Raw genomic sequence first — 54,051 nt, forward strand, 5'->3', positions numbered from 1 at the left:
CGAGCCCGGCAAACTTGGATTTGTATCCCATCTTGGAACTGCCCGGCACCCAGTAGCCGAGATAGACGAACGGCAATCCGGCCTCGCGGGCGATCTCGACATGGTCGAGGATCATGTAGGTGCCCAGGGAATTCTGCGGCTGATGCGGGTCGTAGAAGGAATAGACCATGCTCAACCCGTCATCGAGCACATCGGTCAAACTCACCGCCGTCAGATCGCCGGTGCGGGAGTCGGTGTATTCCACGACGCGGCTGCGGATGGGGGTTTCCTCGATCATCGCGGCGAATTCGAAAACGTCCATGTCCGCCATGCCGCCATCGGCGTGGCGCGCGTCCAGATAGCGGCGGAACAGTTCGAACTGGTCATCGGTGGCCCAAGGCGAGGTGGCGCGCCGGTCCAGGTGTTCGTTGCGTTTGATGGCGCGCTTCTGGCTCTTGCTTGGGCGGAAAGCCGAAACGTCGATCCGCGCCGAAAGGCAGGCCGAACAATCCATGCAGGAAGGGCGGTACAGTACGTTCTGAGATCGCCGAAACCCCTGCTGGGACAGAGAATTGTTCAACCGGTCGGCGCCTTCGCCCTGCAGCGCGGTGAACAGTTTGCGCTCCATCCGGTCCTCGAGATAGGGACACGGCTGTGGAGCCGTCACATAGAATTGTGGCGCTATTGGCAGCGTGTGGCGCATGCGGATCCCGTGTTCTGTTGCCGGGATGATAGCAACCGGGACGGAACCCGCCAAGGGTTCAATACACCCGTTCAGGCCATGACACGGCGGTTGAGCATGACGGTTCCAAGGAAGGCGTCGGTCAGGCCCTGGCACCGCGCGCTCGTCAGCATCATGATGATCGAGATCACCTGGATGACCGGAATCGCCATGCTCACCGTGTAGCCGGCGGTATGCGCCAGTGCCAGGCCGGTATCCAGCCGCGCGCCATAGGCGTCGCGCAGCTCGATGCCGAAGAACCGCATCCCCCATGTCGCGGATCCGTTGGCGATCGTCACCACGCGATAGACGAAGCCCACGGTCAGGTAGAGGACCGGCCAGATGAACGCGCCGATGAACGCCGTCAGCAGCACGATGACAAGGCTGAGCAAAAGGATCACTATGGTGTCGAAGATCCAGGCCAGAAGGCGCTTGACGGCAACCGTCTGGTAGAATTCGGGCTGGCGCTCGGGATCGGGGAGGTGGGACATCTCGGTCGGTCCTGTCGGAAAGGTAGAATAATGGCCCCGCACCGATCAGAGTGCGGGGCGCAGGGCGCGGGTCAGGCGTCGTCGTCCTTGTCTTCCATGTCGTCGCGGCTCTTGCGGGCGCGTTCGTCCATGAACTGGTCGAATTCCGCCTTGTCCTTGGCTTCCCGCAGGCGTCTCAGGAACTCTTCGAAATCCTGCTGCTCGCGTTCCAGCCGGGCCAGCGTGTCCGCCTTGTAGGCGTCAAAGGCGCTGTTGCCGGTGGGTTTCATGGCGCTCATGTGGCTGTGCCAGGATTTGCGGCGGCTGCAGGATTTGCTGAACATGCGTTTGCTCCAGATCATGTAGGCAAGAAGGGCCAGGCCAACGGGCCAGAAGAAGATGAAGCCGAGGACCATCAACGCGATCCAGGCGCCTTTGCCTTTGCTGTCGAGCCAGGCCTCGGTACGGTGCAACCAGCCCGGATGGGAAGGGGCGGCGGGGTCGGACAATGCGGTCATTTCGGGTCTCCAGTTGATGTAAATGCCTTTCACATTACCCAAGATGGGAGGAGAAACGGGGAATGCAAGAGGTGATGTGAAAAAGATTTACATTTTCGACTGCGCGTCTGGCCAGAAACCGGGCCCAAGCGACGGCCCTGGCCGCCAATTACGTGAAATCGGCGGGCGTGGCCGCCGCAACCCGGATGAGCGTCGCAGGCGCGATCTGGAAGACGTGACGTGGTGTTCCCGCGGCGGCCCAGACGGTTTCGAACTCGGTTAGCCGTGGGTCAATGTAGGTGCGAACCGGATTGAGATGTCCAACCGGCGCGACGCCGCCGATGGCAAAGCCGGTTTGCGCGCGCACCAGTCCGGCATCCGCCTTGCCCAACGGTTCGCCCGCCACGATTGCGGCTTTCTCGGCGCTCACCCGGTTTCCACCGGCGGTCAGAAACAGGATGGCCTCGCCGGTTTCCTCTCCGCGAAACACGATCGACTTGGCGATCTGATCCACGTCGCAGCCGACCGCCCGTGCCGCGTCCTGCGCCGTGCGGGCATTCTCGGTCTCGCGGATCACGATTTCCAGACCCGCCGCGGTCAGCGCGCCGCGTACGCGATTCAGACTTTTGCTCATCGGTTTCCTCGGTTGACCCTGCGGGTGCTCCCGGCGCATTTTGCACGGATGGAAAGTAGCGAAATTCGTACCGGCCCGGCAATGGTTCGGATGCTGGATCTGGAGGAACAGGTCTGGCAAGCGTTGGTCAACGGCGATGCCAAGGCCGACCGGGCCTTGCTGAGCCCTGACTTCACCGGCGTCTATCCCAGCGGGTTTGCCGGGCGCGAAGACCATGTGGGGCAATTCGCCGAGGCGCCGACCATGTCCGAGTATCGGCTCAGCGACGCGCGCCTGCGCTTGCTTTCCGATGATGCGGCGCTGCTGTCCTATCGCGCCGATTATGTCCGGAGCGGATCGACGGTGTGGGAAGCCATGCTCATTTCCTCGCTCTGGGAACGGCGGCAGCAGGGGTGGGTCAATACATTCAGTCAGGACACGCCGCTGGATTGACCGGACCTGCGTTTGTCGCATTGACCTCGCCCGCCCGCACGGACACCTTGCGCCCATGACCACCGCCCTCGCCATCTCCCGCCTTCCGCGCCCCTTCGATCCCGCGCTGGGGGAAGAAGCGCGCGCTTGCGTGTCCGATCTGACCGCCGAACAGGGCGACCTGATCGCCGGCGCGGCGGGATCGAGCCCCTATCTCAAGAGCCTGATCGAGCGGGAGGCGGATTGGGTGGGTCCGGCCCTGGCGGATCCGGGCGCGGTGCTGTCGGATCTCATGCGCGAAACCCGTGCGTTGCCGCCCGACACACTCAAACCCGGACTGCGTCTTGCCAAGCGGCGGCTGGCGCTTTTGACGGCGCTTGCGGATCTGTCCGGCGCCTGGCCACTGGAACGGGTCACTAGTGTGCTCACCGAATTTGCCGGTCTGGCGACGGACCTGGCCGCCAAGGCGGAAATCGCGGCTCTGATCCGGCGCCGAAAGCTGCCCGGCATGACCGAGGCGGACGTGGACTCGGCCGCGGGACTGGTGATCCTTGCGATGGGGAAGATGGGGGCGGGCGAGCTGAACTACAGCTCGGACATCGATCTGATCGTCTTGTTCGACGAAACCCGCTTTGACCCCGACGACTTTCACGAGGCGCGTCAGGGCATGGTGCGGGCGACCCGCAACTTCTGCACCACGCTCAGCGACAAGACTGCCGACGGCTACGTGTTCCGCACCGATCTGCGCCTGCGGCCTGATCCGGCGGTCACTCCGGTCTGCATGGCGATGGAAGCGGCGGAACGGTACTATGAAAGCCTTGGCAGAACCTGGGAGCGCGCGGCCTATATCAAGGCGCGCCCCTGCGCCGGCGATTTGAATGCCGGGGCGCGGTTTCTCGAGGCGCTGCGCCCCTTCGTCTGGCGGCGCCACCTGGATTTCGCGGCCATCCAGGACGCCCATGACATGCGCTTGCGCATCCGCGAGAACAAGGGCACCGGCGGCGCGCTGTCGATCCCGGGTCACGACATGAAGCTGGGCCGGGGCGGCATTCGCGAGATCGAGTTCTTCACTCAAACCCGCCAGTTGATCGCCGGTGGGCGCGACCGTACGCTGCGGGTGCGCGGCACGGTCGATGGGCTCGCCGCGCTCGCGGCCAGGGAATGGATACCGCAAGAGGTTGCGGACAAGCTGAGCGCGCATTACCGGGCCCATCGCGAAGTGGAACACCGTATCCAGATGGTGCACGACGCGCAGACGCACACGGTCCCGCACTCCGCCGATGGACTCGAACGGGTGGCCTGCCTCATGGGCATCGGCAGCGAAGAACTGACCGCCGATCTGACCCGGCGCCTGACCGAAGTGCACGATCTGACCGAGGGATTCTTTGCGCCCGGTCCGGGTGCCGCGCCTGCGCCGGTCGAACCGTTCGCCTTCGATTCGAGTGTCCTTGCCCGGTGGCCGACCTATCCGGCCCTCCGGTCCCAGCGCGGAGCGCGGATATTCGAGCGTCTGAAACCCGAGCTGCTGTCGCGGCTGTCGCGCACGGCAAAGCCCGACGAAGCCTTGATGGCGCTGGATGGCTTCCTGGCCGGGCTGCCCGCCGGCGTGCAGCTGTTTTCCCTGTTCGAGGCCAATCCGCAACTCATCGATCTTCTGGTGGACATCGTCGGCACTTCGCACTCGCTGGCCACGCATCTGTCGCACAATTCCTCGGTTTTCGATGCCGTGATAGGCGGAGATTTCTTTGCCGAATGGCCGGGGCGATCCGCATTGCGGCGCGAGCTGGACGCGGCGTTGCGCGCCGAGAACGACTACGAAACCCAGCTCGACATGGCTCGGCGCTGGTGCAAGGAATGGCATTTCCGGATCGGGGTGCATCACCTGCGCGGCCTGATCGACGCGGCCACCGCGGGCCGCCAATACGCCGACCTGGCCGAAGCCGTCATCGCGTCCATTCTGCCTTATGTCGAGGCGCAATTCGCCGCCAAGCACGGACCCGCGCCGGGACGCGGGGCGGCGGTTCTGGGCATGGGTTCGCTGGGTGCGGGCCGGATCAACTCGCAATCCGATCTGGACATGATCGTGATCTACGACCCGGCGGATCAGGATTTTTCGGACGGTCCGCGCCCGTTGGCGGCGCGGACCTATTACGCCCGCCTGACCCAGGCCCTGATCACCGCCCTGTCGGCGCCGATGTCGCAGGGGCGTCTTTACGAAGTGGACATGCGCCTGCGACCGTCCGGCAATCAGGGCCCGGTCGCGACCAGCTGGGCGAGTTTCACCCAGTATCAGCAAAATCAGGCCTGGGTCTGGGAACATCTGGCGCTGACACGGGCGCGGGTGGTGGCCTGCGACGAAAGCCTGGGGCAGGACATCGAAGAGTTTCGGGCCGGGTTCATCGCGCAGCCGCGCGACCGGCACAAGGTGTTGCGCGAGGTGGCCGAGATGCGGGCGCGGCTGGCTCAGGCGAAATCGCCGGCCGGCCTCTGGGACGCCAAGACCGGACCGGGCCGGCTCTTGGACATCGAACTGATCGCGCAGGCGGGCGCGCTCCTGTCGGGCCGTTCCGAGCGGGACGTGCATTCCGGTCTGGATGGGGCCGTCGCGGCCGGTCTGTTCGACGCGGGCAATGCGCAGATCCTGAAAGACTGTTATGACCTGTTCTGGTCGGTGCAGACCGCGGCGCGGCTTTTGTCCGGCAAGTCGCTCGAAGCGGACCGGATCGGCGAGGGTGGGGCGGCCTTTCTCTGCCGCGCCACCGGTTTTGAACGGATCGAGGACGTTCAGGCGCAACTGGAGCGGAGCTACGCCGCGGCCGCGTCACTGATCGCAGATGTCACCGATGAGGGAGCCGATGGCCCGAAGCAATGACCCGAATGACCCCAAAGGGCTGATCCGCGAGGCATATCGCATCGAGGGGATCGCTCTGCCCGAATGCCGCAGCATCTTTCTGGACTGGGCGCTCAGCCTGCCCGACGGGCACGATCAGACCCAGGCGCTGCGCGCGTTGCACGATGTCTATTCCGAACAGGCCCCGGATCATCCGATGACGCAGGTCTTGCAGGATGGGCTGACCGCGATCTCGGCGCCCCGCCGACGCGGAGGGTGGCGCGCGCGCACGCGCAAAGAAGGGTAGGCGGGTCTTTCGCCCCGTGCCCAACCGGACTATGAGGGCGGTCATGACACCCGATGCGCCGCCCTCCGACCGCCCCCGTATCCGCCTCAAACCCAAGGCGGATGCCCGCAAGTTGCGGCACGGGTTTCCCTGGGTCTACGCCAATGACATCGTCACCGACCGGCGCACGCGCAAGATCGCCGCAGGTTCGCTCGCGGTGCTCGAGGATGACAGGCGAACGCCGCTTGCCGTGGTTGCGGTGAATCCGGCGTCCAAGATCATGTGCCGCGTGCTGGACCGCGATCCCGAGGCCGAGATCGACGCCGCATGGGTCCGGGCCAGGCTTTCGCACGCGCTCCGCCTGCGGGAAAACCTGTTCGACACGCCATACTATCGTTTGATCCATGCCGAGGGCGACGGGCTTCCGGGCGTCATCATCGACCGCTTTGGCGATACATGCGTCCTTCAGCCAAATGCGGCCTGGGCCGAAACCCATCTGGACCTGTTGACCGAGGCGCTGGTTTCGGTGACGGGCGTCACGACCGTTCTCAAGAACGCATCGGGACGGGCGCGCAAGCTTGAAGGGCTCGACGACCTGAGCGAAACCTTGCGGGGACAGGTGCCTGCCGGGCCGATTCCGGTGCCAATGAACGGCGCGACCTATCTGGCCGATCTGACCGGAGGTCAGAAGACGGGCTTGTATTACGACCAACGTCTCAATCACGCCTTTGCCGCCCGCCTCGTGCATCCCGGCGCGCGGGTTCTGGACGTGTTCAGCCATGTCGGAGGTTTTGCCCTTGCGATGCTCGCCGCAGGGGCGGCCGAGGCACTGGCGGTGGACGGGTCCGCGCCGGCCCTGGACCTGGCCCGGCGGGGTGCTGCCGCTTCGGGCTTTGGCGACTGCTTTGCCACTCGGCACGGTGATGCGTTCGCTACCCTGACTGCCCTGGGCGAAGAAGGCGCGCAATTCGATGTCGTGATCTGCGACCCGCCGGCCTTTGCGCCCACCAAACAGGCGCTCGACGTGGGATTGCGCGCCTATGAGCGCATCGCCCGGCTTGCGGCCCCTCTGGTCCGGCCGGGTGGCTATCTGGGTCTCTGTTCCTGCTCGCACGCCGCCGATCTGGCCCGTTTCAGCGAAGCCTCGGCGCGCGGGATCGGGCGGGCAGGGCGGTCGGCGCATCTGATCCACACCGGTTTTGCCGGGCCGGATCATCCGCAGTTGCCGCAGCTGGCCGAAAGCGGCTATCTCAAGGCTCTGTTCTTTCGGCTGTGAGGGCGGTTCTCGACACTTGCGTGATCTATCCCACGGTCATGCGCGAGATGCTGCTGGGCGCGGCGCGGCTGGGGCATTTCACTCCGCTCTGGTCCGAACGCATTCTCGAGGAATGGGCGCGCGCCGCGCGAAAGCTGGGGCCCGACGGGGAAGCGCAGGCGCGGTCCGAAATCGCCTTGACGCGGGCCGCGTGGCCCGAGTCGGTGCTCCGGCCGGCACCGGGGCTCGAGGCCCGTCTGTGGCTGCCGGACGCCGCCGATATCCACGTACTGGCGGTCGCGATCTCGGGTTCGGCGGATGCCATCGTTACCGTGAACGCCAGCGATTTCCCAAGGAACATCCTGGCCGAAGAAGGGATCGAGCGCATCGATCCGGACACCATGTTGCACGGATTCTGGTGCGCCGATCCGGCAGGCATGGCGGACATGGCGCGCAAGGTACTGGATGACGCAAACCGGCTTTCTGGCAAGCAATGGACGATTCGAAGCCTGCTGAAAAAGGCGCGTCTGCCGCGTCTGGGCAAGGCCCTGTCCCAGCCCGCATGAAGGCATCACAGCGCGACCTCTTGCGGGGGACGGCTAGCCGCTGGTTTCCCAGCGCCGTTCCAGCGCCTCCAGCGCCGCGATCCGCTCGTCGGTCTTGGGGTGGCTCATGAGCCAGGCGGGCACCACCCCGGCACGTTGCTGGGTCAGATCCTCCAGCTTGTGAAACAGCGATTTCTGCGGCCCGATGCCGATACCGGCCTTGGTCAGCAGCGCCGCGGCATATTCGTCGGCCTCGTATTCGTCCGCACGGGACAGCCGCGAGGCCAGCAGGGCCGTCAGCCCGTTCGCGATCCAGACCCCGATGAACGGGATGAAGCGGTTGAGCAGAATGATCAGCGCGGTGCGCAGCGCGTTCTGCCCGGAAAAATCGATCATCCGGCGCCGTGCGTGACCCAGCGCGACATGGCCCAGTTCATGCGCGATGACCGAGGCCATCTCTTCCGCCGTCACCTCGCCATTGCGGAACTTGCGGTAGAATCCTCGGGTGATGAAAATGCGGCCATCCGGCGCGGCCAGCCCGTTCACCGGGTCGATCTCGTAGATGTAGACCGGGATGCGCGCCACATCGAGCGCGGCGGCCAGGCGGTCCGTTATCCTCTTGAGTTGCGGATCGGCGAGTTCCGTGGATTTCGCGTCAAGTTCGCGATGGGTGCGCCAGACCGAAATCCGGTACATCACAATGGCGTAGAGAACCGCCAGCAGGATCGGCGTGATGCGAAGCATGCCTGAAATATGGGGTGCGGACGGCCCGCCGGCAAGCCGTCTCTTTTTTCCATGGCGCGGTGGCTCAATCCCCGAATTCTTGACAAAACCTGACGCGCCCTCACAATCGTGAAAAAGTCATTTTGGGGATTTCGGTATGAGTTTTTTGCGCAGGGGTGCGTCCGCGCTGTCGATTGCCGCAGTTTGGGCCACGGCCGCTCCGGCCAGTGAGCGGATCGAGATCAGCGAAGGGGGGCTGACGCTGTCCGCCCCGGCTTCGGTCTCCTGTACGGAACCGCCCGAATTCGTGCTCGAGGGGCCGGCCAGCGCACTTTTTGCCGAGGACCGCTCGGTGATCAACCGGCTCGTTTCGCAGATGGCGCAGGGTTTGGCGCAGAGTTGCCCGGATGTTGACGTACTGTCGGTGTCGGGTGCCCATCGCGGTGTGCAGTACACCTTTGACATCCGGCGCGAGGACGGCTGGCAACTCGACCCGCCTGCTGCGAAACCGGCGGCTTCCGAAACCCAAGCGGCGGCAGCGCAGTCCGCAGATGCCGGGGCCGGGGACGCCGTGGCGGCAAAACCTGAAGTCAAGCCGGGGCTTTCCTTTGAACAGTTTGCAAGTGTCTTCGGTCCGGTGAAATCCGTTCGCGGCCATGTGCCGATCGAAAGCAACGACATCTGGTCAAGGGCTCTTGCGGCGCGGGTCTATGCCGAACGGCCGGACGTCATCGAAAACGACGAGGTCGCCATCGAGATTGCCGAGCGTATGCTCACGCCTGTCGAGTATCAGCAATTCATGGGGCCGCTGGCCAACAAGAGTGTCAACCAATGGTCCGTCTTCGAACGCCGTGATCTGGCCAACCGGGTGCGTACGCAACTCGCGCAAGGGCTGGATACGCGTCGTCAGACCGGCCCGATCGACATCTACCACACGGTGCAGATCCAGTTGGGAGAGTACGATTTCGACAAGGGCGCGTTTCCATTGGATGGCGAACGTCTGCGCCGCTACTCGGCGCCGCGGTGGCGCAGCATGCAGGTCGCAAATGCGTTTGACGCCATCGTGCTGCCCAGCGAACTCAAGGCGAACGTGGATCAGGCCCGGCAGCTTGACGACTATCTGCGGCAGCGCAACGACACCCGGCTGCATCTTGCGGTTTTCGCCCGCATTTCGCCGGAGGTGCCGCCTTCGCTCGATCAATACCCGTCCAACCAGCGCCCGGCGCACAGGACCGAATTGAAACAGATTGCCCTGTTCGCCGATGCCGGGCTCACGCAGATCCTGTTCGATTACACGCCGGCCCTCGCCGAACGTCAGGCGCTGGCCGATCAGGTGGTCTCGTATCTCGCGCAGCCGTTGTCGTCGGGCGAGGACTTCGTGCGCGCCATCGGCACCCTGACCGACAGCGACGCCGTCGCCCAGGCGATGGCGCGCGCCTACGAAGCCAGCGGGAGCCAGCCCCGGAAATCGGCGGACGAAGTGCTGAACGAGTTCGGTGAGACACGCGGGCCGACCATGATGACCTTCAGTGGCGGTCTGCAGATCGGCACCTACGACCCCGTCAGACAGGTCTTGCCGGTCCAGAACATCAACGCCCAGTACCAGCAGTTTCAGACCCTTCCGATGAACTTCGGGCTGAACAACACCTTCTTTCCTCAGTTGTCGGAGATCCCGATGAGTGCGGAACAGGCCCGGGTCATCGGCGACGCGGTCGCCAGCGGCTATCAGCTCGAGTTCCGGTTGGAGGCGGAAATGGTCGCGGGCAGCTATCAGCAAAGCTCCCCGCAATACCTGTATCTGGAAACCACCCATCGGCCGCACCGGCTGATACTGTTTTCGGGTCGCCAAGGGGTGGTGCCGGCAAACCGGGTCGTTTTGCTGGATCTGGAACTGCCCGAGACCGACTCGGTGGTCCCATCACTGCTGGACAGCCTGCGGATCGATCAGTAGCGCCGGAATGACCGCGACTTCAGCCCGCAGGTTCCGTCGCCGGAAAGACAGCAACGGGGGCGTCAGCGCGTCAGTTCCCGCATTCCCCGTTCCAGCCCCTGCAGCGTCATCGGCACCATCCGGTCTTCGAAGATCTCGCGGATCATGCCGATGGAATGGGTATACTCCCAGTATTTCTCGGGCACCGGGTTGATCCAGAGGTTGGATTTCCACTGTTCGCGCGCGCGTTGCAGCCAGACCTGGCCGGCCTCGGGGTTCCAATGCTCGTTGGCGCCGCCGGGATAGGCGATCTCGTAGGGGCTCATCGAGGCATCGCCGACGAAGATGCATTTGTAATCCGGACCATAGGTGCGCAGCACCTCATGGGTCGGTGTCTGCGCGTCCCAGCGGCGGCGGTTGTCGCGCCAGACGCCTTCGTACAGGCAGTTGTGGAAATAGTAGTATTCCAGGTGCTTGAACTCGGCCCGGGCCGCCGAGAACAGCTCTTCCACCACTTTCACATGCGGTTCCATCGAGCCGCCCACGTCGAGAAACAGCAGCACCTTGACCGCGTTGTGCCGCTCCGGCCGTTCCTTGACGTCAAGATAGCCGTGTTCGGCCGTGGCGCGGATCGTGCCATCGAGATCCAGCTCCATCGCCGCCCCTTCCCGCGCCCAGCGGCGCAGGCGTTTCAGCGCGACCTTGATGTTGCGGGTGCCCAGTTCCACCGTGTCGTCCAGGTTGCGGAACTCGCGCTTGTCCCAGACCTTGACCGCGCGCTGGTGGCGGCTTTCCTTCTGGCCGATGCGCACGCCTTCGGGGTTGTAGCCATAGGCGCCGAACGGCGAGGTGCCGGCGGTGCCGATCCACTTGTTGCCGCCCTGATGCCGGCCCTGCTGTTCTTTCAGGCGTTCGCGCAGGGTTTCCATCAGCTTTTCGAACCCGCCCAACGCCTCGATCTCGGCCTTTTCCTCGTCGCTCAGATGCTTCTCGGCCATCTTCGCCAGCCAATCGGCGGGGATGTTCACGGCTTCGAGAACCTGCTCAAAGCCGATCTCTTCCAGCCCCTTGAAGCTGGCGGCGAAGGCGCGGTCGAACTTGTCGATGTTGCGCTCGTCCTTCACCATCGCGACACGGGCGAGGTAATAGAACGCTTCCACGTCATAGGTCGCCAGCCCCTGTTTCATCCCTTCGAGAAAGGTCAGAAACTCCCGCAGGGAAACCGGGACACCGGCTTTGCGGAGGTTTTCGAAAAAGGGCAGGAACATCGCGTCAGACCAGCATTCTGTGGATCACCAACGTGGCTACCATTCCGACCAACGCAAAGGCAATCGCGTATCCCGCCGCATATTGCGCGATATCCGCCTTGCTGCCTTTGCGCCTGTGGGCGGTCAGCCCGCCCACGATTGCGCCCAGAACCGCCAACGCCAAAACGATCATACCAGATTATCCGCCCGTTCTTTTTCGGGGATTCAGCAGGGCGATGTCCTCCATCACCGAGCGAACCGCCCAGTCCGAGCCGAAGCCGTAGCGCGCCCATCCGATGCTGTCCAGCCTGACCGCGCGGGCCTGTTCGGGTTTGCCGGTCAGATCCAGCGCCTCGGCCTTGAGCATCATCAGCGTGGCCAGCATCGCCGCGTTTTCCGCCCGCGCCATGGTTTCGATACTGGGCTCGATCTGGCGCAATGCGGTGGCGCCGTCGCCGCGCGAAATGGCATAGGCGGCGGTTTGCACCACGACATAGGCGCGATGCAGCTCGGTTCCCGGCGTCTGCGACAGGAAGTGCATCGCCGTGCCGTAATGGAGTTGTGCCTGTTCGGGATCGTCGTACTGGATCATGCGCCCGATCAGGTAGTGCGGGAACGCCCGCCGCTGGTCGTACCACCCCGATTTCTGTCCGATGGCGGCGGCCCGCTTGGCCGCGCGCCGGCGCTGCTTTGCATCCGCGTTGGGTCCGAGCGATGTCTGAACCGCGTCGATCCAGTCGCGCGGCGTTTCGGAATAGGGGGTGGACCGGATCGTGTCGCCGCGGGGATTGTGGCGGCTGAGGATGCCCGGCAGCGCCTCGGCGACCTGCGCGCGGCTCATCCCGCTGCGCAGTTCCGGGTCATAGGTGGCGCGCAGGATCAGCATGTCGAATCCGGTCAGCACCGTATGCACGTTGTCGTCGTTGAAGACCGAGTCGGGCAGACGATACAGATCGTTCAGCGGTCCGATCGCCTGCGCGATTTCCTCGTGCAGACAGTCGCGGATTTCCTGCGGGCTGACATCGTAGGGCACGAAGATTCCCAGGCGTTCGCGTTTGGTCAGCAGCGACCAGTTCGTCTTGTTGTTGCGCCGGTCGCGGCGGTACTCCGCGAGGCTTGAGACATTCGGCACCACGAAACACGCGGCCTGCGGCAGGGTGCGGCGTATCTGTTCCCGGCTTACGGCCTCGATGGTGATGTTGGCATTGCCGCCCGTCACGCGATGGATGTCGATCCCGGCTTCGCGCCGCAGCCTGACCAGCAGCCGGTCGAGGTCGGCGTTGAGGGAGGGCGGCGGCGATCCTGTCACGCGCACGGTGATCGGCGTTTCGAACCGGGTGAACCGGGGCAGTTCGCGCCCGCTTTCCAGGGCAAAGTGCAGCGACAGGAAGTCCGCCGCGATATTTGCATTCGATCGCACAGGCGGCGTTGGCCGCGCGGTCGCAAAGCTCTTCATCGGCGGCAACACGCTGTCCGCGATCTCGGCGCGCGTCGCCGTGTCGCCGTGTGGGAGAGGGGCGCAGCCGGCCACACCGACGGCCAATATGAGCGCGGCGCGACGGATCATGAGCGATTGTACCGGATGAAAGGGGTCAGTTTCCCGATACGGTCATACAGCTTGCGCGCGGTGGCGTTGAACTCCTGCGTCAGCCAGTAGACCGAGGGCGCGCCTTGCCGGTCGGCCTCGGCATAGACCGCTTCGATCAGGGCGCGGCCGATTCCGGTGCCGCGCGCCTCGGGGCGGGCATAGAGATCCTGCAGATAGCAGGTGTTCTCGATCTTCCAGGCGTGGCGGTGAAACAGATAGTGGGTCAGGCCCACCAGCCGCCCGTCAAGCTCGGCCACGAAACACGAAAAATCCTGTGGATCGTCGCCCAGAAGGCGGGCAAACGTGCTGTCATACACGGCGTCCGGCACCGAAGTTTCGTAAAAGGCCAGATAATCCCGCCACAACTCCGCCCATTCGGACCGGTCCGAAGGGCGCAATTCGCGGATGACAACTTGACTGGCCACGTTCGGCAATCCTGACACTGCTGGGTTTCGTCCGGCCTTCTTCAGTCGCGACGGAACATATGGTTGCATCCCGGCCCGGTCATGGCAAGCCGATAGCGGATGCTGTTGCGGCAATGGCCGGTCAGCGTTGTCTCCGCGCCATGAAGGCCAGTCGCTCGAACAGATGCACGTCCTGTTCGTTCTTGAGAAGGGCCCCATGAAGTTTGGGCAGCGCGTTGGCCCCGTCGCGCTTGAGGTCTTCGGCGGTCAGATCCTCGGCCAGAAGCAGCTTGAGCCAGTCGAGCACCTCGGATGTGGACGGTTTCTTTTTCAACCCCGACGTATCGCGGATTTCATAGAACTGCGTCAGCGCGGTCGTCAGCAGCGATTCCTTGATGCCGGGATGGTGCACTTCGACGATCCGGCGCATGGTCGCCTCGTCGGGAAACCGGATGTAATGGAAGAAACAGCGGCGCAGGAAGGCGTCCGGCAGTTCCTTTTCGTTGTTCGAGGTGATGATGACGATCGGGCGGTGCCTGGCCCGGATCGTCTCGCCGGTTTCGTAGACGTGGAACTCCATCTTGTCGAGTTCCTGCAGAAGGTCGTTGGGAAACTCGATATCGGCCTTGTCGATTTCGTCGATCAGCAGAACGACCTTGTCATCCGACTCGAAGGCCTGCCACAGCTTGCCCTTCTTGATGTAGTTGCGGACATCGTTCACGCGCTCGTCGCCCAGCTGGCTGTCGCGCAGGCGGCTGACGGCGTCGTATTCGTACAGGCCCTGCTGCGCGCGGGTGGTGGACTTGATGTTCCACTCGAGCATATGCAGACCAAGCGCGCCAGCCACCTGCTTGGCCAGTTCGGTCTTGCCGGTGCCGGGTTCTCCCTTGACCAGCAGCGGGCGCTCCAGCGTCACCGCGGCGTTCACCGCGATGGTCAGGTCATCGGTCGCCACATATTCGGCGGTTCCTTCGAAACGAGCAGTCATTCACGGCCTCTTCCGGTTTGCGCCGGGTCCGGTCCGGCGCACGCACAGGGGTTACAGAGAGGCCGCGGATTTGGCAAGTCGGGCCGCTGCGTCGCGGTAGGCGGGATTTTTGTGCAACTACAACGGCTTTTACGCGTAGTGCCGTTTCATGACGGACCGGGATCCGCCGGGTGCCTCAAAAATGGCCGGTAATTTCCACAGAAAAACAAGGTTTTGTTGAGATTCTGTTCCGTAATTGTGCTGGTCGGGATTTTTGAGCCCCGAGCGCCGAGTTTGTGTAGTGACAATCCGGGCGGCGTCGGCTAAACGCACCGCAGAAGGGAGTGCCGAATGTCAGGTGAAGCAAGTGTGACCGACGTTTCTGGCCATGCCAAGGGAGCCAAGATGAAGCAGGAAGTTTTTCTGCCGGAAGACTATCGTCCGGCCGAAGATGAGCCTTTCATGAATGAGCGGCAGCTCGAATATTTCCGACGCAAGCTGATCAATTGGAAGAACGAACTTCTGGCAGGAAGCCGCGACACGATCGAGGGGCTTCAGGGCAACACCCGCAACATCCCGGATGTCGCCGACAGGGCCAGCGAGGAAACCGATCGCGCGCTTGAATTGCGCACGCGCGATCGCCAGCGCAAGCTGGTGGCCAAGATCGACGCCGCATTGCGGCGGATCGAGGACGGCGAATACGGGTATTGCGAAGTGACCGGGGATCCGATCTCGCTCAAGCGTCTGGATGCCCGCCCGATCGCGACCATGACTCTCGAGGCGCAGGAACGCCACGAACGCCGGGAAAAGGTCCACCGCGACGATTGATCGCTGGACCACGGCAAAAATACCGGCGCCGGGGCCTTTCGCCCCGGCGTTTTTGCGTTAAGCCGGTGCCATGGACATCAGCGGTCTGACATTCGGCGTCATCGGTGGCGGCATCGGCGGGATCGCAGCCGCCCTTGCGCTGCGGCAGCGCGGCGCGCATGTCACCGTCGTGGAGCAGGCGCCGGCCCTGACCGAGGTCGGGGCGGGATTGCAGATCAGCGCCAACGGGATGGTCGTCCTGCGCGCCCTGAATGTCGTGGGGGATCCACCTGAGGCAGGCCAGCGCTCGCAGGGGACGGAGATCCGCGACTTTCGGGCCGGGCGTTTGGTCGGCGTAATGCCCGCTTCGGCCGCCGGGGCGACCTACTACTACCATCGTGCCGATCTGCTCGGGCTGCTGCACGAGGCGGCCTTGCGCGAAGGCGTCAAGTTCCGTTTGGGAGCGACAGTCACGCAAGTGTGCACGCATCCGTCCGAAGTAGAGATCGTCTTGCAGGACGGCACGCGACTGCGGGTCAACTGCGCGATCGCCGCCGACGGCGGCAGAAGCGCGATCCGCGCTGACCTTAACGGACCCGAAGCGCCCGAATTCTCGCATCAGGTTGCCTGGCGCGCCACCATTCCCTGGGACGGCCGTGGCAAAAAGTCGTGCGCCGTGTTGACCATGGGGCCGGGGCGGCACGTCGTCACCTATCCCTTGCGCGACCACACCGTGATGAATGTCGTTGCGGTCGAGGAGCGGTCGGACTGGCAGGAGGAAGGCTGGCGATTGCGCGGCGACCCGGACGACCTGCGCCACAGGTTTGCAGATTTCGGGAGGCCGGTCCGAGACATCCTCGAGCAGGTGCAAGCCGCACATATCTGGGCCTTGTTCCTGCGCCCGGTCGCGCGCCGCTGGCAGGACGGTCGCACGGTCCTGTTGGGGGACGCGGCCCATCCGACCCTGCCGTTCATGGCGCAGGGTGCGTGCCTGGCGCTCGAAGACGCCTGGGTGCTGGCCCGATGCCTGGGCGATCAGGCCGATCTCGCGCGGGCCCTGGCCGCCTACGAAGCCATGCGCCGCCCGCGGGCCCGACGGGTCGTCGCGGCGGCTGCGAACAATGCGCGCAATTTCCACCTTCGCGGGCCGATGCGTCTGGCGGCGCAACTGGCCCTGGGCGTGGTCGGCCCGCGATTGGGCCGAAGATACGAGTGGATCTACGGTTACGACGCGACGGCCTGACCGCGTCAGAGGTCCAGCTCGACCCAGACCGGTACGTGATCCGACGGCTTGTCCTGCCCGCGCACCTCGCTGTCGATCCGGCAGTCCTGCAAGAGGTCGGCCGCCTGCGGGGTCAGCAGAAAATGGTCGATGCGGATGCCGTCATTCCTGTTCCATGCGCCGGCCTGGTAGTCCCAGAACGAATAATGCCCCGGCCCCTGGATGCGGGCGCGGAAAGCTTCGGTGAATCCGAGGTTCAGGATCTTGCGAAAGGCCGCGCGGCTTTCGGGCCGGAACAGGGCATCATCGCGCCAGGCGTCAGGGCGCTTGGCGTCCTCCGCCTGCGGGATGACGTTGTAGTCGCCCGCCATCAGTGCAGGCTCTTCCGAGGCCAGCAGTGCCCGCGCGCGGTCGTACAGCCGCTCCATCCAGGCAAGCTTGTATTCGAATTTCGGCCCCGGCGCCGGGTTGCCGTTGGGCAGGTACAGGCCGCACACGCGCAGCGCCCTTGTTCCGACCACCGTCGCCTCGATCCAGCGGGCCTGATCGTCCCCGTCATCGCCCGGCAAGCCGCGCGAAACATCCTCAAGCGGCAGTTTCGACAGGATCGCCACGCCGTTGAAGCTTTTCTGCCCGTGGGTTTCGACATTGTAACCCCGGTCTTCGAAGATTTCGCGCGGAAACGCGGAGTCCACCGACTTGATCTCCTGCAGCACCACCACGTCGGGCTGCGCGTCGTCCAGCCAGCGGGGCAGGGCCTCGGCCCGCGCCTTGATGCCGTTGATGTTGAACGTGGCGATTTTCATGCGCGATCCTCCGAAGGCCCGAGGCAACCTATCACCCATAACTGGCCCCACGGCAAGACGGCTGCAAGGTTTGCGAGGCTCTGCCTCGCGCTCCGGGATATTTTTGGCCAGATGAAGAAACGGTTCTTTAACCAATTCGGTCGAAAACAGCCCTGCGGTACAGGCGGGGACGCCGATGACCGCGCCAGGTGAAGCTCTCCGGCGCCCATGCCGGAGAGCGGATCTCTGCTTCATCTGGCTTCAAATATCCTGGGGGTGTGGGGGCAAAGCCCCCACTCATGGTCACATCGAAAACGAAGTGCCGCAGCCGCAGGAGGAGGTTGCGTTCGGATTGTCGATGACGAAGCGCGCGCCGATCAGTTCCTCGGTAAAGTCGATGGTTGCATTCTCCAGAAACGGCAGCGAGATGGAATCGACCACCACCTTCTGGCCGTTGCCCTCCAGTACCAGATCGTCGTCCTTGGGCGCATCCAAGGCAATTTCGTACTGAAAACCTGAGCATCCGCCGCCTTCCACGGCGACGCGCAGCGCTTGCCCCTGATCCGCCGCGCCGATTTCGGCCAGGCGGGCAAAAGCGCGTTCGGTGACTCTGGGGGGCAGGTTCATGCCGGACTCCGAAGGTTTCCATGTCGAGCGTCCTACAATATAGAAAAGCCAGGGACAGGCGACAAGGACGAGACCTTTGGACAGAGCGGTTTTTGCCTCGGATCCGGAGCGGGCCAGAGGGCGGCTGGTGCCGGAGCAGGAAAGCGGTTTCCGGTCGTGCTTTCAACGGGATCGGGACCGGATCATCCATGCCAGCGCCTTCCGGCGGCTGAAACACAAGACGCAGGTCTTCGTCGAACATGAGGGCGACAATTACCGCACCCGCCTGACTCATTCCATCGAAGTGGCGCAGGTGGCGCGCACGATTGCCGGGGCATTGGGACTGAACCCGGAACTGACCGAGGCGGTCGCGCTGGCGCATGACCTGGGCCATACGCCGTTCGGCCATACCGGCGAGGATGCCCTGCATGCCCTGATGTTGCCCTATGGCGGGTTCGATCACAACGCGCAGACCATTCGGATCGTGACCCGGCTGGAACGGCACTATGCCGCGTTTGACGGGTTGAACCTCACCTGGGAAACCCTTGAAGCCATTGCGAAACACAACGGTCCGGTTCTGGGAGAGCTGCCGTGGGCACTGGCGGAATGCAATGCGGGCTTCGATCTGGAACTGCACACCCACGCCAGCGCCGAGGCGCAGGTCGCCGCCCTGTCGGACGATATCGCCTACAACAACCATGATCTTCACGACGGGCTGCGCGCGGGGCTGTTCACGGACGAGGATATTCAGGTCTTGCCGATCGTGCGCGACTGCTATGCGGAGGTGGACGGGACATATCCCGGTATCGACCCCTACCGCCGCCGCCACGAGGCGCTGCGGCGGGTTTTCGGCGTCATGGTTTCGGATGTCATTTCCACATCACAGGATCTGCTCACCCAATCCGGCGCGCGGACGGTGGCGGACATTCGGGCCCTTGGATATCCCGTCATTCGGTTCTCGGACGGATTGTGGTCCGATCTGACCGAAATTCGCGATTTTCTGTTTTCGCGCATGTATCGCGCGCCCTCGGTCATGAAAGTGCGCCAGGAGGTCGCCGCGGTGGTGGAAGACCTGTTTCCGATCTATCTGGGCGACCCGAAACAGCTGCCGGCGCATTGGCATTCCGATATCGACGCCGCGCGGGACGAGACCGTACTGGCCCGCATCGTGTGCGACTACATCGCCGGGATGACCGACCGTTTCGCGCTGCAGGATCACACCCGGCTGACCGGGGCGCGGCACATGCGCGTCTGATCACTCCACGCCGATATAGACCAGCGCCCAGACCTGTTGCGCCGCCTGCTCCTCGGCCAGGGCAGGGTCGTCCGTGGGCGGAAAGACGATCATCGCCGGGCCATAGCCGCCGATGCCCATCGGCTGGCCGTCGGCATGGGTGGCGAGGATGGGGTGGTGGGCGGTGATGCTGTCCCAGCTGATTTCGGCCTGATAGCCGTCCATGGTCATCGGTTTGGCGGTCTTTCCGGCGGCGCCGGCCAGCTTCATGACGTCCGACAAGCGCGGGCCGGAAAACGTGATCTCGCGCTGTTGATTGTCCGGGCCGTACGCGATGGTGATCTCCGCCTGTTCCAGAGCGTCGAGCATGTCGGCGTCGAACCCGGCCGCGCCGTCATGTACGATCTCGAAGAACCCGAACAATCCGCCGTCGCTGTCCGACCGGGCGGGCAGGTTGGTTTCGGACACCGCGCCGCCCAGGGTGATCAGAACGTGCCCGGTGGGGCGGGCGAGGTCCGCCAGCAGGGGGCAGGGCGCAAGCAGGGCGAGGCAAAGCGAAAGGGCGAAGCGCACGTCGGATCTCCCGTGATTGATCGCGGCCCACCATAGCGGACCGGAGCGGCAAACCAAGAGCGAAGCGATGCCCCGCATTGACCTTGCCGTTTCGCGTGGTAAACCGCCCGGCAAGCAAAAGGACACCACGATGAACCTGTTTTCCGATATGCGCGCCCTGGTTCTGGACGCGCTGGCCCTTATGCAGTCCGAAGGCGCCTTGCCCGAGGGCCTGAGCCTCGACAACGTGACGGTCGAGCCGCCGCGCGATCCGGCGCACGGGGACATGGCGACCAATGCGGCGATGGTCCTGGCCAAGCCCGCGGGGATGAAGCCGCGCGACATCGCAGAGGCGCTGGCTGCAAAGCTGGCCGCCGACGACCGGATCTCCAGTGCCGAGGTTGCCGGGCCGGGGTTTCTGAACCTGCGTCTTGAGCCCTTGGTATGGCAGGGAGTGCTCCGGGCGATCCTGTCCCAAGGGACCGGTTTCGGCCGCTCTGAGATCGGGCAGGGCAAGCGGGTCAATGTCGAATATGTGTCTGCCAATCCGACCGGCCCGCTGCATGTCGGCCATACCCGTGGCGCCGTGTTCGGCGATGCGCTGGCCAGTCTGCTGGCCTATGCCGGGTACGATGTCACCCGCGAATACTACATCAACGACGGCGGCGCGCAGGTCGATGTGCTGGCGCGGTCGGCCTATGAACGCTATCGCGAGGCCAACGGCCTCAGCCCGGAGATCGCCGAAGGGCTCTACCCGGGTGACTACCTGATCCCGATCGGCGAGGCGTTGAAGGAGAAATACGGCGACAGTCTGATCGACCGGCCGGAAAGCGAGTGGCTGGACGAGCTCCGCGAATTCGCCACCAATGCCATGATGGACCTGATCCGCGCCGATCTGAAGGAACTGGGCGTCGAGATGGATGTCTTTTTCTCGGAGAAATCCCTCTACGGCACCGGCCGGATCGAGGCGGCGCTGGCCGCGCTGAACGACAAGGGTCTGATCTATGAGGGCGTTCTGGAACCGCCCAAGGGCAAGACGCCCGAGGATTGGGAACCGCGCGAGCAGACGCTGTTCCGCTCGACCGCGCATGGCGACGACGTGGATCGCCCGGTCAAGAAATCCGATGGCAGCTGGACCTATTTCGCGCCCGACATCGCCTATCACTACGACAAGGTGAGCCGCGGGTTCGACGCGCTGATCGACGTGTTCGGCGCAGATCACGGTGGATACGTCAAGCGGATGAAGGCCGCCGTTTCGGCCCTGTCCGACGGCAAGGTGCCGCTGGACATCAAGCTGACCCAGTTGGTGAAACTGTGGAAGAATGGCGAGCCGTTCAAGATGTCCAAGCGGGCGGGGAACTTCGTCACCCTGCGCGACGTGGTCGATCAGGTCGGCCCGGACGTGACCCGGTTCGTCATGCTGACCCGCAAGAACGACGCGCCGCTGGATTTCGATTTCGACAAGGTGCTGGAGCAGAGCCGCGAAAACCCGGTATTCTACGTGCAATACGCCCATGCCCGCGTCATGAGCGTGCTGCGCCGGGCTGCCGAGGCCGGCATCGATGCCGAGCTTGCGACGCTGCAAGCCGCCGATCTCGGCAAGATCGATCACGAGGCCGAATTGACGGTCGCCCGGAAGCTTGCGGAATGGCCGCGTCTGGTCGAAATTGCCGCGCGCACCAACGAACCTCATCGCGTTGCTTTCTATCTCTATGAATTGGCAGGAGATTTCCACGCACTCTGGAACCGTGGCAATGACGAGCCGGCCCTGCGCTTTCTTCAGGATGGCGATGTGGCCACAAGCCAGTCCAAAATGGCCCTGGCCCGCGCCGTGGCGGTTGTGATTTCCGCCGGCCTCGGTATTCTTGGGGTCAAGCCGGCGCAGGAGATGCGGTAAGAAATATCGCCCGAACCGCCGGCCCGAGGACAAGGCAAGAAATGACCCGCGCGCACCACAGGGCGCTGGCGGGCAGTGAGGCGGACATGGCGCGATACGATTTCTCGGGGCAGAACGGCCCCGGGCATATGCACTACAGCGATCCGATCTATCCCGCGGATGAGGATGAATACGCAGAGGACTGGAACGAAGCGGAGGTTCTGCCATCCGGCGGTGGTTTCGGGCGAATCGTCAATTTCATGGGCGCGATGGCATCGCTGGCTCTGGTCGCGGGCATCGGTGTCTGGGGCTACAAGCTGGTGATGCGGGACGTGAGCGGCGTGCCCGTGGTGCGTGCGGTGGAAGGCCCGATGCGAATCCAGCCGGAAAGCCCGGGCGGCATGCCGGCCGATCACCAGGGGCTTGCCGTCAATACGGTGGCGGCGCAGGGAACCGCGGCGCCGCCCGCGGATCGGCTGATCCTGGCGCCGCGCCCGGTTTCCTTGACCGACGAGGACGCGCCCATGGGCGCCCTGAAGCCTGAACCCGCGGTGATGGTCGTCAACGAGGAGATCTCCGACCAAGAGGCCGCCAACCTGCGCCAGGACGCGGTCGAGGCGTTGGTCGAGGAACTCGCCGGCGACACCGCCGAGCCGGGCTCCACGCCGGAGTCCGAAGTCCAGCTTGCGGCCCTAGTCACACCCGAAGAGGAGCCGGCCATCGACCCGGCCGACCTGATGGCGCAGATGCCCGATCCCGCGCTTCTGGAGGCGCCGGGCGTGCGCCGGTCGCTGCGGCCCAACGGCCGCCCGGCCCGCGCCACCCCGAGCGGTGCGAAATTCAGCTCCGTGTCTCAGGCCGCGATCGATGCCGCCGTCATGGCGGCGACCGCCTTGGATGTGGACCCCGACACCTTGCCCGAAGGCGCGCGTCTGGCCCAGCTGGGCGCCTTTGAATCCCCCGAAATCGCACAGGCCGAATGGGATCGACTGTTCGGGCGGTTTGCCGATTACATGGACGGAAAGCAGCGGGTCATCCAAAAAGCCTCGAGCGGGGGGCGCACCTTCTACCGGTTGCGCGTGGTCGGATTTGAAGACCTCAGCGACTCGCGCCAGTTCTGCGCGGCGCTGGTGGCGCAGGGTGCGGATTGCATTCCGGTGACCGTGCGGTGAAACTCGGTGCGGCGATCACGGATGCCGAGGGGCTGCGCCTGACCGCGGACGAGAAATCCTTGTTTCGAGAGATGAATCCGTTCGGGTTCATCCTGTTCGCGCGCAATATCGAAAGCGCCGATCAGGTCCGCGCGCTGTGCGCCGACTTCCGCGACGCGGTCGGTCGCGCGTGCCCGATCACCATAGATCAGGAAGGCGGACGGGTGCAGCGCCTGCGCCCGCCTCTGGCGCGGGACTGGCTGCCGCCACTGGATCATGTGGAGCGTGCCGGCGATGCGGCCGAGCGCGCCATGTATCTGCGGTATCGGCTGATCGCGCATGAACTGCGGGCACTGGGCATCGACAGCAACTGCGCGCCGATGGTCGATGTCGCGCAACCCGGCACGCATCCCTTCCTGCTCAACCGCTGTTACGGCCGCGATCCGGACATGGTGGCGCTGATCGGCCGGGCGGTGGCGCAGGGCCATCTCGACGGCGGCGTGCTGCCGGTGGTCAAGCATATTCCCGGTCATGGCCGCGCGACGCTCGACAGTCATCACGACGTGCCGCATGTGGACCTGCCGCCGGAGGATCTGGACGCAACCGATTTCGCGCCGTTTCACGTGCTCAACGATCTGCCCCTGGGGATGACCGCGCATCTGGTCTATGACCGCCTCGACGCGAGGCCCGCGACCATCTCACCCACGGTCATGACGCTGATCCGTGAGCGGATCGGGTTCGACGGCCTGATCATGACCGACGACATCTCCATGAAGGCGCTGAGCGGCGCGCTGGGTGCTCTGTCGCGGCAGGCGCTCGCGGCGGGCTGCGATGTCGTGCTGCATTGCAACGGAACGCTTTCGGAACGCGTCGAAGTGCTGGCGGCGGCCGGAGAGATGACCGACGCTGCGCAGGAACGTGCCGAACGGGCGCTCGCCATGCGACGAGCGCCGGGGGAACTTGACATCGATGCCGCCGAGGCGGAACTATCTCGCCTCATGAGCGGGCGGGTGCATGACGGATAACCAATTCTCCGAAGACACGATCTCGGTGGCGGATCGTCTTGCGGCCGAGGCGTTGATCGTCGATGTCGATGGGTTCGAAGGCCCGTTGGACGTTCTGCTGACGCTGTCGCGCACACAAAAGGTCGATCTGCGCAAGATCTCGGTGCTGGCGCTCGCCCAGCAATACCTGGCCTTTGTCGAACGGGCCCGGGCGCTCAGGATCGAACTGGCGGCGGATTACCTGGTGATGGCGGCCTGGCTGGCCTATCTGAAATCGCGCCTGCTGCTGCCGCCCGACCCGGAAGAGGAAGGGCCGTCGGGCGAGGAACTCGCCGCGCATCTGGCCTTTCAGCTCGAGCGGCTGCAGGCGATGCGGGACGTCGCCGCCCGGCTGATGGCGCGCGACCAGTTGGGTCGCGATTTCTTCAAGCGCGGTCAGGGCGAGGATATCACGCGCATCCGCACCGTGACCTACTCGGCCACTTTGCTGGACCTGATGCAGGGCTATGCGCGCATTCGCACACGGGACGAATTCCGCCCCTTCGTGATGGACCGCGATGCGGTGTTCACGATGGAACAGGCGCTGGAACGCATGCGGCCGCTGATCGGGTTTGCCGGTACCTGGACGGACATGGCCAGCTATCTGCCCGAAGGTTGGAACACCGATCCGATGCGCCGCCGCTCGGCCACCGCTTCGACCTTTGCGGCCTCGCTGGAACTTGTAAAGGAAGGGCAGCTGGAAATGCGGCAGAGCGAGACCTTCGCTCCGATCCAACTGCGCAAGAGGACTGACAGACGTGAGTGACGGCACCCCAGACGACAAACCCGACACGCTGTTCGAGGCGCCGCCCCTGGCCGAACAGGAGCGCATGGTCGAGGCGGTCTTGTTCGCCAGCCCGGAACCGGTCAGCGTTGCGGATCTCGAGGCGCGCATGCCACATGGCAGCGATGCGGCTCAGGCGCTGGAACTGTTGCGCAAACGGTACGAGGGGCGCGGCGTCCGCGTCGTGCAGGTGGGCGAGGCCTGGGCCATCCGCACCGCGCCGGATCTCGGATTCCTGATGCAGAAGGAAACCGTCGAGACCCGCAAGCTGAGCCGTGCCGCGATCGAGACCTTGGCGATCATCGCCTATCACCAGCCCTGCACACGCGCGGAAATCGAAGAGATCCGCGGCGTCTCGGTATCCCGCGGCACCATAGATCAGCTGCTGGAAATGGAATGGATCCGGCTGGGCCGCCGCCGCATGACGCCGGGACGGCCCGTGACCTTCGTCGTGACGCCGCAGTTCCTGGACCATTTCGGACTGGAAAGCGCCCGCGATCTTCCTGGCCTCAAGGAACTGCGCGCGGCGGGTCTGCTGGAAAACCGCCCGCCGCCCGGTGCCCTGCCGATCGCGGAGGGGCAGGACGAAGACGACGGCGAAGAGGGACAGTCGGAACTCTTCGAGGAATAGCCGCGATCCAGCCCCGGCATCGCGCCGATCGAGAGAAAGGCAGAGACCCATGAACCTCAACCGAATGATCGACATGATCGTCAGGATTGCGTTTCGCAAACTGCTCCACAAGGGCGTGGCGAAGGGTATCGACGCGATGGATCGGGGACAGCCCAAAGGCGGGAAGGCGCAGACCGGCCCCCAGGCCGAAGGCGGTGCGCCAAAGGTTGATCGGCAGAAGCTCCGCCAGACACAGCGGATGGCCCGACAGATGCAGAGGTTTTTGCGATTTTAATGGTATCAATACGTTGTCAGGCGGACTTGAAGTGCTTTGACAGCTTCAACCCTTGCCCCTGATAGTTTGACGCGATGCCTGCGCCATAAAGCTGGGTCGGCACTTCCGCCATCCGTTCATAGACCAGCCGCCCGACGACCTGACCATGCTCCAGCACGAACGGGGCTTCGTGGCAGCGCACTTCCAGCACGCCGCGCGAACCGGCGCCGCCCGCCGCCGCGTGGCCGAAACCGGGATCGAAGAACCCGGCGTAATGCACCCTGAACTCGCCCACCATCGCCAGGTAGGGCGCCATTTCGGCGGCGTACATGGGCGGTATATGCACCGCCTCGCGGCTCACCAGGATGTAGAACGCCCCCGGATCGAGAATGATCCGCCCGTCCCGGGTGCGGACCTCTTCCCAGTATTCCAGCGGGTCATAGGCGCCGATCCGGTCCAGATCGATGACGCCGGTATGGGGTTTGGCCCGATAGCCGACCAGGTTGGAGTTCGGCAGACGCAGATCCACGGAAAATCCCAGCCCGTCCTGAATCACCGCCGGCCCATCGACCAGCGGCGTTTCCGCATGGAGGGTCTGCAATTCGGCGTCCGTCAGAACCGCTTGCCCCTGCCGGAAGCGGATCTGGTTGAGCCGCATCCCCGGCCGGACCAGCACCGAAAAGGATCGCGGGCAAATCTCGGCATAGAGCGGCCCGCCATAGCCGGCGGATATCCGGTCGAACTCGGTCCCGCCGTCGGTGATCGTGCGGGTCAGAAGGTCGAGCCGCCCGGTCGAGCTTTTGGCATTGGCCACGGCGGTCACATCGCGGGGCAGGGCCAGCGCCTCCATCAGCGGCACCAGATAGACGCAGCCCTTTTCCAGCACGGCGCCTTCCGAAATGTCGATGCGGTGCATCTCGAATTCGCGCAGCCGGTCGGCCACGGTATTGCCTTCGCCCGCAAGGAACGACGCTCGAACCCGATAAGCCACCGTTCCCAAACGCAAATCCAGACTCGCCGGTTGCACTTGCGCGGGCAGGACGGGCTCGCGCGCAACGATCTCGCCTTGCGCGATCATGGATTCGATCTGCTGGTTTGCGCACACGCCTGTCATGCCGATCCCCTTTTTCGCCAGAGGCTCTGGCCTGTCCTTGCGGTGCGTCGGTATGATTTGGTCGGGCTAGCAGGACTTGAACCTGCGACCTTCCGTCCCCCAGACGGACGCGCTACCAGGCTGCGCCATAGCCCGACGTGAGCCCGTTCATAATGATTTTCCCGGCAGGGGCAAGAGGAAAACATGGGCGCGTGATTTATCCCGGCATCCGGGTTTCGACCCGCTCCAGCCAGGCGCGCAAGTCCCGCGCAATGGGCGCCATCTGTTTCAGCATGTCGCGGTCCAGTCGGTCCACGGACCACAGTTTCGCCAACGGTCCCGGAGCGGTTTCGTTGCCCGAGCTCGCGGGTTCGGCCTCGCCTCGCTCGGTATGCGGCCGGGCGTCTTGCCGGTCGCCAAGATCCAGATCGATCTGCGTCGCCCCGGTTTTCTTCGCCGACGGTTCCTTGAAGGGCACAATGTTCTCGCCCGCCGCCGACTCGGGCGTCGCGCGGTCGTCGAGACCTTGGGACAGGGCCGCCACATGCGCGGTGCCTTGCTCGCGCAGAATGCGCTGCACGCCCTTGATGGTCAGCCCGTCATCGTGCAGCAGCCGTTTGATCCCGCCCAGCAGTTGCATGTCGCTGGGCCTGTAATAGCGGCGACCACCGGCGCGCTTGACCGGTTTGACCTGCGAAAAGCGGCTTTCCCAGAAGCGCAGAACATGTGCCTGAACCCCCAACCACTCCGCAACTTCACTGATCGTGCGAAAGGCGTCGGGTGACTTGCTCATCGGCTCGCGGTCCTGATCCTACTTGCGGTTCCCGGCGGCGACGCGGTCCTTCATCAGATGGGATGGCCGGAATGTCAGCACCCGGCGGGGCTGGATCGGAACCTCCTCGCCGGTCTTGGGGTTGCGCCCGATGCGCGCGGATTTGTCCCGAACGCTGAACGTGCCAAAGGACGAGATCTTTACCTGTTCGCCGCGCACCAGCGCGTCCGACATGTGGTTGAGAACGCTTTCGACAAGCTGCGCGCTTTCGTTGCGCGACAGGCCAACTTCGCGAAAGACGGCTTCGCTCAGATCCATACGTGTCAGTGTTTTTTCACTCATGCCTTTTCCCCTGTTGATGAAGAAGAATAGGGGTAGGGAAAATTCACTGTCAATATCAATGAATTGCAAGCGGCTGCGTAAGCCGGTTCGCGCCAGTCACCAGCGCAGGACGACCGCACCCCAGGCCAGCCCGCCGCCGATCGCCTCGGTCACGATCAGATCGCCGGGCTTGATCTGGCCGCGCTGCTTGCCGACGGACAGGGCAAGGGGGATCGATGCGGCGGAAGTATTGCCATGGTCCTGCACCGTGACCACGACGCGGTCCATGGGCAGGCCCATCTTCTTGGCGGTGCCCTGAATGATGCGGATATTGGCCTGATGGGGCACGATCCAGTCCACATCGTCGCTGGTCAGACCCGCCTTTTCCAGCGCGGTATCGGCGGTCTTGGCCAGCTTGTCCACCGCATGACGGAAGACCTGGTTGCCCTGCATGCGCAGATACCCGGTGCTCTGCGTGGACACGCCGCCATCTACATAGAGCAGATCCTTGTACCGTCCGTCGGAATTGAGATCCATGGACAGGATTCCCCGGTCCTGCGAGGTGCCGTCGCCGTCCTGAGCTTCGAGAATGACCGCCCCCGCGCCATCGCCGAACAGAACGCAGGTCGAACGGTCGCTCCAGTCCATGATTCGCGAAAAGGTCTCGGCGCCGATCACCAGCACCCGCCGGGCCTGGCCGGACACGATCATCGCGTTGGCGTTGCTCAGCGCATAGACGAAGCCGGCGCACACGGCCTGAACGTCGAACGCAAATCCACCGCTCATGCCCAGCCGCGCCTGCACCATGGTCGCCGCCGAGGGAAACGTCAGATCGGCCGTCGAGGTGGCCACCACGATCGCATCGATGTCATCGGCGGTCAGTCCGGCATCCGCCAACGCCGCCTCGGCGGCGCGGGTCGCGAGTTCCGAGGTGGTTTCGCCTTCGGCCGCGAAGTGCCGGCGTTCGATGCCGGACCGGGTCCGGATCCATTCGTCCGAGGTGTCCAGCGTTGCCTCGAATTCCGAGTTCGGAACCACGCGCTCCGGCAGGTAATGCCCGACACCTACGACTACTGCTCGGCTTACCATCTGGGTACCGCCTTTTTGTTATTGTTCAGCTTGCGACGCTGTTAAGGCGCCATCTTGGGCAAGCTCGGATGTGGATGCAACCCGTGCCGCCAGTTTTTCCGCGAATCCCGACTTGGCCAGACGGAAGGCGAGTTTCACCGCCGCGGACACCCCGGTGGCGTCCGCGCCGCCATGGGATTTGACCACGGTTCCGTTCAACCCCAGAAAGACGCCGCCGTTCACGCGGCGGGGGTCGATGCGTTTTTTCAGGCGCTGCAAGGAGGTTATCGCAAGTATCGACGCCAGCCGGGAAAGCGGCGAATACTTGAACGCCTCCTTCAGCAGATCTCCGATCAGGTTCGCGGTGCCTTCGCCGGTCTTGATGGCCACGTTTCCGGTGAACCCGTCGGTGACGATCACATCTGCGCGCTTTCCCGTGATGTCGCTGCCTTCGACGAAGCCGACGAACTCGAAATTGGCCTGTTCCGAAAAGCTGGCGATCAGGCCGTGCGCCTCCTTGAGCTCGGCGCGGCCCTTGTGTTCTTCGGTCCCGACATTGAGCAGCCCGATGCGCGGCCGCGCGATGTTCATGCCGTTGCGGGCATAGGAGGCGCCCATGAGCGCGAATTGCAGCAGGTCGCGGGCATCCGCCCGCACATCCGCGCCCACGTCCAGCATGACGTTGAACCCCTGCGGATTTCGCGACGGGAACAGAATCGCGATGGCGGGCCGGTTCACGCCCTGCAGCTTGCGCAGCCGCATCATCGACAGCGCCATCAGCGCCCCGGTATTGCCGCACGAGACCGCGCCATGCGCCTCACCCTCGCGGACCGAGTCGAGCGCCGACCACATCGAGGTCTGCTTGCCGTTGCGCACGATCTGGCTGGGTTTGTCCTCCATCGTCACGACATCCGGACAATCACGAAAAACGACGCGCCCGTCCAGGGCACGCCGTTTCGCAACCAGTTTGCGCAGCTTGTCTTCCGGGCCATGCAGGATGAACCCGATCTCGGGGTTCTTCTTGGCCGATTTTGCAATGCCTGCCACGACGACCGAGGGGCCCGCGTCCCCGCCCATGGCGTCAACCGAGATGATGATCTGCCCGGGCTTGGTATCGGTTTGATCGGGCTGAGCCGTCATGCCGTGGCCTGCAATCGAACGGGTCAGGCCGCGTCTTCGTCCAGGTCGATTTCTTCGGCCTGTGCGACCACTTCACGGTCGTCATAGTGGCCGCAGGCCGCGCACACGTGGTGCGGGCGCTTGAGCTCGCCACAGTTGGGGCATTCGTTCGGGTTTGCAGCAACCAGAGCGTCGTGCGCGCGGCGGTTGTTGCGGCGCGACTTGGAAACTTTGTTCTGTTGGACAGCCATTGTCTCAACCTTTGTCTGACTGGGCCGGCGATTCATCCCGCCGGCGGGGTTACATTCTTCAGTTTTCTCGTGGCGTGACGCGCGTTTAGGGCACGGCCCTTACGATGTCCAACCCAAAATCCGATGAGCGCGCGAAAATACTGCGATTCTCGCCATGTTCAAGCAGTTTTTCTGACCGTTTGCTATGACAGGTCTTGCCCTTTCTGTCACTTGTCTTTTTTCAGCGCATCGCGCAATTCGGCCAATCCGGCAAAGGGCTTGGCGTCATCGTCGGTCAGGGCCCGCTTGCCGGGCTCGGTAAACGCGGCCGCGCCCAGCCCGGCGCCGTCCTTGCGCGGATACTGCGGCAGCGCCAGCGTCAGAGCCTCGACCATCACCTGGGCGGGGTCGATCTCGGATCCCAGCGCCTCGGCCTCGTCGTCCTCCGGCATCTCGGCTTCGGCCTCGTCGGGGTCGCGCCATTCGGCCAGGTACAGGCGGCGGACCTTCGTCTCGATCCGGGTCGTGACCGGGTCCAGCGTGATGACGCAAGGCTGCACCACGGTTGCGCCCAGCCTGGCCTCGAGTACCCAGTCGCGCCTGCCGTGAGAGCGGATTTCGCCGACGAAACTCAGCTTTCTGAGGCCCATCAGATTCAATTCGGCCCTCAGGCGTTCCAGTTCCCCGGCGCCGGGACGCAGGTCAAAGGCGGTCGGCGCGTTCTGGGGCAGATCTGCCACCCGAAGGGCAGTACGGTCATTCATACCTGGGTCTTTCGTGTGTTGAACCGCGGCGTCGGTTTCTGTAATCGGATAGAAGCCGGAAGGCGCCAAGGCAAGAGGTCATGGATGGTGAAGTTTGGTGATGTGCTGAGACCGGCGGTCCGGACCGTGGCATTCGGGTTGTGCCTGGGCGCGGTCACGGCCTGCGCGCCGATCTATCGCAAACACGGCTATGTCCCGACCCAGGCCGAACTGGCCGAACTGAAAGTGGGTGTCGACACCCGCGACAGCGTGATCGAGGCGGTCGGGGCGCCGGGCGCGTCCGGCGTGCTGAAGGATTCCGGGTATTACTATGTGTCTTCACGGATCCGCTACCTGGGGCCGCGCGAACCCGAGGTCGTCTCGCGCGAGCTTGTGGCGTTGAGTTTCGACCAGCGCGGCGTGTTGCGCAACGTCGAGCGCTACGGGCTCGAGGACGGCATCGTCGTGCCCCTGGAACGCCGCGTGACCAGTTCCAGTGTCGATGACAAGACATTCCTGCGCCAGCTTCTCGGCAATATCGGCAGTTTCAATCCGGCCACCGTGACCAACAACTGAGACCCGGCCGGGCATGGAGCTGTCACACGAGCGTCATGGCTTGTGTGATAGGGCGGCGGCACATACTGTATCTGGGGATCGCCGCGGAGGATCCGGCCTTGGCAGACGGGGTTTTGTTGAACAAGGGGCGCTATCGCGCACGGCTCGCGCAGACGCCTCGGGACGTGGCCGGCGCACAGGCGCTGCGCACCCTGGCCTTTGCCACGACCGGGACGGACCGGGACCGGTTCGACGAGATCTGCGCCCATGTTCTGGTCGAAGACATGCGCGCCGGTGGAAGACTCGTGTGCACCTTCAGAATGCTGACCCTGAACGGCGGCAGCGACATCCACCGCAGCTATTCGGCACAGTATTACGACCTTTCGGCCCTGGAAGGCTTTCAGGGGCGGATGGTCGAAATGGGCCGGTTCTGCGTCCATCCCGATTGGACGGATCCGGATATCCTGCGGGTCGCCTGGGGTGCGATGACGGCCTTCGTGGACCGCAACGGCATCGAGATGCTGTTTGGTTGTTCGTCCTTCGCCGGAACCGAGACCGAGGACTATCTGGACGCATTCGCCATGCTCAAACAGCGGCATCTGGCGCCCAAACGCTGGCTGCCCCGTGTCAAGGCGCCGGACGTGTTCCGCTTTGCCGCGCGCCTTCGGCGCAGACCCGACGCCAGGAAGGCGATGCTGCGGATGCCACCGCTGCTCAGAACCTACCTGATGATGGGCGGTTGGGTCAGCGATCATGCGGTCGTGGACCGGCACATGAACACGCTGCACGTTTTTACCGGGCTTGAAATCGGCGCGATTCCCCCGGCACGGAAACGCCTGCTGCGGGCGGTGACCGGTTGAATTGAGTATTTTCGGCAAGATGAAGCAGGGACGTTGACGCCAAGTCCGCGGCGCTTTAGCTGGCGGGCATGGCAAGAGTTCCTTTGTTGCAGATGTCCGGCATCTCCCTGACATTCGGGGGCGAGCCGGTCTTTTTCGGCCTCGACCAGGTGGTTCAGCCGGGCGACCGGATCGCGCTGGTGGGGCGGAACGGCTCGGGCAAGTCCACGTTGATGAAGGTGATGGCCGGCCTTGTCGAGCCCGATTCGGGGGAAATCGTTCTGCCACCAGGACGATCGGTCGGATACATGGAGCAGGATCCGGACCTGTCGGGGTATGCGACCCTCGGCGACTATGCGTCCAGCGGCCTGGAATCCGGCGAGTTCTACAAGGTGGAACGCGCGGGCGAAGGGCTGAAATTCGACCCTGCACGCCCGGTCGCGACCGCGTCGGGGGGCGAAAGGCGGCGCGCGGCGCTGGCCAAGCTGATGGCCGAAGCGCCCGACCTGATGCTGCTGGACGAACCCACGAACCACCTGGATATCGAAGCGATCGGCTGGCTGGAGCGGGAGTTGCAGGCGACGCGCGCGGCCTTTGTCCTGATTTCGCACGACCGGGCGTTTCTGCGTGAGTTGACCCGCGCAACCTTATGGATCGACAGGGGAATGCTGCGGCGACAGGACAAGGGCTTCGGCGCCTTCGAAACCTGGCGCGACCGGATCTGGGAAGAAGAAGACACCGCTCGCCACAAGCTGGACCGGTTGATCAAGTCCGAGTCCCGCTGGGCCGTCGAAGGCATCAGCGCCCGGCGCAAGCGCAATCAGGGCCGCCTCAGGGCATTGCAGGCGCGGCGCGCGGAACGCGCGGCACAGATCGCCCGTCAGGGAACGGCGGCCATGTCGCTTGAGGCCGGGCCGAAATCCGGTCGAAAGGTGATCGAGGCGCAAGGACTGTCCAAACGCTTCGGCGATCGGCAAATCGTGCGTGACTTCGATCTGCTGGTGCTGCGGGGCGATCGGGTGGCTTTTGTCGGACCCAACGGGGTCGGAAAGACCACGGTGCTGGGCATGCTGCTGGGCCAGTTCCCGCCGGACGCGGGTTCGGTGCGGCTCGGGACCAATCTCGAAATCGCGGTGTTCGATCAGGCGCGGCAACAGCTCGACCCGGAAATGACCCTGTGGGACAGTCTGACCGGCGATCCGGCGATGCGGGTCTCGGGCAAGGCCGATCAGGTGATGGTGCGCGGCCAGCCCAAGCATGTGGTGGGCTATCTCAAGGAGTTCCTGTTCGATGAACGTCAGGCAAGAGCGCCGGTCAAGTCATTGTCCGGAGGAGAAAAAGCGCGATTGCTGCTGGCCCGGTTGATGGCGAAACCGTCGAACCTGCTGGTGCTGGACGAACCGACCAACGATCTGGATGTCGAGACGCTGGACCTGTTGCAGGAACTTCTCGACGACTATGACGGCACGGTTCTGCTGGTCAGCCATGATCGCGACTTTCTCGACCGGGTGGCGACCACGACCATCGCCATGGAGGGCGACGGCCGGGCCACCGTCTATGCCGGAGGCTGGTCGGACTACGTTGCGCAGCGAAGGGGCGTGACCGAGAAAAAACAAGTAAAAACAAAAGATAACAAGCCGAAGGCAAGGCAGAAAACCAAGCCGAAATCGGGCCTGTCCTTTTCGGAGAAACACCGGCTGGAGGAACTGCCGACCGAGATCGCCCGGTTGGAGGCCGAGATCGCCAAACTGGAAGACCTGATGTCCGATCCCGAGCTGTTCGCCCGCGAGCCGGTGAAGTTCCGGAAGGCGACCGAGGCGCTGGCTGCGCGGCAGGACAAGCTGGCGGCCGCCGAGGAGGAATGGCTCGCGCTTGCCGAGAAGGCCGAGGCGGGTTGAGCCGGTTCTTCCGGTTTGTACCCCGCCCGCGGCCGGGTTCGTCCGATTTGTACCGGTTTGTCAGCGCATCCTGAGCGCCCCGTCGATCCGGATCACCTCGCCGTTCAGATAGCCCATCTCGACGATGAAGCCGGCCAGCCGGCCGTATTCGCGCGGGTCGCCGAGCCGCGGCGGGTTGGGCACGTCGGCGGCAAGCTGCTGCTGCACCTCCTCGGGCAGCCCCTGCAGCATCGGCGTCAGGAAGATGCCGGGCGCGATGGCCATCACCCGGATCCCGGTCGAGGCCAGGTCGCGGGCCATCGGCAGGGTCATGCCGACAACGCCCCCCTTGGAGGCGGCATAGGCGGCCTGGCCCTTCTGCCCGTCGAAGGCGGCGATGGAGGCGGTGTTGATGATCACACCGCGCGCGCCGTCCGGCTCGGGGTCGTTCCCGGCCATCTCGGCGGCGGCCAGGCGCGATACGTTGAAGGTGCCGACCAGATTCACGTCGATGGTGCGCTGAAAGGCGTCCAGTGGGTGGGGACCATCCCTGCCCACGGTCTTGATGCCATAGGCGATGCCGGCGCAGTTCACGCAGGCGGTGATCCGGCCCATCTTCTCTTTCGCCAGGGCGATGGCGGCGGCGACCGAGGCTTCGTCGGTCACGTCGGTTTCGGCGAAATGCCCGCCGATCTCGGCGGCGACCTGCGGGCCGCGCGCGGCATCGCGGTCGAGGATCGTGACCTGCGCGCCATGTTCGGCGAAGTGGCGGGCGGTGGCCTCGCCGAGTCCCGAAGCGCCGCCGGTGACGACGGCGGCTGTGGTGCTGAGTTGCATTGCGGGCTCCTCTCCCCCTGATTTGAACACATGTTCAGATAATGGAAGGAGGGGGCGTGTGTCCAGTCGTCACTTCTACACTGCGTCGCAGAAGAAGGGGCGCTGCCCCTCTTGCCCTTCGGGCAATTCACCCCGGGGTATTTCGGACCAGAAAGAAGCCGCGGTTTCTTTCCTGCTTCTTTCTGGTCTCAAATACCCCAGGGAGTTTAAGGGACAGCGTCCCTCAACAAAAACCAAAAGAGCGCGCCGAAGGCGCACATTCCGAGACCGCGATCCCGCCGTGGATCGCTTCAGTCTTCGTGCGGCGGATTTCTCTGCGCCTGGATCTCCTGGAGGCGCCTGGGCCAGGTGGATCGGATAAAGGCGAGGATGTCCCAGATCTCGTCTTCGTCGAGGCTGTCGGCAAAGCCCGGCATGGCGCTTTGGAAACCGGTGACGCCGCGCAGTTCCAGGGCCTTCTGGCCGCCGAGCTGGGTGTAGGAGAACAGCAGCGCATTGTCATGATGCCAGGTGTGCCCGGTCTCGTCATGCGGGGGCGCGCGGAGGGTGCCGTCGGGATTGGGGGTCTGCCAGTTCGGCTGGCCCTGCAGTTCGGCTCCGTGGCAGGAGGCGCAGTGTTCGGCATAGAGTGCCCGGCCGTTGGACAGGTCGCGGTCGTCGAGCTCGTGCCCGGTCCAGGCAGGCGATGGCGCCAGCATCAGGGCCAGCCCCGCGAGCGCCCGCGCGGCGGCGGCTCGTCGGTCACTTGCGATAGTCGGCATGGCAGGACTTGCAGCTTGCGCCCAGGGACTGCATCGCCGGGTTCAGATCCGCCGGCGATGTCAGCGCCCCCGAAAGCCCGGCCGCGACGGATTCGAGATCGGCCGCCTTGCGGTTGAAATCCCCGGGCGTTTCCCAGATCGACGGTTTCGCCTCGGATTTCGGGTCGGTTTCTTGCGCCGCGAACAGGGCCGGAATGCGGGCGGCATGATCGGCGATGGCTTTGGCTGCGGCGCGGGCGGTAGCCGCGTCGAAGGCAGAGGCCCCCCTGGCCATGTTTCCCAGGGTTTTCATGTTCTCGGCCAGGGCGCTCATGGCGTGCATGCGCGCCTGGACGGCGGGGTTTTGGACGCCCTGATGGGCCGCGGCCAGCGTGGCGGCGCACAGGGCGACAAGGCAGGCGAGCGTCCGTTTCGTCATGTGTTCCTCATGGTCAGTCGATTCCGTTGGCGCGTTGCAATTCGCGGATATAGGCGATGATCGTCGCGACCTCGGCGCGGGTGAGTCCCGGCACCGGCGGCATGTCGCCGAAGGTCCAGTGATGGCGGCGCACGCCGGACGCGACGGCCCGCTGAAAGGCTTCGTCGGCGTGGTGCGACGGTTCATAGATCCTGTGCACGAGCGGCGGCCCGATCCCCTCCAGCCCCTCCGCGTCGCCGCCGTGGCACTGCGCGCACCGCGCCGCGAAGGTGGCTCTGCCGCGCTCGGCCTCGGCCGAGAGCGCGGCGGGGCGCGGGACCGCGACCATCGCGGCGCCGTGGCCGGCGGTGGCCGGGTCCGGTGCCCGGTCCGACAGGACCCAGAAGAGCGCACCCGCCAGCAGGGCGCAGACGGCCAGGGCCTGGATGTAGCGCGTCATCATCACCTCCGATTCTGCTGAGACCTAACGGTTCCAGCAGGGGGAGGGTCAAGGCGGCAGTCAGGTGGCCCCGGTCAGTCCAGCTGCACCAGCGCGTGGCGCTTCTTGCCGGCGCTCAGCTTGATCGGGGAGGCCAGCGCGCCGGCGTCGATCATCAGGCCGGCATCGGTCAGCGGGGCGTCGTCGAGGCGGGCGCCGTTTTCTGCGATCAGGCGCTTGGCCTCCTTGCCGGATTTGGCGAGGCCCGATTTGACGATGAGCTGCACGATGGACACCGGCAGGTCGGCTGCGCTGACGGTCAGCGTCGGCAGCTCGTCGCCCACGCCGCCCCTTTCGAACACCTCGCGGGCGGTCGCCTCGGCATTGGCGGCGGCCTCGGCCCCGTGCAGGAGGGTGGTGACCTCGTTGGCGAGGATGATCTTGGCGGCGTTGATCTCGGAGCCCGCCAGCGCGCCGAGCCGGTCGCATTCCTCCAGCGGCAGTTCGGTGTAGAGCTTGAGGAACCGGCCCACGTCGGCGTCGGTGGTGTTGCGCCAGAACTGCCAGAATTCGTAGGGCGAGCGCATGTCGGCGTTGAGCCAGACCGCGCCGTCCTGAGTCTTGCCCATCTTCTTGCCGTCGCTTGTGGTCAGGAGCGGCGAAGTGAGGCCATAGACCTCGTGGTCGATCACGCGGCGGGTCAGATCCACGCCGTTGACGATGTTGCCCCACTGGTCGCTGCCGCCCATCTGCAGGATGCAGCCGTAGCGGCGGTTCAGTTCCAGAAAGTCGTAGGCCTGCAGGATCATGTAGTTGAATTCGAGGAACGACAGGGACTGTTCGCGGTCCAGCCGGGACTTGACCGATTCGAAGCTGAGCATCCGGTTGACCGAGAAATGCCGCCCGATGTCGCGCAGGAAGTCGAGATAGTTCAGCCCGTCCAGCCATTCGGCGTTGTTGAGCATCAGTGCGGCGTTCCCGGCACCGCTGTCATAGTCGATATAGGCCGCGAACACCTTGCGGATGCCGGCGATGTTCTCGTCGATCTGTTCGGGGCCGAGCAGCGGGCGTTCGTCGGCCCGGAAGCTGGGATCGCCCACCTTGGTGGTGCCGCCGCCCATCAGGGTGATCGGCTTGTGGCCGGTCTTTTGCAGCCAGCGCAGCATCATGATCTGGATCAGCGAGCCCACATGCAGCGACTTGGCGGTGGCGTCAAAGCCGATATAGCCCGGCTGACATCCCTTGCGCAGCGCCTCGTCGAGGCCCTGGTAATCGGTGCAGTCGGCCAGAAAGCCGCGCTGCATCATCACCGCGATGAAGTCCGATTTGGGATGGTAGGTCATGACTGCCGGTATCCGTGTTGCCTGAGGCCCTTGCCGGAAGGGCCATTGAAGTCGGTGCGGGGCAAGGTCCGCTGTCTGCCGCGGCCGACCGCCCTGCGCCGGGAGGGATTCCCTCAATTTTCGCGGAAAGTCCAGTGCTTCCTGCCGTGGCGGGGGCCGGTGCCGCCTTCGGCGGCCTCAGGGATGCGCCGCGGCTTCTGCGGGCCGGCGCGCCGGCAGGCGCAGGGCGCAGAGCATCGCCACGAGGTTCAGGGCGGCCAGCACGAAGATCGGGGTGATCGGGTCGTGCAGATGGGCAACGGCGCCGAGGACGGCCGCGAACAGGATGCCGACCAGCCCGGCGCAGACATCGCCCAGGGCGACGAGATAGGGGCGCTCGGCCTTGCCGGTCATGTCGATGACATAGAGGTAGCGCCCGTAGATGAGGCCGTTGCCCCCCAGCGACAGGAGCAGGATCACCAGGGCGTAGAGCCAGACGTTCTGCGCGTATCCCATCAGCGCAAAGCCCAGCGCCAGCACGGCGGAGAGGGCCGAAATCAGGCAGCCGAGCCACATCACGGGCTTGACCGAGACGCGGCCGCTGAGCCAGCCCCAGAGCAGGGATCCGATCACGACGCCGGCGCTGGCGGCGATCACGAAATAGCTGAGCGCATGCTTGGTTCCGAGATGGAAGGTCGCCGCATGGATCGTATAGAACGGCATGGCCAGTTCCACCGATACGAAGATCGTCCGGGCGACCAGGAACCTGCGGTACCACGCTTTCTCCATGCCGGTCCGGAAGCCGGTTGCCAGTTCGGCCAGGGGTTTCGGCCGTCGGGCGGGGGCGCTGGCCGGCCGGTCCTCGAGAAGGCGCACGCTGGCAAAGCTGAGGCCGGCGGCGACCATCGCGATCACGCCACACCACATCACGACGATGTGGCGCTGCATGGGTTGGTCGGAGGACAGAAGATCGCGGGTGGACCAGACCACCGCGATCGCCAGAAGCCCCGATATGGTGGCCTGCGCGAACAGCATCCGGTTGCGTTTGGCATCGGGGACGGACACGCCGTAGATCTGGCTGGTTCCGAGGTTCGAGATTCCCTGGCACAGGCCCATGACGACCGCGGTCAGCAGGAACAGCAGGACGATCATCAGCTTCGGCAGATCGGTCGCGAACAGGGCGACGACGGCCAGCACCGCGCCGGTCAGGATGTTCGGGACATAGACGGCGATCTTGGCGCGGGTCACGCGGTTGATGAAGGGCGAGACGAAGATCTCGGCGATCAGCTGCGCGCCTGTGACGAAGGGCAGCAGCAGCCCCGCGACGAACGTGGGCGCGCCGAGCGCGAGGTAGAGAAACGGCAGGACCAGCCGGGGATTGACCAGCTGCCCGCCGATGGTGGACAGCGTGCCGGACCAGAAGATCAGGTGGTAGTTGCGGCTTTCCAGCGACGCCGCGGTGTTCGGGGTCTGGGGTCGTGTCATGGGTCTGCTGTTGCCGGCGAGTGGACCGATCGCGGTGCAACCTCAGCCTGCCACGGTCTGCGCATTTTGCACAGATGCCAGCGCGCGAGGCGGACGGGATCGGGATTTTCTGCAACGGGCGCGGGCAGGGGCCCCGGCCTCGCCCGGCCCGCCGCCCGTGTTGATCCCGTGTCGGTTGGGCACTAAAGCTGGGGGCGGTCGGCCGACGGTCTTGCCTGGCGATCCGGATCGGGGGCAGGCTGACCCGGCCAGGGCCCTGGGGCGGGACACCGCCGCCGGGCCGGGCGCGGCACGAAAGCAGGAGAGAGGCGCGTGAACCGGAGCATCAGCAAGACCGGACCCATCCGGGCCCTGGGCGCCATGTCGGGCACGTCGATGGATGGCGTCGATGTCGCGGTCGTCGAGACCGACGGCCTGACCATCCGGCGGTTCGGGCGCAGCGGATACCGGCCCTATTCCGAGGCGGAACGGGCGGTGTTGCGCGCCGGACTCGGCAAATGGACCGGCGAAGAGGTCGAGGTGGCGGGGACGCTCGTGACCCTGATCCACTCGGAGGTTCTGGCGGGCTTCGCCGAGGCCGATCTGGTCGGATTCCACGGCCAGACCCTGGCGCATGACCCGCACCGCAAGGGCACGTTGCAGGTGGGCGACGGTGCGGAACTGGCGCGTGCGCTGGGGGTGCCGGTGGTGTGGGACTTCCGCTCGGACGACGTGGCGATGGGGGGCGAGGGCGCGCCGCTGGCGCCGTTCTTCCATTTCGCCTGCGCCAAATGGATGGGGGCGACCGCGCCGCTGTGTTTCCTGAATCTCGGCGGCGTGGGCAATCTGACCTATGTGGACCCGAACCATGCGCGCCCCGAGGACCGGGGCGCGCTGCTGGCCTTCGACACCGGGCCCGCGAATGCCCCGGTCGACGATCTGATGCGGGCGCGGTTCGGCCTGCCGATGGACCGGGACGGGAAAATGGCGCGGAAGGGATCGGTGGATCCCAAGGTGCTGGAACGGTTCCTGGCCCATCCGTTCTTCCGGCGCATGCCCCCAAAATCCCTGGACCGCAACCAGTTCGCCAGGATGGCCGATCTGGTCGAAGGGCTTGCCGACGCCGACGCGGTGGCCACGCTCACCGCCATGTGCGCCGCCGGCGTGGCGCAGGGCCTGGCCTATTGCCCCAAGCCGCCCGAGCGGGTGCTGGTGACGGGCGGCGGGCGGCACAACCCGGTCCTGATGGAGATGCTGCGGGTCTCGCTCGGCTGCCCGGTGGAGCCGGTGGAGCGCGCAGGACTCGACGGCGACATGCTCGAGGCGCAGGCCTTTGCCTATCTGGCGGTGCGGGTGGCGCGGCGGCTGCCGACCTCGTGCCCCGGCACGACCGGGGTGCGCGCCCTGGTCGGGGGCGGCATTCTCAGCGTTCCAGAGACCGAAGATACGCGGCCGTGAAACCCCGATACCCGTCCGAGACCGATTTCAGATGCGCCCGCGTCCAGGCGTGAAAGGCGGGCAGCCTGTGGAACGGCACCGCCGGCAGGGCGTGGTGCTCGGCGTGATAGGGCATGTTCCAGGCCAGAAAGCGGATCAGGCGGTTGGTGAAGGTGGTGCGCGAGTTTTCCAGCATGTCGGCGACCGGCGGGCACAGGCCGTGCTCGGCCAGCAGATAGAGGCGCAGGACCGGCTGGCCGATCAGCAGCGGCAGGATCCAGGTCCAGAGCAGGGCCGGAGACGCCGCAAGGCTGAGCAGGCCCAGGGTGTAGAGACCGAGCATCAGGCGGGCCTCGATCCGCATGGCGCGATGCCGGCGGCGCGGCAGATAGGGCGCCTCGATCCGTCCGCGCGCATTGGCCAGAAGCGTGCCGATCATCCCTTTCCAGTAGACCCAGCCGCTGAGATAGAGCGCCAGGCTCGCCCGGCTGTCGGGCCGGGGCCTGCCGGCCAGTTCGGGGTCGCGATCCGGATCGTTCGTCCATTTGTGATGGGCCAGGTGATAGTACCGGAACCAGGTGAAGGGCAGAACGATCAGCAGCCCGGCGCCGTGGCCGACCGCTTCGTTCAGCCATGTGGTGCGGAACGGCGTCTTGTGGGTGCATTCGTGGCTGAGCGTGAAGAGAAAGCTCAGCAGGAGGCCCTGCGGCAGCATCAAGAGCGGCCAGAACGGAACCTGCGCGGCGATGCCCGCCGTGGTCAGCGCCAGCGCCCCGGCATGAAGCGCCAGATGCCGCAGGGCCGGGCCGTCCGCGCGCGCGGTCAGGGCGTCGCGGGTCTCGGTAGGAAGGGAGGCCACGAGGGTTCGATGATCCATGCCCGCAGTTTGCCACACCGCGCAAGGCGGTCAACCGGGGCCGCGGTTTGAGGGGCGCTGCCCCTCTTGCCCTGCGGGCAATTCACCCCGGGGTATTTCGGACCAGAAAGAAGCAGGACACGAGTCTGGCTTCTTTCTGGTTTCAAATACCCCAGGGAGTTTGAGGGACAGCGTCCCTCAACAAAAAACAAGAAGAGCGCGCCGCAGGCGCACGTTTTCGCTGCGGTCAGCTTGCGGACGGAATGTCGAAGCCGGGCTCGGCCAGCCGGAAGCCGTCGAATTCGAACCCCGGCGAGACGGTGCAGCTGACCAGAGTGTAATCGCCGGTGCTGCGCGCCGATTGCCAGTGCCCCTCGGGCACGACCAGTTGCGGCCGGCCCCGCGCGAGGTCGGGGGTCAGCAGGTGGTCGGTCGCCGGGCCGGTGTCGGTGCCGCTCATCGACAGGATCAGCGGCGCGCCGGCGTGGTAGAGCCAGATCTCGGTCGCGTCCACCTTGTGCCAGTGGCTGCGCTCGCCGGTCTGCAGCAGGAAATAGATGCAGGTGCCCGTGGCGCGGCCCGGATTGTCGGCGCGCCAGGTCTCGCGGTACCAGCCGCCCTCGGGGTGGCGCTGCAGTCCGAGCCGGTCGATGATGTCCTGTGCGGTCACGTCGGATCCTCCCGTTGCGTCGCGGGTTTTCTGCCTGCGCGGATCGGCTATGGCAATCCCCTGCGCAGAGCATATGTTTCCGGCATGACCCTGGCGATTCCGTTCGACAACTCCTATTCCCGCCTTCCGGGCACGTTCTATGCGCGGCTTGCGCCCGAGCCGGTGCGCGCGCCGCGGCTGATCGCCTTCAACGAACCGCTTGCCCGCATCATGGGGATATCGCCGGGCGAGGTGGGCGAGATGGCGCGCGTCTTTGCCGGCAATGCCGTGCCCGAGGGGGCGGAGCCCTTGGCGCAGCTCTATTCCGGGCATCAGTTCGGCCATTACAATCCGCAGCTTGGGGACGGGCGCGCGCTGTTGCTGGGCGAGACCGTGGGCACCGACGGTGTCCGCCGCGACATCCAGCTCAAGGGGTCGGGACGCACGCCCTATTCCCGGCAGGGGGACGGCCGGGCCTGGCTGGGGCCGGTGCTGCGCGAATACGTGGTCTCGGAAGCGATGCATGCGCTGGGCATTCCGACGACGCGGGCGCTGGCGGCGGTGGAGACCGGCGAGGTCGTGCTGCGCGAAGCGCCTCTGCCCGGCGCGGTGCTGACCCGGGTGGCGCGGAGCCATCTGCGGGTGGGCACGTTCCAGGTCTTTGCCGCGCGCGGCGACCGCAACAGCCTGATCCGGCTGACCGACTATGCCATCGCCCGCCATTATCCCGAGGCCGACGGGCCGATGGGGCTGCTGTGCGCGGTGCGCGACGCGCAGGCGCGGCTGGTGGCGCAGTGGATGAGCGTCGGGTTCATCCACGGGGTCATGAACACCGACAACTGCTCCATCGCCGGAGAGACCATCGATTATGGTCCCTGCGCCTTCATGGACAGCTATCATCCCAACACGGTCTACAGCTCGATCGACCGGATGGGACGGTATGCCTATGGCAATCAGCCGGATATCGTGGTGTGGAACATGGCGCAGCTGGCCACGGCGCTGATCCAGCAGTTGGAGGAGCGCGAGGCGGCGGTCGAGGAGGCCACCGAGATCGTGCATGCCATGCCCGGACTGATCCAGGATCACTGGCTGGCGCTGTTCCGCGCCAAGATCGGGCTGGCCGGGGCGGAAGCGGGCGATCTGGAGCTGATCGCCGACCTGCTGACCCGGATGGCGCAGAACCAGGCCGATTTCACCAACACGTTCCGGGCGCTGGGCACGGCGGCGGCGCGGGACCAGTTCACCGATCCGGCCGCCTATGACGCCTGGGCGCAGACGTGGCAGGCGCGGGCCGCGCGCGAAACCGGGGTCCGGGCCCGGATCGAGGCGGCGAATCCGGCCTTCATTCCGCGCAACCACCGGATCGAGCAGATGATCGAGGCGGCGGTGCAGGGCGACTATGCGCCGTTTCACCGGTTGAATGCGGTTCTCTCCGAGCCCTGGCGCGATCAGCCCGAACACCGCGACCTGACCCGGCCGCCGCTGCCGGACGAGGTGGTGCAGGCCACGTTCTGCGGCACCTGACGCGCGGCGCGGCCCCCGCGCGCCCGGCGGCGCCACGGTTCGGGGCCGGGGTGGCGATCAGGGGGGTTGCGCAATGCTTCCGGCGTGGCAATCTAGGGGTTCAGCCATCTTGCCGCGAGACCATGACACGAACCGCCCTGCTGCGCCTGGCCAGCTACAACATTCAGAAATGCATCGGCCTTGACCTGCGGCGGCAGCCGCAGCGCATCATCCAGGTGCTGGACACGCTGGAGGCGGATATCGTCGTGCTGCAGGAGGCCGACAAGCGCCTGCCGCCGCGCCCGGCGGCGCTGCCGCATTTCATGCTGGAGGAAGCGGGCTGGCGGATCGCCGATCTGGGCGGCGCGGGCAGCCTCGGCTGGCACGGGAACGCGGTGATCTGGCGGGGCGACAGCATCGCGGTGCGCGGAACCGGGCATCACGACCTGCCGGGGCTGGAGCCGCGCGGGGCGGTGCGGGTGGAGTTCGAAACCGCGATCGGCCCGCTGCGGGTGATGGGGATGCATCTGGGGCTGGTGGCGCGCTGGCGGCACCAGCAGGTGGTGCACATGCGCAAGGACAGCCGCAGGCTGGACAGGATGCCGACGGTCTGGGCAGGCGATTTCAACGAATGGTCGCGCCAGCCGATCCTGGACCACCTGGCGCCGGACATGCAGTTTCTGCCGCCACTGCCCAGCTTTCCGGCGGCGCAGCCCTTGGGCGCGCTGGACCGGATCGCGCTGGGGCCGGGGCTGGAGGCGCAGGCGCATGGGGTCTGGTCCGAGCGGCCGGCGCATATCGCCTCGGACCATCTGCCGGTCTGGGCCGATCTGCGGCCGGCCCGGTGATCCTGCCCGAAACCGGCGCGCGGGGGCGGCAAAACCCTGTGGCGATGCCGGCGCGGACGTATTATGACAGGACTTCAACCACGGATGGGAGTCGCCATGTCGGACACGATCATCGCCCGATGCGAGGCCAAGGGGCTGCGCATGACCGGACAGCGCCGGACCATCGCCCGCGTGCTGGAGGAAAGCGACGATCATCCGGATGTGGAGGAACTCTATGCCCGCGCCTCGGCGCTGGATTCCGGCATTTCCATCGCCACGGTGTACCGGACCGTGAAGCTGTTCGAAGAGGCGGGGATTCTGGAACGGCTGGAATTCGGGGACGGCCGCGCGCGGTACGAGGACGCCGAGCGGGACCATCACGACCATCTGATCGATCTCAACTCGGGCGAGGTGATCGAGTTCGTCGATCCCGAGATCGAGGTGCTGCAGGAAAAGATCGCCGCCAAGCTGGGCTATGAGCTGCGCGGGCACCGTCTGGAACTGTACGGCGTTCCGATCCGCAAGCGCTAGTCCTTGATCGTTCGGTCGAAGCAGAAGGTCTGCGCCTGCGCCGCGGTCATGGTGTTGCCGACCAGATCGACCGAAATCCCCTGGCTTTGAACCGGGCCGCCGCTGGGCGGATCGAAGGCGAACAGCACCGCGCGCTTGTCCGGGCGGGCCGTGCTGTCGCCGCGGCCGCGGATGACGTAGATGCGCGTGTTGGACCGTTTGCCGAGATCCGCGATGGCGTATTGCGCCGCGCCGCACCAGTAGTCGCCCGAGGCGGGGCCCTGGGTGGCGATCACCTCGAACGCGCCGCCGGTGAGCGGGATCACGTCGTAGAGCTTTGCGTAACCGGCCTGTGCCGCGACGGGCGCGAGCAGGGCGGCGGTCAGGATCAGGTGTTTCATGGCATCCCCTTTCTGACGGCGATACGCGCCGGGGGGCGGGCAGGATCATTCACCTTGTCGTGAAGGCGGTTCCCGGCGCCGGCCCATCACGAAGCGCGATGGGCCGTCCAACATCAATTCATCGCCGGTGGCGCAAATGGGCTTGCCGCCGCCGCGGCGCTGCGGTTTGAGTGGCCGCAACCCCGGCGGATCTGGCCGGCTGACACGGAAACGCGCATGAACAACGTAAACGGCATTCTGCTGATCGTCGCCTCGATGGCGGCCTTCACGCTTGAGGACATGTTCATCAAGCAACTGTCGGTGACGGTCTCGACCGGGCAGATCATGGTCGTGCTGGGCGGGTTCTGTTCGCTGGCCTTCCTGGTCATGGCCGTTCTGGGCCGCAAGCGCATCTTTCTGCCCGAGGCATGGGGTCGGCTGCCGATGATTCGGGCGGCGACCGAGGCGGTCGGGGCGCTGAGCTTCATCACCGCGCTGTCGCTGGTCGAGCTGTCCACCGTCGCCGCCGTGTTCCAGGCGCTGCCGCTGGTCATCACCATGGGGGCGGCGCTGTTCATGGGCGAACAGGTGGGTTGGCGGCGCTGGAGCGCGATCTTTGTCGGGCTGGCCGGGGTGCTGATGATCATCCGGCCGGGTTTCGAGGGGTTTCAGCCCGAGTCGCTGTTCGTGGTGGCCACCGTGATCGCGATTGCCGCGCGCGATCTGATCACGCGGGTGATCGACCACAAGGTGTCGTCGGTGGTGGTGGCGTCGCAGGCCTATCTGGCGCTGGTCTTTGCCGGGGCGGCGCTGATGGTCGTCACGGCCGAGCCGGTCGCGCCGCTGCAGACGGCCGAGATCGGGCCTTACGCCGGGGCGGTGGTGTTCGGGGTGCTGGGGTATTATGGCATCGTGACCGCGATGCGGGTGGGCGAGGCCTCGGCGGTGACGCCGTTCCGGTACACGCGGCTGGTGTTCTCGATCCTGGCGGGGATGCTGGTCTTTGGCGAGCGGCCGGATCTGTGGACCCTGGCCGGGGCGTCGCTGATCATCGGATCGGGGCTTTATACCTTCGTACGCGAGCGGCGGCTGGCGCGGGATCTGGCGGCGGCCGCGGCCTGAGATGCGGCGTGCTGTCCCAGCCCGGGGCGGGCTGCGAAGGTGTTGGCGCAAACAGGAAGATGTTAGCCCTAAACCGTCGCTTTTGCGGGCGTTAGCGATAACGGGTGCGGTTTACAATTCGATCCGTCCTGCTATGACGCTGGCAACTCAACGCATCGTCAGGGACAGATTTCATGAGCACCATCATCGACATTCACGCGCGTGAGATTCTCGACAGCCGGGGCAATCCCACGGTCGAGGTCGACGTGATCCTGGAAGACGGCACCATGGGCCGTGCGGCGGTGCCCTCGGGCGCCTCGACCGGGGCCTATGAGGCGGTGGAGAAGCGCGACGGCGACCAAGACCGGTACCTGGGCAAAGGCGTGCTCGAGGCGGTGGCCGCCGTCAACGGCGAGATCGCCGAGGAACTGGTGGGGTACGACGCGACCGAGCAGGTGGCCATCGACGGCGCGATGATCGAGCTGGACGGCACCGAGAACAAGGGGCGTCTGGGCGCCAACGCGATCCTGGGCGTGTCGCTGGCGGTGGCCAAGGCGGCGGCGGATTTCACCACCCAGCCGCTCTATCGCTATGTCGGCGGCACTTCGGCGCGGGTTCTGCCGGTGCCGATGATGAACATCATCAACGGCGGCGAGCACGCCGACAATCCGATCGACATCCAGGAATTCATGATCATGCCGGTCTCGGCGCCCAACATCCGCGATGCGGTGCGCATGGGGGCCGAGGTGTTCCACACCCTCAAGAAAGAGCTGCACGGCGCGGGGCTGGCCACCGGCGTGGGCGACGAGGGCGGGTTTGCGCCCAACATCGCCTCGACCCGCGAGGCGCTGGATTTCATTCTGAAATCCATCGAAAAGGCGGGGTACAAGCCGGGGGAGGACATCTATCTGGCGCTGGATTGCGCGGCGACGGAATACTTCAAGGACTGCAAATATGTACTTGCCGGAGAAGGAAAAACCCTGAGCAGCGACGAAAACGTGGCCTATCTGGCGGCGCTGGTGAAGGATTACCCGATCATCTCGATCGAGGACGGCATGTCCGAGGATGACTGGGACGGCTGGAAGGCGCTGACCGACGAGTTGGGCGGCAAGGTGCAGCTGGTGGGCGACGACCTGTTCGTGACCAACCCGGCGCGTCTGGCCGAGGGGATCGAGAAGGGCTGCGCCAACTCGATGCTGGTCAAGGTGAACCAGATCGGGTCGTTGACCGAGACCCTGCGCGCCGTCGATATGGCGCATCGGGCGCGCTACACCAACGTGATGAGCCATCGCTCGGGCGAGACCGAGGACGCAACCATCGCCGATCTGGCCGTGGCGACCAATTGCGGTCAGATCAAGACCGGCTCGCTGGCGCGGTCGGACCGGCTGGCGAAATACAACCAGCTGATCCGGATCGAAGAGGCGCTGGGCGAGACCGCGGAATATGCCGGGCGGTCGATCCTGCGCTGAGCAACGGACGGGCAGGCCAAAGCCTTTGGCCTGCCACCGGAATCGCGATAGCTTGGCCGGGCGGCATCTCGGCAACCGGCGAGGCGATGGTTCAGGCCCTGATCTTTGACGTGTTCGGCACCTGCGTGGACTGGCGCAATTCGGTCGCGCGCGCGGTGGCCGAGGTTCTGCCGCAGGTGGATGCGCTGGCCTTTGCCGACGCCTGGCGGGCGGAATACGATCCGGCGATGGCGCGGGTGCGGGCGGGCGACCGGGGCTATGTTCCGCTGGACGATCTGCATCTGGAGAATCTGACGGCCGTGTGCCGGGCGCTGGGGGTTCGGCTGGCCGATCCGCAGGCGCTGAACGCGGCCTGGGAACGGCTGGACCCCTGGCCGGACGTGGTCGAGGGGCTGCATCTGCTGAAACGCGACCGGATCATCGCGCCCTGTTCCAACGGCTCGATCGCGCTGATGACGCGGCTGGCGCGGTATGCGGGGCTGCCCTGGGACTGCATTCTGGGGGCCGATCTGGCGCGGGATTACAAGCCCAAGCCCGCGGTCTATCTGGCCTGTTGCGCGGCGCTGCGGCTGCCGCCGGGGCAGGTGGCGATGGTGGCGGCGCATAACGGCGATCTGCACGCGGCGCGCCGGGCGGGGCTGCGGACGGCCTTTGTGCCGCGCCCGACCGAGCATGGGCCGGGACAGACCGCCGATCTGGCGCCCGATGGCGACTGGGACTTTGTGGCGGCGGATTTCGTCGATCTCGCCCGGCGGGTGGCGGCGCATGGGTAGCGGCGGCCTGACCGTCACGCTGGCCGAGGGCGCGGCGGATCTGGTCGCGATCCGGCAATTGTGCCGCGACTACCGGGCGCTGCTGGATGAACGCTGGCCGGATGTGCCGGCCTTTCTGGACCGGTACTACAACGCAGCGCGGTTCGAAGACCTGTTGCGGCGCCTGCCGGAAATCCACGGCCGTCCGCACGGCGCGCTGTTCGTCGCCAGGCTCGGGCAGGAGCGGGTCGGCTGCGCGATGACCCACCGGATCGCGCCCGGCACCTGCGAGATCAAGCGCGTCTTCGTGTCGGACGCGGCGCGCGGGCACGGGGCCGGCCGGGCGCTGTTCGAGGCGGCGATGGATCAGGCCCGACGCGACGGTCATGCGCGCATGGTGCTGGACACCACGACGCGCCTGACCGAGGCGATCGCGCTGTACCGCAAGCTGGGATTCCAGGACACCGACCCGTTCTACGAGCCCGACGCCGATCTGGCCGAGCATCTGATGTTCTTCGGCAAGGCGCTGTGAGCGTCAGAGGTTGCGCGACATCAGCATGTAGCGGTCGCGGGCGCGAAAACCGGTGCGGTTGTAGAGCCGCTGGGCCGGTTCGTTGTCGCGGTCCACTTCCAGGTGCAGCGCCTTCAGCCCGGCGCCGGCCAGCGCCTTGGGCAGTTCCAGCAGAACCTCGGTCGCGATGCCGCGCCCGCGCACGGCGGGGCGGATGTAGATTTCGTCCACGAACCCGTCCATGCCGCCGAATTCCACCGACCATCCGAAGGTGATGATGATGTAGCCCAGCGGCGCGCGGGACGGGCCGATCAGATAGACGCAGCCGTGGGGGATACCGTCGAGCAGGGGAACAAGCGCCTCGCGCCGGTCCTCGTCGGGACCGGTCAGGCCCTGTTCGGCGTGAAAGGCCGAGACCAGCGCCATCAGCCGGTCGAGATCGTCGGGGCGGGCGAGGCGGAGCGCGGCGCTCATAGCCGGGCCAGCCGTTCGGTGAGCAGGGCGAAATACCCGTCGGCATCCAGATCGCCCATGAAGGTGGCGTTGGGCCTGCGGTCGGTGACGCCCCACCAGTCGGCGACGGTCATGCCGCGGGTCAGTTCGGACTGCGTTTCGATCTCGACATTGACGTGGCGGCCCGAGAACAGCTCGGGGCGGATCAGATAGGCGGTGACGCAGGGATCATGCAGCGGCGCGCCTTCGGAGCCGTATTTCTCCTTGTCGAAGCGTTCGAAGAAATCGGTCATCTCGGCCACGGCGACGCCGACCCTGGTGCCGAGCGCGCGGAAGGCGTCGTTGCGGGGTTTCGTGACCAGCGCCTTGTGGGTCACGTCGAGCGGCATCACCACGATCGGGATGCCGGATTTGAACACGATTTCAGCGGCTTCCGGGTCGACATAGATGTTGAATTCGGCGGTCGGTGTGATGTTGCCCACCTGGAAATAGGCCCCGCCCATCAGCACGATTTCCTGTACGCGGCTCACGATGTCGGGGGCCTTCTGGAAGGCTGTGGCGATGTTGGTGAGCGGCCCCAGCGGGCAGAGCGTGACGGTGCCGGGATCATGCGCGCGCAGGGTGTCGATGATGAAATCGACGCCGTGGCCTTCGGCCAGCGGCATCGTCGGGTCGGGCAGGTCCGGGCCGTCGAGGCCGGTCTTGCCGTGCACATGTTCGGCGGTGGTGAGCTTGCGCGACAGCGGCGTGTCGCAGCCGGCATGAACAGGGATGTCGGTGCGGCCCGCCAGTTCGCAGACGATGCGGGCGTTCCTGGCCGTGAGCGCCAGCGGCACGTTGCCGGCAACCGCGGTGATGCCCAGCACCTCGATCTCGTCGGGGCTGGCCAGCGCCAGCAGGATCGCAACGGCGTCGTCCTGGCCGGGGTCGGTATCGATGATGATCTTGCGCGCGCTCATGACATCCTTCCGCGTGTTCAAGGGCCGGACCCTCGCAAGGGCGGCGGGGCTTGTCTAGCCGGTTTTTTCCGCCTGCGGGTGGTTTCGGGCGTCGGCGCGCGGGAGTTTGCCGTTTGCGGCGTGTTCCTCGTGTTTCACCGCGTCCCACAGCGCGTCCATTTCCTCGAGCGTGCTTTGCTGCGGGGTCTTGCCGCGCTCGGCCAGGCGCGCCTCGACCTTGCCGAAGCGGCGGGTGAACTTGGCGTTGGTGCGGCGCAGGGCGGTCTCGGGCTCGATGCCCAGATGCCGGCCCAGGTTGACGATCACGAAGAGCAGGTCGCCGAACTCATCCTCGAGCGCGTCGGCATCCCTGGCGTCGCGCGCCTGCTCCAGTTCCGCCGCCTCTTCGGCGATCTTGGCCAGCACGTGGCTGGCATCGGGCCAGTCGAAGCCCACCCGCGCGGCGCGTTTCTGCAGCTTGTAGGCGCGCAGCAGGGCGGGCAGGTTCGCGGCCACGCCGTCCAGCGCGCCCTGCTGGGCCTTGCCTTGGCGTTCGGCGGCCTTGATCGCCTCCCAGTCGCGGGTCTGCTGCTCGGCGGACTTGTCGCGGTTTTCATCCCCGAAGACATGCGGGTGGCGGGCCACCATCTTGTCGGACATGGCGCGCACCACGTCCTGAAAGGTGAAATGGCCGGCTTCCTCGGCCATCCGGGCGTGAAACACCGACTGGAACAGCAGATCGCCCAACTCGCCCTTGAGCTCGTCCCAGGCCTGGCGCTCGATGGCGTCGGCCACTTCATAGGCTTCTTCGATGGTGTAGGGGGCGATGGTGGCGAAATCCTGCTCGATATCCCACGGGCAGCCGGTGTCCGGGTCGCGCAGGCGGCGCATGATTTCAAGCAGGCGCTCGATTCCGGCGTTCTGGTCGTGGATCAGCGGATTTTCTGGCATTGCGAAGCCCCTCGTTCCGGTGTCAGATGCATCCATCCCGCAGCTTGGATCAGGAGTCCACCCCATATGCCCGTCGTGAACCGCATTGCAGAGTTTGCCGCCGACATGACGGACTGGCGCAGGCATCTGCATTCCATACCGGAACTCGGCCTGGACTGTCCCGAAACCGCGGCCTTCGTGGCCGAGCGGCTGCGCGCGTTCGGAGTGGACGAATTGCACGAGGGGATCGCAAGGACCGGGCTGGTCGCCATCGTCAACGGCCGCGGTGAGGGGCCGACCATCGGCCTGCGGGCCGACATGGATGCGCTGCCGATCGCCGAGGCGACGGGCGTTGACTATGCTTCCAAAAACCCCGGCCGGATGCATGCCTGCGGCCATGACGGCCACACCGCGATGCTGCTGGGCGCGGCACGCTATCTGGCCGAGACGCGGAATTTCGCTGGCCGGGCGGCGCTGATCTTTCAGCCGGCGGAAGAGGCGGGCGGCGGCGCGGGCCTCATGGTGGACGAGGGCATGATGGACCGGTTCGGCATTACCGAGGTCTATGCGCTGCACAACGCCCCCGGCAACCCGCCCGGATCGTTCTACACCACGCCCGGACCGATCATGGCGGCGGTGGACACATTCCACATCCACGTCCAGGGCACGGGCGGTCACGGAGCAATGCCGCACGAGACCCGCGACCCGGTGATGGCGGCCTGCGGCATCGCGCAGGCGATCCAGACCATCGTCAGCCGCAACCACTATGCGCTGGACGATCTGGTCATCTCGGTCACGCAGATCCATGCCGGCACGGTGGACAACGTGATCCCCGACACCGCCTATCTGAACGGTACCGTGCGCACATTCGATCCGGCGGTGCAGAAGATGGTGATGGAGCGGATGGAGCAGATCGTGCAGGGGCAGGCGGCCTCGTACGGGGTCGAGGCGGAGCTGGTCTATGAGATCGGGTATCCGGCCACGATCAACGATCCCGACCGCACCGGTTTTGCGGTCGAGGTCGCGCGCGAGGTGGCCGGCGACGGCCGCGTGAGCGGCGAGGTCGGGCGCGAGATGGGGGCCGAGGATTTCTCGTACATGCTGCAGGCGCGGCCCGGCGCCTATCTGTTCCTCGGGCAGGGCGACAGCGCCGGGCTGCATCATCCCAAATACGATTTCAACGACGAGATCGCGCCGGTGGGGGCGTCCTTTTTCGCGAAGATCGTGGAACGGGCGCTGCCGGTGGCTTGACGCGGCGCCCGCGTCGCCATCCCGCCGGGAACCAAGGCAAGGATCATCACGCATGGCACTGGAAGATGCAAAGACACAGGTGGACGAGGCGTTCACCAATCCGCAGCTCAAGGGGCTGTCCTATGAGAACACCTTTGGCGGGGCGACGTCGTTTCTGCGGCGGCTCTACACCAAGGATCTGTCCGGGGTCGATATCGCGGTGACGGGCGTGCCCTTCGACCAGGCGGTGACGAACCGGCCAGGCACGAGGCTGGGCCCGCGCGCGATCCGCGAGGCCAGCGCCCTGCAGTCGCCGGATGCGCCCTATGGCTGGCCGTTCGATGCGCTGAGCGAGCTGGCGATCATCGACTATGGCGACATGGCCTATGACTATGCCAACATCCCCGCCTTTCCCGACACGCTGACCGACCACATCCGCACCATTCTGGCGGCGGACGTGGCCTCGGTCACGCTGGGGGGCGACCACTACATCAGCTTTCCGATCCTCAAGGCCTATGCCGAGAAATACGGGCCGATGTCGCTGTTGCAGTTCGATGCCCATACCGACACCTGGGCAGATGACGACATGGCGCGCGTCGATCACGGCACCATGTTCTACAAGGCGGTGAAATCGGGGTTGGTCGATCCGCAGCGTTCGGTCCAGGTCGGCATCCGCACCACCAACGAGGACACGCTGGGCGTCAACATCATCGACGCGCGCGAGGTCTGCGAGGCGGGACCGGCGGCGGTGGCGCGGAAGATCAAGGGCATACTGGGCGACAATCCGGTGTATCTGAGTTTCGACATCGACGGGCTGGACCCGGCCTTTGCGCCGGGCACCGGCACGCCGGTCTGGGGCGGGCTGAGCTCGATCCAGGCGGCGATCATCCTGCGCGACATCGCCGGCATCAACATCAAGGGCGGCGACGTGGTCGAGGTGTCGCCGCCCTTCGACACGTCCGGCGCGACGGCGATCGCGGGGGCGCATGTGGCGACCCAGATCATCTGCCTGCTGGGGTGGAACAAGCTGACATGACCGGGTTCAACCAGCCGATCAGCGGCAACGACCTGGCGCGGTTTTCCGGGCCGAACACCTTCATGCGGCTGCCGCAGGCCGACACGCTGGCGGGGCTGGACGTGGCGGTGCTGGGCGTGCCGATGGACATCGGCACCTCGTGGCGGTCGGGCACCCGGTTCGGCCCCAAGCAGATCCGCGCCGAAAGCGCGATGATCCGGC

General features: G+C 65.5%; 61 protein-coding genes and 1 tRNA gene (2 of these 62 running past the window's edge). 29 read left to right on the forward strand and 33 right to left on the reverse strand.

Translation table 11 applies throughout. From position 1 onward, the window contains the following. The 4 genes from AC2FNJ_RS01100 to AC2FNJ_RS01115 all read right to left on the reverse strand — a co-directional run. A protein-coding gene (locus tag AC2FNJ_RS01100) for an arginyltransferase (RefSeq protein WP_496761734.1) crosses the window boundary here: on the reverse strand, positions 1-682 show its 5' portion. Its footprint begins 143 nt before the window's first position; the window shows 682 of its 825 coding nt (coding positions 1-682); the start codon lies at positions 680-682; the stop codon falls past the left edge of the window. A gap of 71 nt (positions 683-753) precedes the next feature. Then, positions 754-1,191 carry an RDD family protein gene (locus AC2FNJ_RS01105; protein ID WP_496761735.1) on the reverse strand — a complete coding sequence of 146 codons (438 nt, stop codon included), beginning with the start codon at positions 1,189-1,191 and terminating at the stop codon, positions 754-756. Positions 1,192-1,262: 71 nt separating this feature from the next. Next, entirely contained in the window at positions 1,263-1,688 is a 426-nt protein-coding gene (locus tag AC2FNJ_RS01110; RefSeq protein ID WP_496761736.1) for a DUF2852 domain-containing protein, read from the reverse strand. Between the two features lie 148 nt (positions 1,689-1,836). Then, a complete protein-coding gene (locus tag AC2FNJ_RS01115) occupies positions 1,837-2,301 on the reverse strand; it encodes a YbaK/EbsC family protein (protein WP_496761737.1) in 465 nt (154 codons plus the stop codon). A gap of 48 nt (positions 2,302-2,349) precedes the next feature. On the opposite strand from AC2FNJ_RS01115, the gene AC2FNJ_RS01120 reads away from it, so the two are divergent. The 5 genes from AC2FNJ_RS01120 to AC2FNJ_RS01140 are packed head-to-tail and all read left to right on the forward strand — an operon-like array spanning position 2,350 to position 7,649. Next, positions 2,350-2,733: a DUF4440 domain-containing protein gene (locus AC2FNJ_RS01120; RefSeq protein WP_496761738.1), complete on the forward strand. Its 384-nt coding sequence runs from the start codon at positions 2,350-2,352 to the stop codon at positions 2,731-2,733. A gap of 55 nt (positions 2,734-2,788) precedes the next feature. Continuing rightward, positions 2,789-5,584, forward strand: coding sequence for a [protein-PII] uridylyltransferase family protein (locus AC2FNJ_RS01125; protein WP_496761739.1), 2,796 nt, complete (start codon positions 2,789-2,791; stop codon positions 5,582-5,584). After that, a complete protein-coding gene (locus AC2FNJ_RS01130) occupies positions 5,568-5,849 on the forward strand; it encodes a hypothetical protein (RefSeq protein WP_496761740.1) in 282 nt (93 codons plus the stop codon). The genes AC2FNJ_RS01125 and AC2FNJ_RS01130 overlap by 17 nt, the downstream gene beginning before the upstream one ends. 43 nt (positions 5,850-5,892) lie before the next feature. Beyond that, positions 5,893-7,104 carry an RSP_2647 family RNA methyltransferase gene (locus tag AC2FNJ_RS01135; protein ID WP_496761741.1) on the forward strand — a complete coding sequence of 404 codons (1,212 nt, stop codon included), beginning with the start codon at positions 5,893-5,895 and terminating at the stop codon, positions 7,102-7,104. Beyond that, entirely contained in the window at positions 7,101-7,649 is a 549-nt protein-coding gene (locus AC2FNJ_RS01140; RefSeq protein WP_496761742.1) for an RSP_2648 family PIN domain-containing protein, read from the forward strand. The genes AC2FNJ_RS01135 and AC2FNJ_RS01140 overlap by 4 nt, the downstream gene beginning before the upstream one ends. A 33-nt stretch (positions 7,650-7,682) precedes the next feature. On the opposite strand, the gene AC2FNJ_RS01145 is transcribed toward AC2FNJ_RS01140, so the two are convergent. Beyond that, on the reverse strand, positions 7,683-8,372 hold the full coding sequence (locus AC2FNJ_RS01145; protein ID WP_496761743.1) for a M48 family metallopeptidase: 690 nt from the start codon (positions 8,370-8,372) through the stop codon (positions 7,683-7,685). Between the two features lie 136 nt (positions 8,373-8,508). Here AC2FNJ_RS01145 and AC2FNJ_RS01150 point away from each other — a divergent pair, with 136 nt between their 5' ends. After that, the gene (locus AC2FNJ_RS01150) at positions 8,509-10,302 is read left to right on the forward strand and encodes a hypothetical protein (protein ID WP_496761744.1); all 1,794 of its coding nucleotides are present in this window, start codon (positions 8,509-8,511) and stop codon (positions 10,300-10,302) included. A 62-nt stretch (positions 10,303-10,364) separates the two neighbouring features. On the opposite strand, the gene AC2FNJ_RS01155 is transcribed toward AC2FNJ_RS01150, so the two are convergent. From AC2FNJ_RS01155 to AC2FNJ_RS01175, 5 genes are all read right to left on the reverse strand, one after another. Beyond that, complete coding sequence (locus tag AC2FNJ_RS01155; protein ID WP_496761745.1) at positions 10,365-11,549, reverse strand: vWA domain-containing protein; 1,185 nt, start codon at positions 11,547-11,549, stop codon at positions 10,365-10,367. A gap of 4 nt (positions 11,550-11,553) precedes the next feature. Beyond that, on the reverse strand, positions 11,554-11,721 hold the full coding sequence (locus AC2FNJ_RS01160; RefSeq protein WP_496761746.1) for an apolipoprotein acyltransferase: 168 nt from the start codon (positions 11,719-11,721) through the stop codon (positions 11,554-11,556). A gap of 6 nt (positions 11,722-11,727) precedes the next feature. Further along, on the reverse strand, positions 11,728-13,095 hold the full coding sequence (locus tag AC2FNJ_RS01165) for a DUF2927 domain-containing protein (RefSeq protein WP_496761747.1): 1,368 nt from the start codon (positions 13,093-13,095) through the stop codon (positions 11,728-11,730). Beyond that, complete coding sequence (locus AC2FNJ_RS01170; RefSeq protein ID WP_496761748.1) at positions 13,092-13,541, reverse strand: GNAT family N-acetyltransferase; 450 nt, start codon at positions 13,539-13,541, stop codon at positions 13,092-13,094. The genes AC2FNJ_RS01165 and AC2FNJ_RS01170 overlap by 4 nt, the downstream gene beginning before the upstream one ends. 121 nt (positions 13,542-13,662) lie before the next feature. Continuing rightward, on the reverse strand, positions 13,663-14,508 hold the full coding sequence (locus AC2FNJ_RS01175; RefSeq protein WP_496761749.1) for an AAA family ATPase: 846 nt from the start codon (positions 14,506-14,508) through the stop codon (positions 13,663-13,665). Positions 14,509-14,892: 384 nt separating this feature from the next. Between AC2FNJ_RS01175 and dksA the strand changes: the two genes are divergently transcribed. Both dksA and AC2FNJ_RS01185 read left to right on the forward strand, forming a co-directional pair. Continuing rightward, positions 14,893-15,315 carry an RNA polymerase-binding protein DksA gene (dksA, locus tag AC2FNJ_RS01180; RefSeq protein WP_496761750.1) on the forward strand — a complete coding sequence of 141 codons (423 nt, stop codon included), beginning with the start codon at positions 14,893-14,895 and terminating at the stop codon, positions 15,313-15,315. 70 nt (positions 15,316-15,385) lie between these two features. Next, the gene (locus AC2FNJ_RS01185; protein ID WP_496761751.1) at positions 15,386-16,537 is read left to right on the forward strand and encodes an FAD-dependent monooxygenase; all 1,152 of its coding nucleotides are present in this window, start codon (positions 15,386-15,388) and stop codon (positions 16,535-16,537) included. Positions 16,538-16,542: 5 nt separating this feature from the next. Here AC2FNJ_RS01185 and xth read toward each other — a convergent pair whose 3' ends face one another. Together xth and AC2FNJ_RS01195 are read right to left on the reverse strand one after the other, a co-directional pair. Continuing rightward, positions 16,543-17,322, reverse strand: coding sequence for an exodeoxyribonuclease III (xth, locus tag AC2FNJ_RS01190; RefSeq protein WP_496761752.1), 780 nt, complete (start codon positions 17,320-17,322; stop codon positions 16,543-16,545). Positions 17,323-17,604: 282 nt separating this feature from the next. Next, positions 17,605-17,928, reverse strand: coding sequence for a HesB/IscA family protein (locus AC2FNJ_RS01195; protein WP_496761753.1), 324 nt, complete (start codon positions 17,926-17,928; stop codon positions 17,605-17,607). Between the two features lie 76 nt (positions 17,929-18,004). Here AC2FNJ_RS01195 and AC2FNJ_RS01200 point away from each other — a divergent pair, with 76 nt between their 5' ends. Continuing rightward, a complete protein-coding gene (locus AC2FNJ_RS01200) occupies positions 18,005-19,162 on the forward strand; it encodes a deoxyguanosinetriphosphate triphosphohydrolase (protein ID WP_496761754.1) in 1,158 nt (385 codons plus the stop codon). Here the strand turns inward: AC2FNJ_RS01200 and AC2FNJ_RS01205 are convergent, their stop codons facing one another. Next, positions 19,163-19,714, reverse strand: coding sequence for a putative pterin-binding protein (locus AC2FNJ_RS01205; protein WP_496761755.1), 552 nt, complete (start codon positions 19,712-19,714; stop codon positions 19,163-19,165). A 130-nt stretch (positions 19,715-19,844) separates the two neighbouring features. Here AC2FNJ_RS01205 and argS point away from each other — a divergent pair, with 130 nt between their 5' ends. The 6 genes from argS to AC2FNJ_RS01235 all read left to right on the forward strand — a co-directional run bounded on the left by argS (position 19,845) and on the right by AC2FNJ_RS01235 (position 25,452). Beyond that, a complete protein-coding gene (gene argS, locus AC2FNJ_RS01210; RefSeq protein WP_496761870.1) occupies positions 19,845-21,590 on the forward strand; it encodes an arginine--tRNA ligase in 1,746 nt (581 codons plus the stop codon). A gap of 41 nt (positions 21,591-21,631) precedes the next feature. Continuing rightward, entirely contained in the window at positions 21,632-22,741 is a 1,110-nt protein-coding gene (locus AC2FNJ_RS01215) for an SPOR domain-containing protein (RefSeq protein ID WP_496761756.1), read from the forward strand. Then, positions 22,738-23,745, forward strand: a complete 1,008-nt coding sequence (nagZ, locus tag AC2FNJ_RS01220) for a beta-N-acetylhexosaminidase (protein ID WP_496761757.1) — start codon at positions 22,738-22,740, stop codon at positions 23,743-23,745. The genes AC2FNJ_RS01215 and nagZ overlap by 4 nt, the downstream gene beginning before the upstream one ends. After that, a complete protein-coding gene (locus AC2FNJ_RS01225) occupies positions 23,735-24,529 on the forward strand; it encodes a segregation and condensation protein A (protein WP_496761758.1) in 795 nt (264 codons plus the stop codon). The genes nagZ and AC2FNJ_RS01225 overlap by 11 nt, the downstream gene beginning before the upstream one ends. Beyond that, positions 24,522-25,178, forward strand: coding sequence for an SMC-Scp complex subunit ScpB (scpB, locus tag AC2FNJ_RS01230; protein ID WP_496761759.1), 657 nt, complete (start codon positions 24,522-24,524; stop codon positions 25,176-25,178). Before AC2FNJ_RS01225 ends, scpB begins: the two co-directional genes overlap by 8 nt. 64 nt (positions 25,179-25,242) lie before the next feature. Continuing rightward, positions 25,243-25,452: a hypothetical protein gene (locus AC2FNJ_RS01235; RefSeq protein WP_496761760.1), complete on the forward strand. Its 210-nt coding sequence runs from the start codon at positions 25,243-25,245 to the stop codon at positions 25,450-25,452. Positions 25,453-25,468: 16 nt separating this feature from the next. On the opposite strand, the gene AC2FNJ_RS01240 is transcribed toward AC2FNJ_RS01235, so the two are convergent. From AC2FNJ_RS01240 to AC2FNJ_RS01275, 8 genes are all read right to left on the reverse strand, one after another. Continuing rightward, positions 25,469-26,545, reverse strand: coding sequence for a 2'-deoxycytidine 5'-triphosphate deaminase (locus AC2FNJ_RS01240; protein ID WP_496761761.1), 1,077 nt, complete (start codon positions 26,543-26,545; stop codon positions 25,469-25,471). A gap of 58 nt (positions 26,546-26,603) precedes the next feature. Next, positions 26,604-26,680 (reverse strand) — tRNA-Pro (locus tag AC2FNJ_RS01245). A 61-nt stretch (positions 26,681-26,741) separates the two neighbouring features. Beyond that, positions 26,742-27,317, reverse strand: a complete 576-nt coding sequence (locus AC2FNJ_RS01250) for a MerR family transcriptional regulator (RefSeq protein WP_496761762.1) — start codon at positions 27,315-27,317, stop codon at positions 26,742-26,744. A gap of 18 nt (positions 27,318-27,335) precedes the next feature. Continuing rightward, a complete protein-coding gene (gene ihfA, locus AC2FNJ_RS01255) occupies positions 27,336-27,638 on the reverse strand; it encodes an integration host factor subunit alpha (RefSeq protein WP_496761763.1) in 303 nt (100 codons plus the stop codon). Between the two features lie 96 nt (positions 27,639-27,734). Further along, positions 27,735-28,706 (reverse strand): beta-ketoacyl-ACP synthase III, encoded by a 972-nt coding sequence (locus AC2FNJ_RS01260; protein WP_496761764.1) that lies wholly within the window; start codon positions 28,704-28,706, stop codon positions 27,735-27,737. Positions 28,707-28,724: 18 nt separating this feature from the next. Next, complete coding sequence (gene plsX / locus AC2FNJ_RS01265; RefSeq protein ID WP_496761765.1) at positions 28,725-29,825, reverse strand: phosphate acyltransferase PlsX; 1,101 nt, start codon at positions 29,823-29,825, stop codon at positions 28,725-28,727. 23 nt (positions 29,826-29,848) lie between these two features. Further along, positions 29,849-30,055 carry a 50S ribosomal protein L32 gene (gene rpmF, locus AC2FNJ_RS01270; protein WP_496761766.1) on the reverse strand — a complete coding sequence of 69 codons (207 nt, stop codon included), beginning with the start codon at positions 30,053-30,055 and terminating at the stop codon, positions 29,849-29,851. A gap of 206 nt (positions 30,056-30,261) precedes the next feature. After that, on the reverse strand, positions 30,262-30,798 hold the full coding sequence (locus AC2FNJ_RS01275) for a YceD family protein (RefSeq protein WP_496761767.1): 537 nt from the start codon (positions 30,796-30,798) through the stop codon (positions 30,262-30,264). An 84-nt stretch (positions 30,799-30,882) separates the two neighbouring features. Here AC2FNJ_RS01275 and AC2FNJ_RS01280 point away from each other — a divergent pair, with 84 nt between their 5' ends. From AC2FNJ_RS01280 to AC2FNJ_RS01290, 3 genes are all read left to right on the forward strand, one after another. Continuing rightward, positions 30,883-31,353 carry an outer membrane protein assembly factor BamE gene (locus tag AC2FNJ_RS01280; protein WP_496761768.1) on the forward strand — a complete coding sequence of 157 codons (471 nt, stop codon included), beginning with the start codon at positions 30,883-30,885 and terminating at the stop codon, positions 31,351-31,353. Positions 31,354-31,451: 98 nt separating this feature from the next. After that, positions 31,452-32,192: a GNAT family N-acetyltransferase gene (locus AC2FNJ_RS01285; RefSeq protein WP_496761769.1), complete on the forward strand. Its 741-nt coding sequence runs from the start codon at positions 31,452-31,454 to the stop codon at positions 32,190-32,192. 68 nt (positions 32,193-32,260) lie between these two features. Then, on the forward strand, positions 32,261-34,069 hold the full coding sequence (locus tag AC2FNJ_RS01290) for an ABC-F family ATP-binding cassette domain-containing protein (protein ID WP_496761771.1): 1,809 nt from the start codon (positions 32,261-32,263) through the stop codon (positions 34,067-34,069). Positions 34,070-34,129: 60 nt separating this feature from the next. Here AC2FNJ_RS01290 and AC2FNJ_RS01295 read toward each other — a convergent pair whose 3' ends face one another. The 6 genes from AC2FNJ_RS01295 to AC2FNJ_RS01320 form a co-directional block, all read right to left on the reverse strand. Beyond that, a complete protein-coding gene (locus tag AC2FNJ_RS01295; protein WP_496761772.1) occupies positions 34,130-34,885 on the reverse strand; it encodes an SDR family NAD(P)-dependent oxidoreductase in 756 nt (251 codons plus the stop codon). A 290-nt stretch (positions 34,886-35,175) separates the two neighbouring features. Then, entirely contained in the window at positions 35,176-35,646 is a 471-nt protein-coding gene (locus AC2FNJ_RS01300; RefSeq protein ID WP_496761774.1) for a c-type cytochrome, read from the reverse strand. Further along, on the reverse strand, positions 35,627-36,064 hold the full coding sequence (locus AC2FNJ_RS01305; RefSeq protein WP_496761776.1) for a c-type cytochrome: 438 nt from the start codon (positions 36,062-36,064) through the stop codon (positions 35,627-35,629). Before AC2FNJ_RS01305 ends, AC2FNJ_RS01300 begins: the two co-directional genes overlap by 20 nt. Before the next feature lie 13 nt (positions 36,065-36,077). Then, entirely contained in the window at positions 36,078-36,503 is a 426-nt protein-coding gene (locus AC2FNJ_RS01310) for a c-type cytochrome (protein ID WP_496761778.1), read from the reverse strand. Between the two features lie 74 nt (positions 36,504-36,577). Next, complete coding sequence (gene tyrS / locus AC2FNJ_RS01315) at positions 36,578-37,825, reverse strand: tyrosine--tRNA ligase (RefSeq protein ID WP_496761779.1); 1,248 nt, start codon at positions 37,823-37,825, stop codon at positions 36,578-36,580. 177 nt (positions 37,826-38,002) lie between these two features. Next, the gene (locus AC2FNJ_RS01320; RefSeq protein ID WP_496761781.1) at positions 38,003-39,289 is read right to left on the reverse strand and encodes an MFS transporter; all 1,287 of its coding nucleotides are present in this window, start codon (positions 39,287-39,289) and stop codon (positions 38,003-38,005) included. A gap of 312 nt (positions 39,290-39,601) precedes the next feature. On the opposite strand from AC2FNJ_RS01320, the gene AC2FNJ_RS01325 reads away from it, so the two are divergent. Beyond that, complete coding sequence (locus AC2FNJ_RS01325; RefSeq protein ID WP_496761783.1) at positions 39,602-40,726, forward strand: anhydro-N-acetylmuramic acid kinase; 1,125 nt, start codon at positions 39,602-39,604, stop codon at positions 40,724-40,726. On the opposite strand, the gene AC2FNJ_RS01330 is transcribed toward AC2FNJ_RS01325, so the two are convergent. Both AC2FNJ_RS01330 and AC2FNJ_RS01335 read right to left on the reverse strand, forming a co-directional pair. Then, entirely contained in the window at positions 40,692-41,582 is an 891-nt protein-coding gene (locus AC2FNJ_RS01330) for a fatty acid desaturase (RefSeq protein WP_496761784.1), read from the reverse strand. The genes AC2FNJ_RS01325 and AC2FNJ_RS01330 overlap by 35 nt on opposite strands. 226 nt (positions 41,583-41,808) lie before the next feature. Beyond that, positions 41,809-42,231 (reverse strand): cupin domain-containing protein, encoded by a 423-nt coding sequence (locus AC2FNJ_RS01335; RefSeq protein ID WP_496761785.1) that lies wholly within the window; start codon positions 42,229-42,231, stop codon positions 41,809-41,811. A gap of 84 nt (positions 42,232-42,315) precedes the next feature. Here AC2FNJ_RS01335 and AC2FNJ_RS01340 point away from each other — a divergent pair, with 84 nt between their 5' ends. From AC2FNJ_RS01340 to AC2FNJ_RS01350, 3 genes are all read left to right on the forward strand, one after another. After that, positions 42,316-43,734, forward strand: coding sequence for a protein adenylyltransferase SelO (locus AC2FNJ_RS01340; protein WP_496761786.1), 1,419 nt, complete (start codon positions 42,316-42,318; stop codon positions 43,732-43,734). Positions 43,735-43,856: 122 nt separating this feature from the next. Continuing rightward, a complete protein-coding gene (locus AC2FNJ_RS01345; RefSeq protein ID WP_496761787.1) occupies positions 43,857-44,561 on the forward strand; it encodes an endonuclease/exonuclease/phosphatase family protein in 705 nt (234 codons plus the stop codon). Between the two features lie 96 nt (positions 44,562-44,657). Continuing rightward, complete coding sequence (locus AC2FNJ_RS01350) at positions 44,658-45,071, forward strand: Fur family transcriptional regulator (RefSeq protein WP_496761789.1); 414 nt, start codon at positions 44,658-44,660, stop codon at positions 45,069-45,071. On the opposite strand, the gene AC2FNJ_RS01355 is transcribed toward AC2FNJ_RS01350, so the two are convergent. Beyond that, positions 45,068-45,451 (reverse strand): hypothetical protein, encoded by a 384-nt coding sequence (locus AC2FNJ_RS01355; RefSeq protein ID WP_496761790.1) that lies wholly within the window; start codon positions 45,449-45,451, stop codon positions 45,068-45,070. The two genes, AC2FNJ_RS01350 and AC2FNJ_RS01355, sit on opposite strands and share 4 nt — an antisense overlap. A gap of 216 nt (positions 45,452-45,667) precedes the next feature. Between AC2FNJ_RS01355 and AC2FNJ_RS01360 the strand changes: the two genes are divergently transcribed. The 4 genes from AC2FNJ_RS01360 (at position 45,668) to AC2FNJ_RS01375 (ending at position 49,284) form a co-directional block, all read left to right on the forward strand. Further along, entirely contained in the window at positions 45,668-46,552 is an 885-nt protein-coding gene (locus AC2FNJ_RS01360) for a DMT family transporter (RefSeq protein ID WP_496761792.1), read from the forward strand. A gap of 173 nt (positions 46,553-46,725) precedes the next feature. After that, positions 46,726-48,000 (forward strand): phosphopyruvate hydratase, encoded by a 1,275-nt coding sequence (eno, locus tag AC2FNJ_RS01365; protein ID WP_496761794.1) that lies wholly within the window; start codon positions 46,726-46,728, stop codon positions 47,998-48,000. 86 nt (positions 48,001-48,086) lie between these two features. Then, positions 48,087-48,773 (forward strand): haloacid dehalogenase type II, encoded by a 687-nt coding sequence (locus AC2FNJ_RS01370; RefSeq protein WP_496761796.1) that lies wholly within the window; start codon positions 48,087-48,089, stop codon positions 48,771-48,773. Beyond that, entirely contained in the window at positions 48,766-49,284 is a 519-nt protein-coding gene (locus tag AC2FNJ_RS01375; RefSeq protein ID WP_496761799.1) for a GNAT family N-acetyltransferase, read from the forward strand. Before AC2FNJ_RS01370 ends, AC2FNJ_RS01375 begins: the two co-directional genes overlap by 8 nt. A gap of 3 nt (positions 49,285-49,287) precedes the next feature. Here the strand turns inward: AC2FNJ_RS01375 and AC2FNJ_RS01380 are convergent, their stop codons facing one another. From AC2FNJ_RS01380 to mazG, 3 genes are read right to left on the reverse strand one after another with little or no spacing between them, the layout of a single operon-like run. Continuing rightward, the gene (locus AC2FNJ_RS01380) at positions 49,288-49,737 is read right to left on the reverse strand and encodes a GNAT family N-acetyltransferase (RefSeq protein WP_496761800.1); all 450 of its coding nucleotides are present in this window, start codon (positions 49,735-49,737) and stop codon (positions 49,288-49,290) included. Beyond that, positions 49,734-50,675 carry a nucleoside hydrolase gene (locus tag AC2FNJ_RS01385; protein WP_496761802.1) on the reverse strand — a complete coding sequence of 314 codons (942 nt, stop codon included), beginning with the start codon at positions 50,673-50,675 and terminating at the stop codon, positions 49,734-49,736. Before AC2FNJ_RS01385 ends, AC2FNJ_RS01380 begins: the two co-directional genes overlap by 4 nt. 54 nt (positions 50,676-50,729) lie before the next feature. After that, a complete protein-coding gene (gene mazG / locus AC2FNJ_RS01390) occupies positions 50,730-51,605 on the reverse strand; it encodes a nucleoside triphosphate pyrophosphohydrolase (RefSeq protein ID WP_496761803.1) in 876 nt (291 codons plus the stop codon). Positions 51,606-51,671: 66 nt separating this feature from the next. Here mazG and AC2FNJ_RS01395 point away from each other — a divergent pair, with 66 nt between their 5' ends. The 3 genes in view from AC2FNJ_RS01395 to speB (AC2FNJ_RS01405) are tightly spaced (at most 52 nt apart) and all read left to right on the forward strand, a layout consistent with a single transcriptional unit that may run on beyond the window. Then, entirely contained in the window at positions 51,672-52,835 is a 1,164-nt protein-coding gene (locus AC2FNJ_RS01395) for a M20 aminoacylase family protein (RefSeq protein ID WP_496761804.1), read from the forward strand. A 52-nt stretch (positions 52,836-52,887) separates the two neighbouring features. After that, on the forward strand, positions 52,888-53,850 hold the full coding sequence (speB, locus tag AC2FNJ_RS01400) for an agmatinase (protein WP_496761806.1): 963 nt from the start codon (positions 52,888-52,890) through the stop codon (positions 53,848-53,850). Beyond that, on the forward strand, positions 53,847-54,051 hold the 5' end (the start) of the coding sequence (gene speB / locus AC2FNJ_RS01405) for an agmatinase (RefSeq protein WP_496761807.1). It continues 743 nt past the right edge of the window; only the first 205 of its 948 coding nucleotides appear in the window; its start codon is at positions 53,847-53,849; its stop codon lies beyond the right edge, outside the window. Before speB (AC2FNJ_RS01400) ends, speB (AC2FNJ_RS01405) begins: the two co-directional genes overlap by 4 nt.

The organism is Ruegeria sp. BHSB196 (assembly GCF_059613135.1).

Bases quoted from the DNA above. Each gene is read 5' to 3' on its own strand.
- AC2FNJ_RS01105 (WP_496761735.1), bottom strand. From the start codon at position 1,191: ATGTCCCACCTCCCCGATCCCGAGCGCCAGCCCGAATTCTACCAGACG.
- AC2FNJ_RS01110 (WP_496761736.1), bottom strand. From the start codon at position 1,688: ATGACCGCATTGTCCGACCCCGCCGCCCCTTCCCATCCGGGCTGGTTG.
- AC2FNJ_RS01115 (WP_496761737.1), bottom strand. From the start codon at position 2,301: ATGAGCAAAAGTCTGAATCGCGTACGCGGCGCGCTGACCGCGGCGGGT.
- AC2FNJ_RS01120 (WP_496761738.1), top strand. From the start codon at position 2,350: ATGGAAAGTAGCGAAATTCGTACCGGCCCGGCAATGGTTCGGATGCTG.
- AC2FNJ_RS01125 (WP_496761739.1), top strand. From the start codon at position 2,789: ATGACCACCGCCCTCGCCATCTCCCGCCTTCCGCGCCCCTTCGATCCC.
- AC2FNJ_RS01130 (WP_496761740.1), top strand. From the start codon at position 5,568: ATGGCCCGAAGCAATGACCCGAATGACCCCAAAGGGCTGATCCGCGAG.
- AC2FNJ_RS01135 (WP_496761741.1), top strand. From the start codon at position 5,893: ATGACACCCGATGCGCCGCCCTCCGACCGCCCCCGTATCCGCCTCAAA.
- AC2FNJ_RS01145 (WP_496761743.1), bottom strand. From the start codon at position 8,372: ATGCTTCGCATCACGCCGATCCTGCTGGCGGTTCTCTACGCCATTGTG.
- AC2FNJ_RS01150 (WP_496761744.1), top strand. From the start codon at position 8,509: ATGAGTTTTTTGCGCAGGGGTGCGTCCGCGCTGTCGATTGCCGCAGTT.
- AC2FNJ_RS01155 (WP_496761745.1), bottom strand. From the start codon at position 11,549: ATGTTCCTGCCCTTTTTCGAAAACCTCCGCAAAGCCGGTGTCCCGGTT.
- AC2FNJ_RS01160 (WP_496761746.1), bottom strand. From the start codon at position 11,721: ATGATCGTTTTGGCGTTGGCGGTTCTGGGCGCAATCGTGGGCGGGCTG.
- AC2FNJ_RS01165 (WP_496761747.1), bottom strand. From the start codon at position 13,095: ATGATCCGTCGCGCCGCGCTCATATTGGCCGTCGGTGTGGCCGGCTGC.
- AC2FNJ_RS01175 (WP_496761749.1), bottom strand. From the start codon at position 14,508: ATGACTGCTCGTTTCGAAGGAACCGCCGAATATGTGGCGACCGATGAC.
- dksA (WP_496761750.1), top strand. From the start codon at position 14,893: ATGAAGCAGGAAGTTTTTCTGCCGGAAGACTATCGTCCGGCCGAAGAT.
- AC2FNJ_RS01185 (WP_496761751.1), top strand. From the start codon at position 15,386: ATGGACATCAGCGGTCTGACATTCGGCGTCATCGGTGGCGGCATCGGC.
- xth (WP_496761752.1), bottom strand. From the start codon at position 17,322: ATGAAAATCGCCACGTTCAACATCAACGGCATCAAGGCGCGGGCCGAG.
- AC2FNJ_RS01195 (WP_496761753.1), bottom strand. From the start codon at position 17,928: ATGAACCTGCCCCCCAGAGTCACCGAACGCGCTTTTGCCCGCCTGGCC.
- argS (WP_496761870.1), top strand. From the start codon at position 19,845: ATGAACCTGTTTTCCGATATGCGCGCCCTGGTTCTGGACGCGCTGGCC.
- AC2FNJ_RS01215 (WP_496761756.1), top strand. From the start codon at position 21,632: ATGACCCGCGCGCACCACAGGGCGCTGGCGGGCAGTGAGGCGGACATG.
- AC2FNJ_RS01225 (WP_496761758.1), top strand. From the start codon at position 23,735: ATGACGGATAACCAATTCTCCGAAGACACGATCTCGGTGGCGGATCGT.
- AC2FNJ_RS01235 (WP_496761760.1), top strand. From the start codon at position 25,243: ATGATCGACATGATCGTCAGGATTGCGTTTCGCAAACTGCTCCACAAG.
- AC2FNJ_RS01240 (WP_496761761.1), bottom strand. From the start codon at position 26,545: ATGACAGGCGTGTGCGCAAACCAGCAGATCGAATCCATGATCGCGCAA.
- AC2FNJ_RS01250 (WP_496761762.1), bottom strand. From the start codon at position 27,317: ATGAGCAAGTCACCCGACGCCTTTCGCACGATCAGTGAAGTTGCGGAG.
- ihfA (WP_496761763.1), bottom strand. From the start codon at position 27,638: ATGAGTGAAAAAACACTGACACGTATGGATCTGAGCGAAGCCGTCTTT.
- AC2FNJ_RS01260 (WP_496761764.1), bottom strand. From the start codon at position 28,706: ATGGTAAGCCGAGCAGTAGTCGTAGGTGTCGGGCATTACCTGCCGGAG.
- plsX (WP_496761765.1), bottom strand. From the start codon at position 29,825: ATGACGGCTCAGCCCGATCAAACCGATACCAAGCCCGGGCAGATCATC.
- rpmF (WP_496761766.1), bottom strand. From the start codon at position 30,055: ATGGCTGTCCAACAGAACAAAGTTTCCAAGTCGCGCCGCAACAACCGC.
- AC2FNJ_RS01275 (WP_496761767.1), bottom strand. From the start codon at position 30,798: ATGAATGACCGTACTGCCCTTCGGGTGGCAGATCTGCCCCAGAACGCG.
- AC2FNJ_RS01280 (WP_496761768.1), top strand. From the start codon at position 30,883: ATGGTGAAGTTTGGTGATGTGCTGAGACCGGCGGTCCGGACCGTGGCA.
- AC2FNJ_RS01290 (WP_496761771.1), top strand. From the start codon at position 32,261: ATGGCAAGAGTTCCTTTGTTGCAGATGTCCGGCATCTCCCTGACATTC.
- AC2FNJ_RS01295 (WP_496761772.1), bottom strand. From the start codon at position 34,885: ATGCAACTCAGCACCACAGCCGCCGTCGTCACCGGCGGCGCTTCGGGA.
- AC2FNJ_RS01300 (WP_496761774.1), bottom strand. From the start codon at position 35,646: ATGCCGACTATCGCAAGTGACCGACGAGCCGCCGCCGCGCGGGCGCTC.
- AC2FNJ_RS01305 (WP_496761776.1), bottom strand. From the start codon at position 36,064: ATGACGAAACGGACGCTCGCCTGCCTTGTCGCCCTGTGCGCCGCCACG.
- AC2FNJ_RS01310 (WP_496761778.1), bottom strand. From the start codon at position 36,503: ATGACGCGCTACATCCAGGCCCTGGCCGTCTGCGCCCTGCTGGCGGGT.
- tyrS (WP_496761779.1), bottom strand. From the start codon at position 37,825: ATGACCTACCATCCCAAATCGGACTTCATCGCGGTGATGATGCAGCGC.
- AC2FNJ_RS01320 (WP_496761781.1), bottom strand. From the start codon at position 39,289: ATGACACGACCCCAGACCCCGAACACCGCGGCGTCGCTGGAAAGCCGC.
- AC2FNJ_RS01330 (WP_496761784.1), bottom strand. From the start codon at position 41,582: ATGGATCATCGAACCCTCGTGGCCTCCCTTCCTACCGAGACCCGCGAC.
- AC2FNJ_RS01340 (WP_496761786.1), top strand. From the start codon at position 42,316: ATGACCCTGGCGATTCCGTTCGACAACTCCTATTCCCGCCTTCCGGGC.
- AC2FNJ_RS01345 (WP_496761787.1), top strand. From the start codon at position 43,857: ATGACACGAACCGCCCTGCTGCGCCTGGCCAGCTACAACATTCAGAAA.
- AC2FNJ_RS01350 (WP_496761789.1), top strand. From the start codon at position 44,658: ATGTCGGACACGATCATCGCCCGATGCGAGGCCAAGGGGCTGCGCATG.
- AC2FNJ_RS01355 (WP_496761790.1), bottom strand. From the start codon at position 45,451: ATGAAACACCTGATCCTGACCGCCGCCCTGCTCGCGCCCGTCGCGGCA.
- AC2FNJ_RS01360 (WP_496761792.1), top strand. From the start codon at position 45,668: ATGAACAACGTAAACGGCATTCTGCTGATCGTCGCCTCGATGGCGGCC.
- eno (WP_496761794.1), top strand. From the start codon at position 46,726: ATGAGCACCATCATCGACATTCACGCGCGTGAGATTCTCGACAGCCGG.
- AC2FNJ_RS01370 (WP_496761796.1), top strand. From the start codon at position 48,087: ATGGTTCAGGCCCTGATCTTTGACGTGTTCGGCACCTGCGTGGACTGG.
- AC2FNJ_RS01375 (WP_496761799.1), top strand. From the start codon at position 48,766: ATGGGTAGCGGCGGCCTGACCGTCACGCTGGCCGAGGGCGCGGCGGAT.
- AC2FNJ_RS01380 (WP_496761800.1), bottom strand. From the start codon at position 49,737: ATGAGCGCCGCGCTCCGCCTCGCCCGCCCCGACGATCTCGACCGGCTG.
- AC2FNJ_RS01385 (WP_496761802.1), bottom strand. From the start codon at position 50,675: ATGAGCGCGCGCAAGATCATCATCGATACCGACCCCGGCCAGGACGAC.
- mazG (WP_496761803.1), bottom strand. From the start codon at position 51,605: ATGCCAGAAAATCCGCTGATCCACGACCAGAACGCCGGAATCGAGCGC.
- AC2FNJ_RS01395 (WP_496761804.1), top strand. From the start codon at position 51,672: ATGCCCGTCGTGAACCGCATTGCAGAGTTTGCCGCCGACATGACGGAC.
- speB (WP_496761806.1), top strand. From the start codon at position 52,888: ATGGCACTGGAAGATGCAAAGACACAGGTGGACGAGGCGTTCACCAAT.